The organism is Streptomyces sp. NRRL B-1140 (assembly GCF_001280065.1).
GTDB lineage: Bacteria > Actinomycetota > Actinomycetes > Streptomycetales > Streptomycetaceae > Streptomyces.
This window is the reverse complement of record NZ_LGEA01000116.1, coordinates 1-52,882: the sequence shown is the minus strand read 5'-3', so window position 1 is coordinate 52,882 and position 52,882 is coordinate 1. Positions and strand designations below refer to the sequence as shown.

The following is a 52,882-nucleotide window of genomic DNA, read 5'->3' as shown; positions in this document are numbered from 1 at the left end:
CAACGAGCGCACCCGCTTCACCTTCCCGCGCCAGCGCCGCGGCCGCCGCCTGTGCCTGGCCGACTTCTTCCGCCCCGAGGAGTCCGGCGAGACGGACGTGGTGGGCCTGCAGGTCGTCACCGTCGGCTCGCGCATCGGCGAGGAGACCGCCCGGCTCTTCGAGGCCAACGCCTACCGCGACTACCTCGAACTGCACGGGCTCTCCGTGCAGCTGGCCGAGGCGCTCGCCGAGTACTGGCACGCACGCGTGCGCTCCGAGCTCGGCTTCGCGGGCGAGGACCCGGACGAGATGCAGGGCATGTTCGAGCTGAAGTACCGGGGCGCCCGCTTCTCCCTCGGCTACGGCGCCTGCCCGAACCTGGAGGACCGGGCGAAGATCGCCGACCTGCTGGAGCCGGAGCGCATCGGCGTCCGGCTGTCCGAGGAGTTCCAGCTGCACCCCGAGCAGTCCACGGACGCCATCGTGATCCACCACCCGGAGGCGAAGTACTTCAACGCCCGTTGAGCCGTCCCACCGGGCACACGGGCCAAAAGAGGCGCTTCTCCAGCGCACGACGTAGACTGGTCGGTCCACCGCAGGCCGGTTCCCCTCGTGGGAGCCGGCCTGAACGTCCCTCAAGGAGGTACGTGGATGACCAGTACGGTCCCCGCGCTCGGAACACTTCCCCAAGCTCTCGGCTCCGCTCGAGCAGGGGATACCCCAACGGCCGAGGGCTCCGCCCTGCAAGCGGTGCTCCTCGACATGGACGGCACCCTGGTGGACACCGAGGGCTTCTGGTGGGACGTCGAGGTCGAGGTCTTCGCCTCCCTCGGCCACACGCTCGACGAGTCCTGGCGGCATGTCGTGGTCGGCGGTCCCATGACCCGCAGCGCGGGCTTCCTCATCGAGGCCACCGGCGCCGACATCCCCCTCGAGGAGCTCACCGTGCTCCTGAACAACGGATTCGAGGCCCGCATCGACCGCGCCCTGCCGCTCATGCCCGGCGCCGGCCGGCTGCTCGCCGAGCTGTACGAGTACGAGATCCCCACCGCCCTCGTCTCCGCCTCGCACCGGCGCATCATCGACCGGGTCCTCACCTCGCTCGGAGCCCACCACTTCAGCCTGACCGTGGCCGGTGACGAGGTGCCGCGCACCAAGCCCCACCCCGACCCGTACCTGGCCGCCGCCGCCGGACTCGGCGCGGACCCGGCCCGGTGCGCCGTCATCGAGGACACCGCGACGGGAGTCGCCGCCGCCGAAGCCGCGGGCTGTCAGGTCGTGGCCGTGCCCTCCGTGGCCCCCATCGCGCCCGCCCTGCGCCGCACGGTCGTCACCTCCCTCGAAGAGGTCGACCTGACATTTCTGCACGGCCTGATGACGGAAATGCGCTAGGCGTTCACCCAGCGTGCAGCGGCGTTAGAGCGGCAATTCCGAAGGTGAATTCGCAGCCCTCCGGACGATCGAATTCCCGTACCTTCGAACCCGTTTACGCGTGTGACGTTCCCCACGCATTCCGGGCTCGACAGCCGATTCGGCGTGTGCTGGGCACCCCCTCACGGGGGTGGTCGGCGTGCCCTTGTGTCCCGATTGATGGAACGCTGCACCAAAGCTTCCGCTGTCGGGTTTTCGGTCTGTCCGCGCCCGGTTCCACAGCGTGATGGGTGCTCAACTCCGGTGGTTGCGAACCCTCCTGCCGGCCCGGACTAACCTCGTCGCGAGAACATCGCCCCACCCCCGTGATCCGCTGCGCCACCCCTGCATGCCGGGTACACGGAGTCGACAGCTCTGGAGAAACTCGAGCATGAACCGCAAGACTTTGGTGCTGCCGGCCGTGATCGGCCTGCTCGCGCCGGTGCTCGCCGCCTGCGGAGGGTCCGACAGCGGGAGCAGCGACAGCGACGCGATCGTCGTCGGCACCACGGACCGGTTCACCGCCTCGAAGGACGCCCCGGCGCCCCTCGACCCGGCCTACGCCTACGACGTCGGCACCTGGAACATCCTGCGCCAGACCGTGCAGACCCTGATGATCCAGCCGCGCGGCGAGGGCGAGCCGGTACCGGAGGCCGCCGAGCGGTGCGGCTTCACCGACACCGGCAACGAGCGCTACGCCTGCACCCTGCGCGACGGCCTGAAGTTCTCCAACGGCAACGCTGTCACCGCGGCCGACGTGAAGTACTCCATCGACCGCGCCCGCTCCCTCAAGGCCGACAGCGGCGTGTTCGCGCTGCTGTCCACCATCGACACGATCGAGACCCAGGGCGACCGCGAGGTCATCTTCCACCTCAAGACGGCCGACGCGACCTTCCCCTACAAGCTGTCGACCCCGGTCGCCGGCATCGTCGACCCCGAGGACTACCCGAAGAACAAGCTGCGCGACGGCTTCGACCTGGAGGGCTCGGGCCCCTACACCCTCAAGGCCGACGTCGAGAACAACGAGCTGGTCAAGGCCGAGTTCACCAAGAACCCCGACTACAAGGGGACCCTCAAGGTGAACAACGACAAGGTCGACATGGTGTCCTTCAAGGACGCCGACGCCATGGGCGAGGCGCTGAACAAGGGCGACATCGACCTGATGACCCGCGCCATGTCGCCGGACCAGATCCGCAAGCTCTCGGGCGACGCGGACACCGACATCGACCTCGTCGAAATGCCCGGCCTGGAAATCCGCTACCTGGGCTTCAACACCGACGCCCCCACGGTGAAGTCCAAGGCCGTACGCCAGGCGATGGCCCAGGTCGTCAACCGCAGCGCCCTGGTCTCCAAGGTCTACGGCTCCCAGGCCGAGCCGCTGTACTCGCTGGTCCCGGCCAGCGTCACCGGCCACTCCAACTCGTTCTTCAACAAGTACGGCGAGCCGAACGTCACCAAGGCCCGTTCCCTGCTCAACCAGGCGAACATCACCACCCCGGTGAAGCTGACGCTGCACTACACCACCGACCACTACGGCCCGGCCACCAAGAAGGAGTTCGAGGTCCTGCGCGACCAGCTGAACTCCAGCGGCCTCTTCGACGTCGGCATCAAGGGCACTCCCTGGGACACCTTCCGCCCGGCCGAGAAGAAGGGCGACTACGACGTCTACGGCATGGGCTGGTTCCCTGACTTCCCGGACGCCGACAACTTCCTCGCGCCGTTCCTGGACGCCGACAACACCCTCGGCTCGCCGTACGCCAACCGCCAGATCCGCAACACCCTGATCCCGGAGTCCCGCCGCGAGGCGGACCGGCTGTCCGCCTCCAGCAGCCTGACGGACATTCAGGACATCGTCGCCGGCGACGTGCCGGTGCTGCCCCTGTGGCAGGGCAAGCAGTACGTCGCCGCCCGCGACGACGTCACGGGTACCGCGTACGCGCTCAACTCCGCCTCGACGCTCCAGCTGTGGGAGCTCGGGCGGGGCGTGAGCGGCTGACCGACCCGATGGATCCCCGGGGGCCGGTGACCGTGGCCCCCGGGGAACCGTGCCCCGGAGCCAGGGACGTGCTCCGGGAGTTCTCGAGAACCGACGACAAAGGCACACACGTGAACCTACGCAACCAGTGGCCGGTCCTGCCCATCGTGGCCGGGCTCGCCTCCGGACTGCTGACCGGCTGTGGCACGGAGAGCGGAGACTCCGCGGGGGACGGCTCCAACGTGGTGGTGGGGATGTCCGACGACGTCCTGGCCACGGACCCGGCCTCCGGCTACGACCCCGGCTCCTGGCTGTTGTTCAACAACGTCTTCCAGTCCCTGCTGAGCTTCCCCAAGGGCGCCACGGAACCCCAGCCGGAGGCCGCCGAGAGCTGCACCTTCACGGACACGCAGAGCTCGGTCTACCGGTGCACGCTGAAGGACGGCCTCAAGTTCAGCAACGGTGACAAGCTCACCTCCGAGGACGTGAAGTTCTCCTTCGACCGGATGCTGAAGATCAACGACCCCGACGGGCCCGCGATCATGTTCCCCACGCTCGACAAGGTCGAGACACCGGACGAGACGACGGTCGTCTTCCACCTCAACACGTCCGACGCCACCTTCCCCAGCAAGATCGCCTCCGGCGCCGGGTCCATCGTCGACCACGACGAGTACGACGCGGGCAAGCTGCGCAAGGACCACAAGGCCGTCGGCTCCGGCCCGTACAAGCTCGACTCGATCGACGACGACCAGGCGGTCTTCTCCGTCAACGAGAACTACAAGGGCACCGCCAAGGTGAAGAACACCGGCGTGACGCTGAAGTTCTTCGACGGCGACCAGACCGCCCTGAAGCAGGCCATCCAGAACGAGGAGGTCGACATCGCCTACCGCGGCCTCACCGCGGGCGACGTCGCCGACATGGAGAAGGCCGACGACGGCACCGGCACCGAGGTCGTCGAGGGCAGCAGCGCCGAGGTCCAGCACCTGGTGTTCAACATGGACGACCCGGTCGCCGGAAAGATCGGCGTCCGCAAGGCCATCGCCCACCTGCTCGACCGCGAAGCCCTCATCAAGGACGTCTACCAGGGCACCGCCACCCCGCTGTACTCGATCATCCCGGCCGGAATCGCGGGCCACAACACGGCCTTCTTCGACACCTACGGCGCCCGCCCCTCCAAGGCCAAGGCCCAGGCCGCGCTGCGCGAGGACGGCATCACCGGCAGGGTGAAGCTCACCCTCTGGTCGACCCCGTCCCGCTACGGCCCCGCCACCGACCAGGAGCTGGAGGCCATCGCCGGCCAGCTCAACACCAGCGGCCTGTTCGACGCGAGCGTCAAGTCCGTCCCCTTCGGCCAGTACGAGAAGGACATCGCCGCCGGCAAGTACGGCGTCTACGTCAAGGGCTGGGTGCCCGACTACCCGGACGCCGACAACTTCACAGCCCCCTTCTTCGGCGAGGGCAACGTGCTGAGCAACAACTACGACAACAGCACGATCACCGGCTCGCTCATCCCACGCACCGCCGCCCTGACCAACCGGGCTTCCACCGACAAGGAGTTCGGCGAACTGCAGGACATCGTCGCCGACGAACTCCCCGTCCTGCCGGTGTGGCAGGCCAAGCAGTACGCGGTCGTCCGCGACGGCGTCTACGGCCTCGAGTACTGCCTCGACGCCTCGACGGTCTTCCGCTTCTGGGAACTCAGCAAGGACGCCTGACGCACCCAAGCGAAAAAGGGCGCCTCCCGCTCTGCGGGAGGCGCCCTCTCGTGTACCGGATCGCGGACGCTACTGCGCGCCCGGACGCACCAGCCCGCTCTCGTACGCGTACACCGCCGCCTGCACCCGGTCACGCAGGCCCAGCTTCGTCAGCACATGCCCCACGTGCGTCTTGACGGTGGTCTCACTGACGAACAGATCGGCGGCGATCTCCGCGTTGGACAACCCGCGCGCCACCAGCTTCAGCACCTCGACCTCCCGGTCGGTGAGTGTGTGCAGCGTGTCCGGCACCGGCTCGTCCCCCGACGGCAGATGCGTGGCGTACTTGTCCAGCAGCCGGCGCGTGATGCTCGGCGCGAGCATCGCCTCGCCCCCGGCGACGACCCGGATGGCCTGCACCAGCTCGTTGGCGGGCGCGTCCTTGAGCAGGAACCCGCTGGCACCGGCGCGCAGCGCCTCCACCACGTACTCGTCGAGATCGAAGGTGGTCAGCACCAGCACCTTCGCCGGGCCGTCCCGCTCGGGCCCGGTGATCTGCCGGGTCGCCTCCACACCGTCCATCCGCGGCATGCGGATGTCCATCAGAACCACATCGGGCTGTAGCGCACGCACCTGGTCGAGTGCCTGCAGTCCGTCACCGGCCTCCCCGACGACCGCGATGTCCTGCTCGGCCTCCAGGATCATCCGGAAGCCGGTACGGAGCAGCGGCTGGTCGTCGACCAGTAGGACGCGGATGGCCACGTAAGTCTCCTTCGCTAGTCCGGCCCCATTCTGCCCTGCGCGGGCCCACCGGACTCAGGCACCCTCACCGGCGACGGGCTGCACGGGAAGTCCCCCCGCCCGCACCGGCAGCGGATACGGCGGGGGAGTGCCCCCGAACTCCGGGCAGTGCGCCTGGTGATCGCACCAGCCGCACAACTTCGTCGGGCGCGGCCGCCAGTCACCCGTCTCGGTGGCGAGCCGGATCGCCTCCCACAGCGCCAGCAGCTTGCGCTCCACCCGCTCCAGATCGGCGAGGACCGGGTCGTACGTCAGCACCTGGCCGCTGCCGAGGTAGACCAGCTGCAGCCGCCGGGGGACCACGTTCTTCAGCCGCCACACCACCAGGGCGTAGAACTTCATCTGGAACAGGGCGCCCTCGGAGTACTCCGGCCTGGGTGCCTTGCCCGTCTTGTAGTCGACGATGCGGACCTCGCCCGTGGGCGCCACGTCGACCCGGTCGATGATGCCGCGCAGCCGCAGCCCCGACTCCAGCTCGGCCTCGACGAACAGCTCCCGCTCGGCCGGCTCCAGACGGCTGGGATCCTCCAGGGTGAACCAGCGCTCGACCAGCTGCTCCGCCTCGCCCAGCCAGCGCGCCAGCCGCTCACCCTCGGGATCGTCGGCGAACAGCTCCACGACCTCCGGCCGCGTCTCGCGCAGCCGGTCCCACTGACCGGGGATCAGCGACTTCGCCCGCGGCGCCGTGCGCTCGGCCGCCGGGGCGTCGAAGAGCCGCTCCAGCACGGCGTGCACCAGGGTGCCCCGGGTCGCGGCCTCGCTCGGCTTCTCCGGCAGCCGGTCGATCACCCGGAAGCGGTACAGCAGCGGGCACTGCATGAAGTCACTGGCACGCGAGGGGGACAGCGAGGCCGGCGGTATGGCGGTGGACCCGGTCACGAGGGCGCTCACGGCGGCGGTCTCGGCCGCTGCCTCCGCCACCGGCCGGGCCTCGGCCTCCGTCCGTACCTCCGCCGCCGTCCCCACTGCCGCCTCGGCAGGCCCGGCCGGGCCCGGCGGATCCACCGCCGCGGCCGGACTGCTGTCGGGCTGCCCCGCGCCCTCGGTGCTCGTCTCCATGCCCCAGACCTTACGGCCCGCCACTGACAGTGACCCGGCCGCGTTCCGTGGGGGAAGCCGGGAGAGGAGGTCGACGTACGGGAAACACAGGGGTGCCGGGGCGAAACGCGCCACGACGGACGCATACCATCGACTCGAGACCCTCCCGTCCGGCAGGCGCGGGAGACGCTTCGATCGAGGGGACACCGGTGGACGAGAGCGGCGGGCGCGGGCGGCCGCGGTCCGGCAACGACGAGTCGGCCGAGCGCCACGCGGGGCGTCCGGACCGGGCCACCGACCCGATCCCCACCGACGAACACCCCCGGAACGCCCACCACCTGACTCCCGAGCAGCCCACCCCGGCACCGGAGCAGTCCACTGAGGCCCCGATGCCGGCCCCGGGCCCGGCGCCCCCCCCCGGGGGCCCCGAAGCCCCCCCACAACCCCCCACCCCCCCCGCCCGCCCCCCCAACCCCCCCCCCCCCCCCCCCGCGGCGCCGACCCCCCCCCGCCCGACGCCCCCCCCACCCCCCCCCCCGGCTACGCCCGCCGGTACCTCTCCGACAGACGCGCCGGCGACCCGGCCGACAGCGTCGGACGGCCCTGAGAGCGACCCGCAGGCGGAGGAAGCCCCCACCGTCGGCCCTGCACCGGACCCGCGGACCCCGCACACCACCGCCCCCGCCCCGGCGGAACCCGACGGCGACCGGCCGCACCAGGGCGACACCCACCCCGACCGCGCCTACGCGAGTGGTCCGCACTCGGCACCTTCCGCCGGCCGGCCCGAGCCGGATCGACCGGGCCAGGCCCCGGACGCGGGCGAACAGGACCGTCCGCAGCCCGCGGGCCCCACCCCCGCCCCCGGCCACTCGAGCCACCACGGCGACCGCCCCCTCGCGCACTCCGCAGACGGCAAGGGCCCCGCCCCCCAGCGGCCCGAGCCCCGGGGCGGGCTGCTCATGGGGCGGCCCTTCGGGGTGCCCGTGTACGTCGCGCCGAGCTGGTTCCTCGTCGCCGCGCTGATCACCTGGGTCTTCGGCGGCCAGCTGGAGCGCGTGCTGCCCGAGCTCGGCGCCGCCCGCTACCTCGTCTCCCTCTTCTTCGCGGTCGCCTTCTACGCATCCGTACTGGTCCACGAACTGGCCCACACGGTCGCCGCCCTCCGCTTCAAGCTCCCGGTCCGCCGCATCCGGCTCCAGTTCTTCGGCGGCGTCTCCGAGATCGAGAAGGAGGCCGAGACCCCCGGCCGCGAGTTCGTGCTCGCCTTCGTCGGGCCCCTGCTCTCCCTCGTCCTCGCCGGCGTCTTCTACGCCGCCCTGCTGGCCGTGGAACCCGGCACCGTCCCGGGCGTCCTGCTCGCCGGCCTGATGATCTCCAACCTCATCGTCGCCGCGTTCAACCTCCTGCCCGGCCTGCCCCTCGACGGCGGCCGCATGCTCCGGGCCGTGGTCTGGAAGATCACCGGCAAGCCGATGACCGGAACCATCGCCGCCGCCTGGGTCGGCCGCGCCCTCGCCGTCTCCGTCCTCATCGGACTACCACTGCTCACCCAGTCCGGCGCCCTCGGCACCGACGCCGTCGACAACGTCGGCATGGACACCGTCCTCGACGCCCTGCTCGCCGCCATCCTCGCCGCGATCATCTGGACCGGCGCCGGCAACAGCCTGCGCATGGCCCGCCTGCGCGAGCACCTCCCCGAACTGCGCGCCCGCGCCCTCACCCGCCGCGCGGTCCCCGTCGAGACCGACACCCCCCTCTCGGAGGCCCTGCGCCGCGCCAACGCCGCCGGCGCCCGCGCCCTGGTCGTCGTCGACGCCGACGGCAAGCCCCTCTCCCTCGTCCGCGAGGCCGCCATCGTCGGCGTACCCGAGCACCGCCGCCCCTGGGTCGCCGTCAGCGGCCTCGCCCAGGACCTCACCGACGGCATGCGCGTCTCCGCGGAACTGTCGGGCGAGGAACTCCTCGACGCGCTCCGAGAGACCCCCGCGACCGAGTACCTGGTCGTGGAGGAGACGGGCGAGATCTACGGCGTGCTGTCGGCGGCCGACGTGGAACGCGCCTTCGTGAAGGCGATGGCCAGGCCCAGCTGAGTGGTCGGAGCCCCCTCCCGGGACCGGTAGGCTGGTCACATGTCCGAACCGACCGGTGCCGCCCGCAGGCGCGGGCCCTTCAAGGTCGGGGACCAGGTTCAGCTGACCGACCCCAAGGGCCGCCACTACACGTTCACGCTCGAGGCCGGGAAGAACTTCCACACCCACAAGGGTTCCTTCCCGCACGACGAACTGATCGGCGCTCCCGAGGGCAGCGTTGTCCGCACCACGGGGAACGTCGCCTACCTCGCGCTGCGCCCCCTGCTCCCCGACTACGTCCTGTCCATGCCCCGCGGCGCCGCCGTGGTCTACCCCAAGGACGCGGGGCAGATCCTCGCCTTCGCCGACATCTTCCCCGGCGCGCGCGTCGTGGAGGCGGGCGTCGGCTCCGGCTCCCTCAGCAGCTTCCTGCTGCGGGCCATCGGCGACCAGGGCATGCTGCACAGCTACGAGCGCCGCGCCGACTTCGCCGAGATCGCCCAGGCGAACGTCGAGCGCTACTTCGGCGGCCCGCACCCCGCCTGGCAGCTCACCGTCGGCGACCTCCAGGACAACCTGTCCGACGCCGACGTCGACCGCGTCATCCTCGACATGCTCGCCCCCTGGGAGTGCCTGGAAGCCGTCTCCAAGGCACTCGTCCCCGGCGGCATCCTGTGCTGCTACGTGGCGACCACCACCCAGCTCGCCCGGACCGTGGAGTCCATCCGCGAGATCGGCTGCTTCAACGAGCCGACCTCCTGGGAGACGATGATCCGGAACTGGCACATCGAGGGCCTGGCCGTCCGCCCGGACCACCGGATGATCGGCCACACCGGCTTCCTGCTCACCGCCCGCCGCCTCGCCGACGGCGTCGAGCCGCCCATGCGCCGCCGCCGCCCCGCCAAGGGCGCCTACGGCGAGGACTACGCGGGGCCCAACGCCGACGGCGGCACCGCCCGCTGAAACGGCCCGTCACCGCGCCCAACGCATCGGCGCCGTGGCGGAGTTCCCGGATCCACACCGGAACTCCGCCACGGCGCCCTTTCGTTGCCGCCCCGGGTGAATGCTCCTGCGAGACCATTGACCTGCCGAAAGAGCCCTTACGGCCCTGGGCGCGCCACAGCGCGGGCGAAACTCCCGCGGTCCGCTGACACAACGGCAGGAACCGCAACCCTTCTGACTTCCCCGGCACAGGACACGCACACCCCGCCGTTCCCTCGGACTGTGACGTGTGGCACCATGCTGGCCACCCCACCGGCACAGCCCCAGGAGACCCTCCTAGTGCAGTCTTCCGCCGTCCCGGACCTCGCCCACACCCACACCCGCCCCATCCACTGGCTCGCCACCGCGACGGCCGTCGCCGGCGTCGTGGCCTTCTCCTCGATCCTGCAGCCCGGCGCGGCGACGGCGGCCCAGCCGACCGCCCCCGAGACCAAGAGCGCTCCGGCGCACCTGACTCCACCCGACCCGGCCACGGTCGCGTTCCCGATCGAGTGCGGCCCGGTGAAGGCCGTCGTGAAGAAACGGGCTTCCGGAGACCTCGACGGCGACGGCCGCCCCGAGACGGTGGCCGTGGTGCACTGCGACTCCCCGATGGGCACCCCGCCGGACGGCGTGTACGTCCTGACACGCGACGCCGACGGCGCCGAGCCGCGCGTCGTGGCCACCCTGCTCAACCCCAAGGACGGCACCACGGTCACCGACTTCGCCGTACGCGACGGAGCCGTCAGCGCCACGCTCCTCGGCTACTCGTCGGCCGACGTGCCGCGTTGCTGCCCCGACGTGAAGAGCGACGCGAAATGGCGTTGGCAGGACGGCTCGTTCGTCCGCTCCACGCCGGCCGGAGCGCGCAGCGTGTGAACCACGCGCGACGGAACGTGTGAGATATCAGACAGTAGTCACGGAAGGTAAAGAAGCGGTCACTCCGCGTCCGGACCGTACACCTCGGCCCTGTCCGAAACCCGGCGCACATGAATGCACTCGCCCGGACACTCCTTCGCGGAGTCGATCACGTCCGTGAGAAGCGGCAGCGGAACGGGCGTTGTCGCTCCCTTGTCCTGGAGCAACTCGTCGCCGGCGCTCTTGACATAGGCCAGACCATCGATGTCCAGCTCGAACACCTCCGGCGCGTACTGGGCGCAGATGCCGTCACCGGTACACAGATCCTGGTCGATCCAGACCTCCAGCTCCTCGCCTTCCGCCCCGGCCACCTGCTGCACGCTCATCTCTCCTGCCGTTTCTCCGCCGAGCCGGGCCGGGAATCCGGCCAGCTCCGGCGGGTGTTGAACAGCTCGACCCTACCTTCGCCTGGGTTCCAATCATGTTCGCTGGGTATTCCCCTGGCGTGAGGGAGAGCGCAAGGGTGAAGATCGGACACACCCCGACCGTCTTTGTGATCTAGGGGTTTCAATCGACACCCGCCCAGGTAGGGTCTGGAAGCGTCCAGCTCCCCTTGGAGGAGGTGAGGACCGTGGCAGCCCACGACGACGACATGAACCGCGGCATCCGCCCGGGACGCGGGTCCGACGACCCGGCCGGGCAGATCGCCTATCTCGAGCAGGAAATCGCCGTCCTGCGGCGCAAGCTCGCCGACTCTCCGCGACACACGAGGATTCTCGAAGAGCGGATCGTCGAGCTGCAGACCAACCTGGCCGGCGTGTCCGCGCAGAACGAACGACTCGCCAACACGCTCCGTGAGGCCCGCGACCAGATCGTGGCCCTCAAGGAGGAGGTCGACCGGCTCGCACAGCCACCGGCCGGCTTCGGGGTCTTCCTGACGGCGAACGAGGACGGCACCGCCGACATCTTCACCGGCGGCCGCAAGCTCAGGGTGAACGTCAGCCCCAGCGTCGAGCTCGACGAGCTCCGGCGCGGCCAGGAAGTAATGCTCAACGAAGCGCTCAACGTGGTCGAGGCCATGGAATTCGAGCGCGTCGGTGACATCGTCACCCTCAAGGAGATCCTCGAGGACGGCGAGCGAGCCCTCGTGCTCGGACACACCGACGAAGAGCGGGTGGTACGGCTCGCCGAGCCGCTGCTGGACGTGAACATCCGGCCCGGTGACGCCCTGCTCCTCGAACCCCGCTCGGGCTACGTCTACGAGATCGTCCCGAAGAGCGAGGTCGAGGAACTCGTCCTCGAAGAAGTCCCCGACATCGGATACGAGCAGATCGGCGGTCTCGGCGGCCAGATCGAGGCCATCCGCGACGCCGTCGAGCTGCCGTACCTCTACCCCGACCTGTTCAAGGAGCACGAGCTGCGGCCGCCGAAGGGCGTCCTGCTGTACGGGCCCCCCGGATGCGGCAAGACGCTCATCGCCAAGGCCGTGGCCAACTCGCTCGCCAAGAAGGTCGCCGAAGTGACCGGCCAGGCCGCCGGCAAGAGCTTCTTCCTCAACATCAAGGGCCCCGAGCTCCTGAACAAGTACGTCGGCGAGACGGAGCGGCAGATCCGCCTCGTCTTCCAGCGGGCCCGTGAGAAGGCCAGCGAGGGCACGCCCGTCATCGTCTTCTTCGACGAGATGGAATCCCTCTTCCGCACCCGCGGCTCCGGTGTCAGCTCGGACGTGGAGAACACCATCGTCCCGCAGCTGCTCGCCGAGATCGACGGCGTGGAGGGCCTGCAGAACGTGGTCGTGATCGGCGCCTCCAACCGTGAGGACATGATCGACCCCGCCATCCTGCGACCCGGCCGGCTCGACGTGAAGATCAAGATCGAGCGTCCGGACGCCGAAGCGGCCAAGGACATCTTCGGCAAGTACCTCACAGAGCGCCTCCCGCTGCACGGCGACGACCTCGGCGAGCACGCCGGCGACAAGGGCGCCACGGTCCAGAACATGATCCAGACGGCCGTGGAACACATGTACGCGGAATCCGAGGAGAACCGCTTCCTGGAGGTCACCTACGCCAACGGTGACAAGGAAGTCCTCTACTTCAAGGACTTCAACTCCGGCGCCATGATCGAGAACATCGTCGGCCGCGCCAAGAAGATGGCGATCAAGGACTTCCTCGAGAAGAACCAGAAGGGCCTCCGCGTCTCCCACCTCCTCCAGGCCTGCGTGGACGAGTTCAAGGAGAACGAGGACCTGCCGAACACCACCAACCCGGACGACTGGGCCCGCATCTCCGGAAAGAAGGGCGAACGGATCGTGTACATCCGTACGCTCATCACCGGAAAGCAGGGCGCGGACACCGGACGCTCCATCGACACGGTGGCGAATACCGGTCAGTACCTGTAAAAGACAGGGCGGCTGCGGGTGCCCTCGGCGGGTACCCGCAGCCGACTGTTTTTCGGGCCACGGCTGGAGCAACGCAATGACGCAAATGATCTCCCCACCAGCGCAAAGGCGTTCTAGGCTCTTGCGTACCGCCGAGTCGCGCAGTGCGGGGACGGGCACCGCACACGCAACCGAGCGCCAGCGGTATCTGAGCGGCGCCCACGACCGAGGGTGCCGCCGGGCAAGGAGGGCCGCATGACCGTACGGCGAGTAATGGGCATCGAGACGGAGTACGGGATCTCCGTCCCCGGCCACCCCAACGCCAATGCCATGCTCACCTCGTCCCAGATCGTGAACGCCTACGCGGCTGCGATGCACCGGGCCCGCCGGGCTCGCTGGGACTTCGAGGAGGAGAACCCGCTGCGGGACGCGCGAGGCTTCGACCTCGCCCGCGAGGCCGCCGACTCCAGCCAGCTCACCGACGAGGACATCGGCCTGGCCAACGTGATCCTCACCAACGGTGCACGGCTCTACGTCGACCACGCACACCCCGAGTACAGCTCCCCCGAGGTGACCAACCCCCGGGACGCCGTCCTCTGGGACAAGGCCGGCGAGCGGATCATGGCCGAGGCCGCCGAACGGGCCGCGCAGCTGCCCGGTGCCCAGCCGATCCACCTGTACAAGAACAACACCGACAACAAGGGCGCCTCCTACGGCACACACGAGAACTACCTGATGAAGCGGGAGACCCCCTTCTCGGACATCGTGCGCCACCTGACGCCCTTCTTCGTCTCCCGCCAGGTCTTCGCCGGAGCAGGCCGCGTCGGCATCGGCCAGGACGGGCACGAGCACGGCTTCCAGCTCAGCCAGCGAGCCGACTACTTCGAGGTCGAGGTCGGCCTCGAGACGACGCTCAAGCGCCCGATCATCAACACCCGCGACGAGCCGCACGCGGACGCCGAGAAGTACCGGCGCCTGCACGTGATCATCGGCGACGCGAACCTCTCGGAGATCTCGACCTACCTCAAGCTGGGCACGACCTCGCTGGTTTTGTCGATGATCGAGGACGGTTTCATCGCCGTCGACCTGGCCGTCGACCAGCCCGTCCGCACCCTCCACCAGGTCTCGCACGACCCGTCGCTCAAGCGCCTGGTCACGCTCCGCAGCGGCCGCACGCTCACCGCGGTCCAGCTGCAGATGGAGTACTACGAGCTGGCGCGCAAGTACGTCGAGGAGCGGTTCGGGGCCGACGCCGACGACCAGACCAAGGACGTCCTCTCGCGCTGGGAGGACACCCTCACCCGTCTGGAGCACGACCCGATGAGTCTGGCCGGAGAGCTCGACTGGGTCGCCAAGCGGGAGCTGATGGAGGGCTACCGGCGCCGGGACAGCCTCGACTGGGACGCGGCCCGGCTGCACCTGGTCGACCTCCAGTACGCCGACGTACGACCCGAGAAGGGCCTGTACAACCGTCTGGTGGCCCGCGGGCGCATGAAGCGGCTGCTGACCGACGCGGACGTGGAGCGGGCCCGCACGGTGCCGCCGGAGGACACCCGGGCCTACTTCCGCGGCCGCTGCCTGGAGCAGTACGCGGACGACGTCGCGGCGGCCTCCTGGGACTCGGTGATCTTCGATCTGCCGGGCCGGGACTCGCTGCAGCGGGTCCCAACCCTGGAACCGCTTCGCGGAACGCGTAATCACGTCAAGGAGCTCCTGGACCGCTGCCGCACCGCGGAAGACCTGGTCAGAGTTCTGTCGGGCGGGTGACCCCGATGAACGGGTACTCGTCCGTAACCGGCCGGACAGGGTGGAAAGTCCCTGGTCCGGGAATCATCGAGGTGGTCCCCGTACGTTGGAGCAACTGCGGGGCCATTGTCAGACCCGGCGAGTAGGGTCTGATCTTGACCGAGCAACTGTGTCGGGCGAACCGAGCGGGGTGAGGGATATGGCGACCAAGGACACCGGCGGCGGACAGCAGAAGGCCACGAAGTCCACCGAGGAGGTCGAGGAGCAGGCGCAGGACGCGCAGGCCTCCGAGGACCTCAAGGAGCGTCAGGAGAAGCTGAGCGACGACGTGGACTCCGTCCTCGACGAAATCGATGATGTGCTCGAAGAGAATGCCGAGGACTTCGTGCGCTCCTTCGTTCAAAAGGGTGGAGAGTGATTTCACCTTCGATTCGAAGGCTGGCGGGGGAGTTGGGGTGTTCGACAGTGAAAGCGTGAAGCGCTGCTCGCGGTGCAAGCAGGACAAGCCGCGAGCAGCCTTCGCGAGCAACAAGGCTGTGATGGACGGTCTCCAGGCGTACTGCCGCGAGTGCTCCGCGGCGTACTACCGGCAGCGCCAGGATGCCCGAGGCAGGAAGCCACGCCCGAGAGTGGCCGCGCCCGATGGGCACAAGTACTGCCAACGCTGCCGGGAGATCAAGCCGCACGCCGAGTGGGATCGCAATAGAACAGCTTCCGATGGCCTATCGACGGCCTGCAAGGCATGCCGAGCAGCCGAGGGACGTGCGCGTCATCTGAAGCGCAACTACGGCCTCACCGAAGCCGAGCGGGACGAGATGGTCGCCTCCCAGATGGGGCTCTGCATCATCTGCCTAAAGGCCCCGGCTGCCCATGTGGATCACTGCCACAAGACGGGTAGGGTCCGTGGCGTACTGTGCTTCAACTGCAATTCGGCCATCGGCAAGTTGGGAGACGATCCCGACGCCGTCCGCCGGGCCGCCGCTTACTTGGAAGGAATCGCGTGGAAGCCAACACTCGTAGCACCGGGCGTCTACCAGCTGCCTTCCTGACGCCAGGGTCTTCCTCCTTCATGGACTTCCTGTCGGAACACCAGCCGGAGATCCTGCCGGGCAACCGGCAACTGCCCCCCACCCAGGGCGTGATCGAGGCTCCGCACGGCACGACGATCGTCGCCGTGACGTTCCCCGGCGGTGTGGTCCTCGCCGGCGACCGGCGGGCCACCATGGGCAACGTCATCGCGCAGCGGGACATCGAGAAGGTCTTCCCGGCCGACGAGTACTCGGCGGTGGGCATCGCCGGCACGGCGGGCCTGGCCGTGGAGATGGTGAAGCTGTTCCAGCTGGAGCTGGAGCACTTCGAGAAGGTCGAGGGTGCGCAGCTGTCCCTGGAGGGCAAGGCGAACCGGCTGTCGACGATGATCCGTTCCAACCTCGGCATGGCCATGCAGGGCCTGGCCGTGGTGCCCCTGTTCGCGGGGTACGACGTGGACCGCGACAGGGGCCGCATCTTCTCCTACGACGTCACCGGTGGCCGCTCCGAGGAGCACAACTACGCTGCCACCGGTTCCGGGTCGATCTTCGCGCGCGGTGCGATGAAGAAGCTCTTCCGGGACGACCTCAGCGAGGCCGAGGCCACGACGCTCGTGGTGCAGGCGCTCTACGACGCGGCAGACGACGACTCGGCGACCGGTGGTCCCGATGTCGCCCGCCGGATCTATCCCATCGTCACCGTGATCACCGACGACGGCTTCCGCCGGCTGACCGAGGGCGAGGCGTCCGAGATCGCTCGCTCGGTCCTGGAGCGGCGGCTGGAGCAGCCCGACGGGCCGCGGGCCGCGCTGCTGTAGCGGCGATCGTCTTCGTGAGGGTGGTCCAGTGAACCGACGGAATCTTCCAGAGAGGGACGGATAACCGGTGTCGACGCCGTTCTATGTCTCACCCCAGCAGGCCATGGCCGACCGGGCGGAGTACGCCCGCAAGGGCATCGCCCGTGGTCGCAGCCTGGTCGTGCTGCAGTTCGCCGACGGCATCGTGTTCGTCGGCGAGAACCCGTCCCGTGCGCTGCACAAGTTCAGCGAGATCTACGACCGGATCGGCTTCGCGGCCGCCGGCAAGTACAACGAGTACGAGAACCTGCGGATCGGCGGCGTGCGCTATGCCGACCTCCGGGGTTACACCTACGACCGGGACGACGTGACGGCCCGGGGTCTGGCGAACGTGTACGCGCAGACGCTGGGCACGATCTTCTCCAGCGCCGCGGAGAAGCCTTATGAGGTGGAGCTGGTCGTCGCCGAGGTCGGGGAGACCCCCGAGGGTGACCAGATCTACCGGCTGCCGCACGACGGTTCCATCGTGGATGAGCACGGCTCGGTCGCGGTGGGTGGCAACGCCGAGCAGATCAGCAGCTATCTGGACCAGCGTCACCGGGAGGGCATGACCCTCGCGGAAGCGCTGAAGCTGGCGGTCCAGGCGCTGTCGCGCGACACCAACGGCAGTGAGCGGGAGATCCCCGCGGAGCGGCTGGAAGTGGCCGTGCTGGACCGTACGCGCCCGCAGAAGCGCAAGTTCAAGCGGATCAGTGGGCGGCAGTTGTCGCGGCTGCTGGGTGCGGACGCGGACGCCGCGCAGGAGGCGGCGTCGGAGGACGAGGCCGAGTAGTTCTGACGTGGTGTGTCGCGCCCCGGCCGATGTGATCGTGGCCGGGGCGCGTCGTCGTACACGGCTGCGGGTCCGCTGGGCCTGCGGGCAGTCGTGCCGCTGGGGCGGCACGGGTGGGCGCAGGCAGCACCGCGTTCCGCCGGGTTGTGGTCCCACCCGGCCCCCGCGACAACCCCGTCACGGCTAGCGAGGCGGTGCCGTAGAGCCCCGTACGACCAGCTGGACGGGGATGTCCCCGCTCTCGGGTTCGTGGCCCTCCAGCACGGCCAGGAGGGCCCGCATGCCCCGCTCTCCGAACAGCTCCGCGTCCAGGCGGACCGTTGTCAGCTCCGGGTCGATGGCTGTGGCCAGGGCCAGGTCGTCCAAGCCCGTGACCGACAGGTCGTCGGGGATGCGCAGCCCCAGGCGGCGGGCGGCCTTGTAGGCCCCGGCGGCGAGTTTGTCGTCGTCGCAGATGACGGCGGTGGGGCGGATGCCGGGCTCCGAGAGGGCGGCCTGGGTGGCGGCCTGGGCGCCCTCGATGGAGATGGGTGCCCGGGTCGTGCGCATCGCCGTGCCCGGTACCGCCGACAGGCGGGCCGTCAGCTCTCGGGCGCGTACCTCGAAGGTCCAGGAGGGGACGTCCGCCGCCAGGTGGAGGAAGTGGCGGTGGCCCAGGGACAGCAGGTGCTCCGCGGCCTGGCGGACGCCGTCGGCGATGTCCAGGTTCACCGTCGCCGCCCCGAGACTGCCGTGCGGGTCGCTGTCCAGCATCACCAGCGGCAGTGCCTCGCCGCGGATCGCGGTCAGGGCGTCCGCGGCCATGGAGGAGGCGATCACGCCGTCCAGCGCGGTCTGCGCGGAGGCGAAGGGGTCGCGGGCGGGGCCGATGCCTTCGGGGGAGGGGTAGAGGACCACGCCGAAGCCGTGCTGGGCGGCGACACGGGCGGCGCCCGTGTAGACGCCGGCGAAGAATTCCGTGGTGAGGGCGGGGACGACCAGGAGGACCGTGCGGGTGTGGCCCAGGCGCAGGTTGCGGGCGGCGAGGTTCGGGCGGTAGCCCAGGTCGCGGGCGGCCTCCCGGACGCGCTGGGCCGTGGTCTCGGAGACCCGGCCGCGCCATTTGTCGCCGAGGACCAGGGAGACGGCGGCCTGGGAGACGCCGGCGGCCTGGGCGACGTCCCGGCTCGTGGGGCGTGTGCTGCCTCGTACCACCGTCGGCCTGCTCCTTCGTCTGGACCCGTGAACAGCGGCCATGGTACGTATGGACGCGGACGTTATACGTAAAACCTAGGGGCGGGACATGGCCACGGGATACCTGGAAATCCTTCGGGCGCGACATGCCGCCCGGCTGCTCGTCGGCACGCTGGTGGGCAGGCTGCCCAACGCCACGGCCGCCATCGCGATCCTGCTGTTCGTCCGGGCGGAGGGCGGTACGTACAGCCTGGCGGGGGCGCTGGCGGCCGTGTACGGCGTCGCCAACGCCGTGGGGCAGCCCGTGCTGGGCCGGATCGTGGACCTGCGGGGGCAGCCGCGTGTGCAGTTGCCGGCCGCTGTCCTGTCCGGGCTGTCGATGGCCCTGTTCGCCTTCGCCGGTATCGGGTCGCTGCCGCTCGCGTACGCCGCCGTGGCCGGTGCCGGGCTCTTCACGCCGCCCCTGGAGGGCGGGCTGCGGGCGTTGTGGTCCTCCGTGCTGCGCAGGGAGGATCAGGTGCACACGGCGTACGCCATGGACGCCGTGGCCCAGGAGGTGATGTTCACCGTCGGGCCGCTGCTCGTGACGCTGTGCGTGTCCTTGTGGTCCACCCAGGCCGCGTTGCTCGTGATCAACGCCGTCGGCGTGCTCGGGGCGCTGTCCGTGGTGGTCTCGGAGCCCTCGCGCACCTGGCGGTCGGCGCCGCGTGAGGCGCACTGGCTGGGCGCGCTGCGCTCGCCCGGGCTGCTCGCGCTGCTGGCGGCCTTCCTGTTCATCGGGATGGCCCTCGGTTCCATCACGGTCGCCTCCGTGCCCTACGCGGACGAGCACGGCGGGGACGCCGTCTACGGCTGGCTGATGGCGGCCCTGGGTTTCGGCGCGTTGGTCGGCGGCACCGTGTACGGCGCCCGGCAGTGGGCCGGTGAGCCCGCGCGGCGACTGCGGGTGCTGGTGGCCCTTCTGGTGGTGTGTTATCTGCCGCTGATGCTGATGCCGGACGCGGTTCCCATGGTGGCGCTGACCGCGCTCGCCGGGGTCTTCCTCGCGCCCGCCATCGCCTGTGCGTTCGTCCTCGTCGACCGGCACGCCCCGCGCGGCACGGTCACCGAGGCGTTTTCCTGGCTGGTGACGACGTTCACCGTGGGCCACTCGGCCGGAACGGGCGTCGCGGGGCCTGTCGTCGAGGCGGGCGGGGCCTTGTGGGGCTTCGCCGTGCCGGCCGTCGCGGGTGGTGTGTCCCTGCTGGTTTTGACCGCCACAGGACGGGTAGTCGCAGCTCCCGGCCGGGGAGCGGTTGTTGCGACCGGTTCGGAAAATGATCCGAACCGTGCCGTCGAACCCCGTTTCAGTTCAGGGGATCGGGCGTAATGTTCCCTCATGGACCGCCGCATTTTCGGGCTGGAGAACGAGTACGGCGTCACGTGCACGTTCAGGGGACAGCGCCGCCTGTCTCCTGACGAGGTGGCGCGGTACCTCTTCCGCCGTGTCGTGTCATGGGGCCGAAGCAGCAACGTCTTTCTGCGAAACGGCGCCCGCCTCTATCTCGACGTGGGATCGCATCCGGAATACGCGACACCGGAATGCGACAACGTGACCGAACTGGTCACCCACGACAAAGCGGGCGAGCGCATTCTCGAAGGACTCCTGGTGGACGCCGAACGACGCCTGCACGAGGAGGGAATCGCGGGCGACGTCTACCTCTTCAAGAACAACACCGACTCGGCGGGCAACTCCTACGGCTGCCACGAGAACTATCTGGTGGCGCGGCACGGGGAGTTCTCCCGGCTCGCGGACATTCTCATTCCGTTCCTGGTCACCCGCCAGCTGCTGTGCGGTGCGGGCAAGGTGCTGCAGACACCGCGCGGCGCCGTGTACTGCGTCAGCCAGCGCGCCGAGCACATCTGGGAGGGCGTCTCCTCGGCGACGACCCGTTCCCGGCCCATCATCAACACGCGTGACGAGCCGCACGCGGACGCCGAGCGCTACCGTCGCCTGCACGTCATCGTGGGTGACTCCAACATGTCCGAGACGACCATGCTGCTCAAGGTCGGTGCCACCGACCTGGTGCTGCGCATGATCGAGGCGGGCACGGTGATGCGGGACCTCACCCTGGAGAACCCGATCCGGGCGATCCGCGAGGTCAGCCACGACATCACCGGCCGCCGCAAGGTGCGTCTGGCCAGCGGACGCGAGGCCTCCGCCCTGGAGGTGCAGCGCGAGTACTACGAGAAGGCCCTGGACTTCTGCGAGCGCCGGGGCATCCGCACCGGCACCGTCGAGCAGGTCCTGGAGCTGTGGGGCCGCACGCTGGACGCGATCGAGGCCGAGGACCTCGACCGCATCGGCACCGAGATCGACTGGGTCATGAAGTACAAGCTCATCGAGCGGTACCGTGCCAAGCACAACATGACCATGTCGCATCCGAGGGTCGCGCAGATAGACCTCGCCTACCACGACATCCATCGCCGTCGTGGCTTGTACTACCTGCTCGAGAAGAAGGGCCAGGCGGCGCGTATCTGCAACGACCTGAAGATCTTCGAGGGCAAGTCCGTCCCGCCGCAGACCACGCGCGCCCGGCTGCGCGGGGACTTCATCCGGCGGGCCCAGGAACAGCGCCGGGACTTCACGGTCGACTGGGTCCACCTGAAGCTCAACGACCAGGCTCAGCGGACCGTGCTGTGCAAGGACCCGTTCCGTTCCGTGGACGACCGGGTGGAAAAGCTGATCGCCGGAATGTGAGCCGGATCCGGCTCGTCCGGGAAGCCGGTGCCCGAAGGTTTTCGTACCTTCGGGCACCGGTGTTTTTCCGCCGTTTCCGCCCGTGCGGGAGCGGCCCTGGCGGCGTCGTGTCGCGCGGTGTGGGGAGTGTGGAGCGGCTACGCCGTAGAGTGGCGGGGATTGCCCCCACCTCCGATCCCAGTTGGACTGATGAACTACAACACGAAACGACTCGTGGCCGCGCTGCTGGCCGTTCCCGCCCTGTTGTTCACCGCCGCGTGCGGATCGGACGACGGGAACAACGGCGATGCGGCGGGAGGCGTCGCCGAGGTCAAGGGGAAGGTCGGGGCGAAGCCCGAGATCTCCGTCCCCAAGGACGGCAAGCCGTCCGACGAGACCGTGGTCAAGACGCTCTCGGCGGGCACCGGAACGCCGATCAAGGGCTCGGACTTCGTCCGTCTGGACTGGACCGTCGAGAAGTGGGGCGGTGACCAGGAGCTCGGCGGCACCTGGGCCGCGGGGGCGACGGGTGACAAGGCGCCGCGGCGGCAGTCCATCGAGCAGATCGGCAAGCCGAGCCAGCAGCTTCCCGAGAAGGTCCTCGACGCGGTGAAGGGCAAGAAGCCCGGCAGCCGTGTTCTGGTGCAGGGCACCGCGGGAGATTTGATCGGCCAGAGCCTGAACACGTCCTCCGGGATCTCCGCGAAGGACGTGCTGATCTGGGTGGTCGACCCGGTCGGCGCCGCGAGCGTCGACGCCAAGGCGGAGGCCAAGGGCGAGCAGGCGCCTTCCGAGCCGGGCATGCCCGAGGTGAAGTCGCCGTCGCAGAAGGCCGCGGTCATCACCGTTCCCAAGGGTGAGAAGGCTCCCAAGGACCTCAAGGAACAGGTGCTGATCAAGGGCGACGGCAAGAAGGTCGAGGCCGGCCAGGGGCTCATCGCCCAGTACACGGGGGTCAAGTGGGAGGACGGCAAGAAGTTCGACTCCTCCTGGGACCACGGCGGCGCCACCGCCTTCCAGATCGGCAACGGCTCCGTGGTGGCAGGCTGGGACAAGGGCCTCGTCGGCAAGCACGTGGGTGACCGGGTGCTGCTGGTGATCCCGCCCTCGCTGGGCTACGGCGCGAGCCCGCAGAGTGAGCTGGCCAAGAACACACTGGTCTTCACGGTGGACATCCTCGGCACGGTCTGACCCGGCCGGTCTGTGAGACTGTCCCCGACGCAGGTCACGTAACAAGGAGAATTGAAGTGAGCATCGACAAGCCCGAGATCGACTTCCCGGGCGGCGAGCCCCCGGCGGACCTCGAGATCAAGGACATCTGGGAGGGTGACGGCCCGGTCGCGCAGGCCGGCCAGACCGTCACCGTGCACTACGTGGGTGTCTCCTTCAGCACCGGCGAGGAGTTCGACGCCAGCTGGAACCGCGGCACCCCGTTCCGCTTCCCGCTGGGCGGCGGCCGGGTCATCAAGGGCTGGGACCAGGGCGTGCAGGGCATGAAGGTCGGCGGCCGCCGCCAGCTGACCATCCCCGCGCACCTCGCCTACGGCAACCAGAGCCCGTCTCCTCTGATCAAGCCCGGTGAGACGCTGATCTTCGTGGTCGACCTGCTCGGAGTCTGAGCAGGCTTCGGACAGACTCGATCATGTGGGGCCCATGCCTGCTCGGGCATGGGCCCTCGGCTTTTGCCGTGCCACCGTGTGGCGGTACGGTCATCGCTCGTAAGCACCATAGGGAGGCGAAGCGCGTCGATGGCCATTGCCAAGGCAGAGCGGCTGATGAATCTGGCGCTGTGTCTGCTCGGGACGCGGCGCCCGCTCAGCAAGCGTGAGCTGCGCGACTCCATCGAGGCCTACGTAGAGGCCTTCGGGCCGGGCAGCGGCACGACCGGCTCCGATGATTCCTTCAACCGCATGTTCGAGCGCGACAAGGACGACCTGCGCGAACTGGGGCTGGTCATCGAGACCGTCGAGGGCCTCGACGGCGAGATCGGCTACATGGCCCGCCGTGACAGCAACCGCCTCCCGCCCATCACCCTGGACGCCGAGGAGGCCGCCGCCCTCGGGCTGGCCGCCAAGGTGTGGCAGCAGGCCCGGCTCGCCGGAGCGGCCAGCGGGGCCCTGCAGAAGCTGCGTGCGGCCGGGCTTCCCGAGGACGTCGACCCCTACGGGTCGCACGGCGCGCTGGAGCCGCGCATCCCGGTGCACGAGGCCGCGTTCGAGCCGCTGATGCTGGCCTGCAGGGACCGCAGGCCCGTCGTCTTCGACTACCGCAAGGCCACCGCCGCCCACCCCGAGCAGCGGCACGTGGAGCCGTGGGCGCTGGAGTGCTGGCGGGGCCACTGGTACCTGGCGGGCTGGGACCGCGACCGGGGTGCCGAGCGGGTCTTCCGGCTGTCGCGGATCACGGGCAAGGTCCGCTCGCGCGGCGGTCGTTACACCGCCGAGGTGCCGGACGTCGTGACCGTCCGGGAGACCGTAGCGAGCTGGGCGGGGGAGGTCGCCGACCGTTCGGCGCGGATCCGGCTGCGTGCCGGGGCGGGGTACCCCCTTCGGGCGAAGGCCACCTCCGTCCGGGAACTCGGCGACGGCTGGGACGAGTTGGAGATTCCGTACGGCCACGGGCTGGACGCCTGGCTGGTGGAGTTCGGGCCGGACGTGGTCGTCCTGGAGCCCGCCGAGCTGCGGGCCGACGTGGTGGACCGGCTGCGGGCCGTGGCCAAGGGCTGAGGGGGAGCGGAAAGACAGTGGCAGGCAAACCGGTCAGGCCCGTGAACGCCATCGACCAGACCCGGCGGATGCTCTCGCTGGTGACGTATCTGAAGGAGCGTCCCGGAGCCCGGGTCGAGGACGTCGCGCGTGCCTTCGGCATCAGCGAGGACGAGCTGGTCTCCGACCTGGATGTGCTGCCCATGTGCGGCACCAGTTTCCGTGGCGGCGACCTGCTCGACATCGACACCGACGGCGAGCGCATCTGGTGGCACAACCCGGCGGCGCTCGCGGCGGAGGCCGCCGAGCCTCTGAGGCTCGCCGCCGACGAGGCCACCGCCCTGCTCGTCGCCGCCCGGGCGGTGTCCACGCTGCCCGGACTGCGCGAGAGCGACCGGCAGGCACTGCTGCGGGCGACGGCCAAGGTGGAGACCGCGGCCGGCGAGGCGGCGGGTGCCAGCTCGCGCCTGTCGGTGACCTTCGAGTCCGAGGGCGGCGTCTTCGCGGACGTCGACCGGGCGATCGCCGAGCGCCGCCGGCTGTGGATCCGCTACTACTCGCCCGCGCGTGACGAGGTCACCGAGCGGGAGATCGATCCCATCCGCCTGGTCAGCGTCGGGCACACGTATGTCGAGGCCTGGTGCCGCCGCTCCGAGGCGCGCCGCACCTTCCGGCTCGACCGGGTCGCCGAGATCAAGATCCTCGACGAGCCGTCGGCGCCGCCCGAGATCGAACTGCGTGACCTCTCGGAGGCGCTGGTGCAGCCGGCGGCCGAGGACCCGGAGGTCGTGATCGAGGTCGGGCCCGGCGGCCGGTGGGTCGCGGAGTACTACCCGCACGACAGTGCGGATGAGCTCCCGGACGGTGGGCTGCGTATCACTCTGCGGACCCCCGACCCGGCGTCGCTGCGGCGCCTGGCACTGCGACTCGGGCGGGACGGCCGGATCGTCTCGCCGCCGGAGCTCGCCGGAAGCGCCCGGCGGGCGGCCAGGGAGGCGCTGGCGGCGTACGACGGGATCGAGGCGGCGGGGACGGCCGGCGCCCCGGGGGACCTGCGCGGACGGCACGCGGTGGGGGCGGTTCCGGAGGGGCCGGGCGACGGGCCGGAGTGAGTCGGGGACGCCCTCCGGGGTCACCGGCCGGACCGCGACACCGGTCGTGCACCGCGCAGGCGTACGACCCGAGGAAGAGGAGCGAGGGCTTGAGCGAGTCGGTGACGTCCGGTGGTGCCGGGGGCATGACGGTGGAGTCCGCGTTCGCGGGGATGAGAAGCGTGACCCCGGTCGTCTTCCGGGCGGGCTGCCCCGACTGCCGGGAGCACTGCGAGCTCGCCGCGGGCGCGCTGCGCCTGGCCATCGGCGCCACGAGCCGCACCACCTTCTACTCCTTCACCTGCCCGGAGTGCGGCGCGTCCGTCCGCAAGCCCGCGGGGGAGCGGATCGTGGAGCTGCTCACCGGCGGCGGAGTGCGGACCCTGCGGCTGCACTCCACCGTCTAGCGGGCCGGGGGCCGCGGCCGTCCGGGAAGGTCTAGGCTCGGCGTCATGTTCTGGCCGATGTTCGCGGTTGCGGTGGGTTTTGCTGGTCTTGTGGTGCTCGGGGTGCTCGCCGTGCGGGTTTTCGTGGAGGCGGAGCGCCTGGGCAGGCAGGTCACGGACTCGGCGCGCCGTATCAACCGCGCCGCCGAGGACTTGGAGCGGTCGGCGCAGAGCGCGGCCCGTTCCGTCGACGCTCTGTGAGGTGTCCGGCGGGCGGCCGTGAGTTGCGTTTCGGGACACTTCGCCCTGTCACGTCGGCGGTTCGTACAGGTACGCTGCTGGTCGCGGCCCGGTTAACGAGGCACTGGTCGCGGACGGGAGTGCGCGCAAGGGATGCAGAGGGATTGCCTCACGTTTACCCCCGAGCGTTACGATCGCTGCCAGCACGACCGTTCGGACACATGTCCGACCGGTCGCACAGCACCCCCACCACAGCCGCCTCGGTGAGAAGGTAAAGACTTATGTTCGGAAGGCTCGGAGCCCCCGAGATCATTCTCATCCTCGTCGTCATCATCCTGCTGTTCGGCGCGAAGAAGCTTCCGGACATGGCTCGGTCGCTCGGCAAGTCGGCCCGCATCCTCAAGAGCGAGGCCAAGGCGATGAAGGACGAGAACAAGTCGTCCACGACCCCGGCCGGCCCGCCCAACAACGACGAGCCCTCGCAGCGCACCATCCAGGCAGCGCCCGGTGATGTGACCAGCTCGCGCCCGGTCAACGAGCCCACGGACACGACCAAGCGCTGACGCAGGGCCGGTGACCTCCGGCCCGCCGCACGAGATGGGAACGTGGGTTGCTGAAGTCTGCCCGCAAGCAGGAGAGGGATCCCGAGGGGCGCATGCCCCTCGCGGAGCACCTTCGCGAGCTCCGCAACCGGCTCGCCAAGGCGATGCTGGCGATCGTCCTCGTCACGGTCGTCGCCGCCTTCTTCTACAACGACATCATCGACTTGATCACCAAGCCGATCCTCGACTCGGTCGGCTGTGACAAGACCTTCGCGGAACTGGCCAGGTCGCAGCCCGGCGCGAAGCCCTGTGCGCAGATCACCATCAACGGCCTGCTCACCCCCTTCACGCTCGCGCTGAAGGTGTCCCTGATGGCCGGCGTCGTCTTCGCCTCGCCGATCTGGCTCTACCAGCTGTGGGCCTTCGTCGCGCCGGGCCTGCACCGGCACGAGAAGAAGTACGCCTACGCCTTCGTCGGCACCGGTGCCCCGCTGTTCGTCGTCGGCGCCTACTTCGCGTACACGGTCCTGCCCACCACGGCGAAGGTGCTCCTGGAGTTCACCCCGGGCGGTACCTCGAACCTCCTGCCGCTGGACGACCTGCTCGACCTGGTCATGCGGATGGTGCTGGTCTTCGGCCTCTCCTTCGAGCTGCCCCTGCTGCTGGTCATGCTCAACCTCACCGGGGTGCTCACCGGCAAGCGCATGCTCGGCTGGTGGCGCGGCATGATCATGGGCATCACGGTCTTCGCGGCCGTCGCCACGCCCAGCACCGACCCGCTGACCATGCTGGCGCTCGCGGCGCCCATCTGGATCCTTTATTTCGCGGCCGTCGCCTTCTCCCTGGTCAACGACCGTCGCAAGGCCCGTCGCGAGGCCCTCGGCCCCGCCGACGACGAGGCCTCCGAGCTGGATCTCACGCCCGAGGACATCGGCGAGATCGAGCCCGTGACGAGCGGCCGCGCGGCGCTGCCCGAGCAGGCGAGTTCGGAGCGCACGGACCGGATCAACGGTTATGACGACGTGACCTGAAGATCGGCGGGCACCTCGTAGGGTCGGTGCCGTGACCAGCGAGATCACCCTCTTCGTCAACCCCACCGCGGGCCGCGGCCGGGGCGCCCGCGCGGCGCAGCCGGCCGCTTCCGCGTTGCGGGCGGCCGGCTTCTCGGTCCGGACCGTCCTCGGGGAGGACGCCGCGGACGCCCTCGTCCGCGCGCGTACGGCCGTCGAGTCCGGCACGGGCGCGTTGATCGCCGTCGGCGGCGACGGCATGGCCGGGCTCGCGCTCCGGGCGCTCGCGGGCACCCGCACGCCGTTCGGTCTGGTCGCGGTCGGCACCGGCAACGACTTCGCCCGAGCCCTCGGCCTGCCCGTCCGGGAGCCCGCCGCCGCGGGCCGGATGATCGCCGACGCCCTCAAATGCGGCCGGATCCGCGACATCGACGTCGGGCAGGCCGGCGACCGCTGGTTCGGCACGGTTCTCGCCGCCGGCTTCGACTCCCGCGTCAACGACCGCGGCAACCGCATGCGATGGCCCACCGGCCGTCTGAAGTACGACCTGGCGATGATCGCCGAACTCGCCGAATTCCGGCCCGTGCCGTACCGGATCCGGCTCGACGACGGCGAGGTCCGTGAGGTCGAGGCGACCCTGGTGGCCGTCGGCAACGGCTCCTCGTACGGCGGCGGCATGCGGATCTGCCCCGGTGCCGACCTGACCGACGGGCTGTTCGACGTGACGGTGGTCGGCGACTGCAGCCGCAGGACGCTGCTGCGGGTGTTCCCGCGGGTCTACCGGGGGACGCACGTCGAGCATCCGAAGGTGACCGTGGTGCGGGCGGCGCGGGTCGAGATCGCCGCCGAGCACGTCACCGGCTACGCCGACGGGGAGCCGCTCGGCCCGCTGCCGCTGAGCGCGCGCTGCGTGCGCGGGGGCGTGCGGGTCGTCGGCCCCTGAGCTGCGCGGATCCGATGTTTCACAGCACCGGATCCGGATAATGATCGTCCTGTTGTCAGTATGGCCCGGTACGCTCGAAGGCACGATGACAGAGGACCTCTCCCCGGCCGAGCGGTACGCGGCAGCCCGCAAGCGCGCTGCCGAGCAGGCCACCGCGCTCGCCTCCTTCCGCGAGATGTACGACTTCGGCCTCGACCCCTTCCAGATCGAGTCCTGCCAGGCGCTCGAGGCGGGCAAGGGTGTGCTCGTCGCCGCGCCCACCGGCTCCGGCAAGACGATCGTCGGCGAGTTCGCCGTCCACCTCGCCCTCCAGCAGGGCAAGAAGTGCTTCTACACGACACCCATCAAGGCCCTGTCGAACCAGAAGTACGCCGACCTGTGCCGCCGCTACGGCACGGACAAGGTGGGCCTGCTCACCGGCGACAACAGCGTCAACTCCGAAGCGCCGGTGGTGGTGATGACCACCGAGGTGCTGAGGAACATGCTGTACGCCGGCTCCCGCACCCTCCTCGGCCTCGGCTACGTGGTGATGGACGAGGTGCACTACCTCTCCGACCGGTTCCGCGGGGCCGTATGGGAGGAAGTGATCATTCACCTCCCCGAGTCGGTCACGCTGGTCTCGCTCTCGGCGACCGTGTCCAACGCCGAGGAGTTCGGCGACTGGCTGGACACGGTCCGCGGGGACACCGAGGTGATCGTCTCCGAGCACCGGCCCGTCCCGCTGTTCCAGCACGTGCTGGCCGGGCGGCGGATGTACGACCTGTTCGAGGAGGGCGAGGGCCACCGGAAGGCCGTCAACCCCGACCTCACGCGCATGGCGCGCATGGAGGCGAGCCGGCCGTCGTACCAGGACCGCCGGCGTGGGCGTGCCATGCGCGAGGCCGACCGGGAGCGTGAGCGCCGCCAGCGGTCCCGGATCTGGACGCCGAGCCGGCCCGAGGTCATCGAGCGGCTCGACGCCGAGGGGCTGTTGCCCGCCATCACCTTCATCTTCAGCCGCGCCGCCTGCGAGGCCGCCGTCCAGCAGTGCCTGTACGCGGGGCTCAGGCTCAACGACGACGAGGCCCGCGAGCGGGTGCGCTCCCTGGTCGAGGAGCGCACGGCGTCCATCCCGACGGAGGACCTGCACGTCCTCGGTTACTACGAGTGGCTGGAGGGCCTGGAGCGTGGCATCGCGGCCCACCACGCGGGCATGCTGCCGACCTTCAAGGAGGTCGTCGAGGAACTCTTCGTACGCGGCCTGGTCAAGGCCGTGTTCGCGACCGAGACCCTCGCCCTCGGCATCAACATGCCCGCCCGCTCGGTGGTGCTGGAGAAGCTCGTCAAGTGGAACGGCGAGCAGCACGCGGACATCACCGCGGGCGAGTTCACCCAGCTGACGGGCCGTGCCGGGCGGCGCGGCATCGACGTCGAGGGCCACGCCGTGGTGCTCTGGCAGCGCGGCATGAGCCCTGAGCACCTGGCGGGCCTGGCCGGCACGCGCACCTATCCGCTGCGCTCCAGCTTCAAGCCGTCGTACAACATGGCGGTCAACCTGGTCGAGCAGTTCGGGCGGCACCGCTCGCGCGAGCTGCTGGAGACGTCGTTCGCGCAGTTCCAGGCGGACAAGTCGGTGGTCGGCATCTCCCGGCAGGTGCAGCGCAACGAGGAGGGTCTGGAGGGCTACAAGGCCTCCATGACCTGCCACCTCGGCGACTTCGAGGAGTACGCGCGGCTGCGCCGCGAACTGAAGGACCGGGAGAACGAGATCGCCCGGCAGGGCGTGGCGCAGCGGCGTGCGGAGGCCGCCGTCGCGCTGGAGAAGCTGAAGCCCGGTGACGTCATCCACGTCCCCACCGGCAAGTACGCGGGTCTGGCGCTGGTGCTGGACCCGGGCCTGCCGGCGGGCCGTTCGAACGGTCACCGCGGCTTCGACCACCACGACGGGCCGCGTCCGCTGGTGCTGACCGCCGAGCGGCAGGTGAAGCGGCTGGCGTCGATGGACTTCCCGGTGCCGGTGGAACCGCTGGAGCGGATGCGCATCCCGAAGTCCTTCAACCCCCGCTCCCCGCAGTCCCGTCGGGACCTCGCCTCGGCGCTGCGCACCAAGGCCGGGCACATCCCGGCAGAGCGGCACCGCAAGCGGCGCTCCCAGGCGGCCGACGACCGTGAGATCTCCCGGCTGCGGACCGCGCTGCGCGCGCACCCCTGCCACGGCTGCAACGACCGTGAGGACCACGCCCGGTGGGCCGAGCGCTACCACCGGCTGCTGCGCGACACCTCGCAGCTGGAGCGCCGGATCGAGGGCCGCACGAACACGATCGCCCGGACGTTCGACCGCATCGTGGCGCTGCTGACCGAGCTGGACTATCTGCGCGCCGACGAGGTCACCGAGCACGGCAAGCGGCTCGCGCGGCTGTACGGCGAGCTGGACCTGCTCGCCAGCGAATGTCTGCGCGAGGGTGTCTGGGAGGGCCTGGGCCCCGCCGAACTGGCGGCGTGCGTCTCGGCGTTGGTGTTCGAGTCCCGGGTCGCGGACGACGCGATGGCGCCGAAGGTGCCGTCGGGCAAGGCCAAGGCCGCGCTGGGCGAGATGGTGCGGATCTGGGGGCGGCTCGACGCGCTGGAGGAGGAGTTCCGGATCACCCAGACCGAGGGGGTCGGGCAGCGCGAGCCCGATCTCGGCTTCGCCTGGGCCGCGTACGAGTGGGCTTCCGGGAAGGGGCTCGACGAGGTGCTGCGCGAGGCGGAGATGCCGGCGGGGGACTTCGTGCGGTGGTGCAAGCAGGTCATCGACGTGCTGGGGCAGATCGCGGCGGCCGCTCCGCAGGGTTCCACTGTGGTGAAGAACGCCCGTAAGGCCGTTGATCTGCTGCTGCGGGGGGTTGTCGCCTACTCGTCGGTGGGGTGAGCCCCGCCCCCTTGGGGACGTTGTTTCCGAGAGTCCCTCACCCGTAACGGTGGGGGACTTTCGTACGCCCGTACGCCGTCACGTACCGCATTCGAACGGTGTCGCAGTGTGTAAACGGGTGAGCGTACTATCCCTTCGCGTCCGGTTTCCGGCAGTTGCTGAATATGACACAGCGATGATCCGGTCGGACTAAGCTCGCCCGCAGCGCACCGGCTTGAGATGAATTCGTGCGCTTGTTCCCCGATGTGTGGAAGATCCCGACAGCTTCATGACATACCCCCCGGCAAGTCCCCCCGAACCTCAGTCGACCCCTGTCAGAAGGCCCACATGGTGAGTGTTCAGTCCCCGCCCGGTCGCCGTGAACTCCCCTACGCGCGCGTGCTGTTGCTCCCGGCCATAGTCATGGCCGCGGCAACCGGAGCCGCCGTCGCGCTGGTGACGGAGCCGGCCCGGGGCGCCGTCGGCTGGTGCGGCGGCATCGCCACCGCGCTGGTGCTCGCCACGGCGGCCGAGGCGGTGCGCCGCGGCCGCGCGCTGCGCGACCAGCGTGCCGAGCACGCCCGGCACAGCGCGCATCTGGAACAGCGGATCGCCGCCCACGAGAACGAGATGGTCCGCTTCTCGAGGGAGATCATCCCGGCCGCCCTCGACCTGCTGCGGACCGGAGCATCCCCCAGGGAGGTGATCCGCAAGCTCGGTCTCGCCAACCCGGAGTTCCGTGACCTCCCCGCCCCGCAGACGGAAACCCTGCTGAGGGTGCTCAAGATCGTCGACTACGAAGTGACGATGCGCGACGCCGCCGCGCGTTCCTTCGTCAGCGTCGCCCGCCGCGTCCAGGCGATCATCCATCAGCAGGCCGAGGAACTCAGGGAGATGGAGGAGGACCACGGCCGCAACCCCGAGGTCTTCGACGACCTCCTGCGCATCGACCACGGCAACGCCCTGATCGGCCGCCTGGCCGACTCCGTCTCCGTCCTCGGCGGCGGTCGCCCCGGACGGCAGTGGCCCGCTCCGGTGTCCCTGTACAGCACCCTGCGCGGCGCCATGTCCCGCATCCTCGAGTACCGGCGCATCCAGCTCTCCTCCATCGCCAAGGTCAGCGTCAAGGGCATCTACGTCGAGCCGGTCATCCACGCCGCCGCCGAACTCCTCGACAACGCCACGCGCTACTCGCCGCCGCAGACCAAGGTGCACGTCACCGCCACCGAGGTGCAGACCGGCGTCTGCATCGAGATCGAGGACGGCGGTGTCAACCTCAACGAGGAGGCGCGCGCCCGGATCGAGGGCATGCTGGAGGCCGCCAAGGCGGGCGTCGACCTCCAGGACATCGGCGAACACCCGCGCCTCGGCCTGGCCGTCGTGGGCCGCCTGTGCACGGCGTACAACATGCAGGTCTCGCTGCGCGCCTCCGCGTACGGCGGCGTCCGCGCCATCCTCATCGTGCCGAGCGAGATGATCACCCACGAGCCCGGTGTCGGACTCGCCCACGGCATCGGCGCCACCGGCATCCCCATGACGGTCGGCATCCCCGAGGGCCCCAAGCGCGCGCCCAAGAGGCGACGCCCCACCAGCCCGAAGATCCCGGCCACGGTCTCCCTGGAGGACGACGACGTTCCCGAGGTCACCGAGTGGACCACGAACGGCCTGCCGCAGCGCCGCAGCAAGGTGAAGATGCCGCTCGCCGAGCGCCTCGCCCAGCAGGCCGCCAACGAGAAGGCCGACCGGGAAGCGGCCGAGCGGGGCGAGTACAACCCCTGGGCCACACCGGAACCCGAGCCGAAGTCATGGCACGACATGTCGTCCCCGGACGCCCCCGGCAAGGGCCTGGAGGCCTTCTGGGAGGGACTCAAGCAGGGCATCGAGCCCGGCACCCACCCGACCGACTTCATCCGGAACCCGCACAAGTACCTGCACCTGATCAACGACCCGGCCCCCACCGAGGCCGATGACGAGGGGGATCTCAAGTGATCCAGCAGCGAGGCAACTTCGACTGGATGCTCAAGCAGCTCGCCGACGGCGTACCGGGCATCGAGATGATCGTGGTGCTCTCGGCCGACGGTCTGCGCATCGCCCGCTACGGCGGCGAGCCGGACGCGGCCGACCGGGTCGCCGCCGCCTGCGCGGGCCTGCAGTCCCTCGCGGGCAGCATCTGCCAGGAACTCACCGTGGGCGACGGCGAGATGAAGCTCGTGATGATCGAGATCGACCAGGGCTACTTCTACCTGATGGGCGCGGGCGCCAACGCCTTCCTCGCGGTGCTGTCCGACGTGCGGTGCGAACCCGGCCGGATGAGCGCCATGATGCGCGACCTGGTCGTCCGGATCGGCGGCCACCTCACCAGCCCGCCCCGGCGGAACGGGCAGATCGTATGACGCCTCCGCAACGCCAGAGGCGCGAGCTCGTCCCGGAGGCGCCCACGCCGCAGGAGGGCGAGGACAAACCCGGGAATCCGGAGCGGATGTACGTGGTGGCCGGTCCGGACGGCGAACGGGCCGAACTCGACCTGGTGACCTTGATCGTGGCGCGTGCAACGGACCCGCCGCCCTCCGCCTCTCCCGAGCAGGCGGCGCTGCTCCGGCTCTGCGCCGCCCCCCTTTCCGTGGCCGAACTGTCGGCCTACCTCCACCTGCCGTTCAGCGCGATGGGCGTGCTGCTCACCGAGTTGCTGACGGCGGACCTGGTGCAGGCGCGCGCCCCGATCGTCCGCAAGGCGCGCTCCGACCGTTCCCTCCTCGAAGCGGTGATGAATGGACTTCAACGGCTCTGACACCATCCCCGGCCCCCGGGCCGAGGACCAGCTGCCCCACACGGCGCAGGCCGCGGCCAAGATCGTGATCGTGGGCGGATTCGGCGTCGGCAAGACGACCATGGTCGGCTCGGTCAGCGAGATCACACCGCTGACCACCGAGGAGACCATGACGCAGGCCGGCATCGGTGTCGACGACAACTTCGGCTCCGCCTCCAAGACGGCCACCACCGTGGCCATGGATTTCGGCCGGATCAGCATCACCGAACAACTGGTGCTGTACCTCTTCGGCACGCCCGGCCAGCAGCGCTTCTGGTTCCTCTGGAACGGCCTGTTCGAGGGCGCGCTCGGCGCGGTGGTGCTGGTCGACACCCGGCGGCTGGAGGTCAGCTTCGACGTCATGGGACGCCTGGAGGAGCGCGGCGTGCCGTTCGTGGTCGCCGTCAACTCCTTCCCCGACGCCCCCCGTTACGCCATCGAGGAGCTGCGCACCGCCCTCGACCTCACGCCGGACATCCCGATCATGGAGTGCGACGCGCGGCGCCGGGCCTCCAGCCGCGACGTGCTGATGACCCTCATGCGCTTCCTGCACTCGCTCGCCATGACGGGCTCGCGCGTCTGACCCGTGCCATCCACCCCCACACCCCCCAGACACCTGACGCAACCTCAGTCTCGGAGCGATCACTGTGACGCCTGAATCCCACGCCCCGGCCAGTACGGACCTCCCGCCCGGCCCGCCTCCCGGCTGCCCCGCGCACGGCCTCGGGCCCGGGGGACTGCACCGGCTGCACGAGGCGGAGGACCTGGGAGCGCTGTACGAGCAACTGCGGGACCAGCACGGTCCCGTGGCGCCCGTACTGCTCCACGACGACGTGCCGATGTGGATCGTCCTCGGTCACGCGGAGAACCTGCACATGGTGCGCTCGCCCTCGCAGTTCTGCCGGGACAGCCGTACCTGGACCCCGCTCAGGGAGGGCCTGGTCAAGCCCGACCACCCGCTGATGCCGCACATCGCCTGGCAGCCCATCGCCTCGCACGCCGAGGGCGACGAGCACAAGCGGTTGCGCGGCGCGGTCATGGGCGCCATCTCCACCATCGACTTCCGCAGCCTGCGCCGCTACATCAACCGCAGCACGCAGACGATCGTCAACCGGTTCTGCGAGGCGGGCGAGGCGGACCTCGTCGGCCAGTTCACCGAGCACCTGCCGATGGCGGTGATGTGCGAGATCCTCGGCATGCCCGAGGAGTACAGCGACCGGCTCGTCGAGGCCGCCCGCGACGCCCTCAAGGGCACCGGCACCTCCCTCGCCAGCCACTCCTACGTCATGGACGCCCTGAGCCGGCTCACCGCCACCCGCCGCGCCCAGCCGGAGGAGGACCTCGCCAGCTACCTGATCACGCACCCGGCCCGGCTGAGCGACGACGAGGTCAGGGAACACCTGCGCCTGGTGCTCTTCGCCGCCTACGAGGCCACCACCAACCTGCTGTCCAACGTGCTGCTGACGGTGCTGATCGACCCACGCTTCCGGGCCCAGCTCAACGGGGGCCAGATGACGGTGCCGGAGGCGGTGGAGCAGTCCCTGTGGAACGAGCCGCCCTTCAGCACGGTCTTCGCCTACTTCGCCAAGCAGGAGACCGAGCTGGGCGGGCAGCGCATCCGCCGGGGCGACGGGCTGCTCTTCGCGCCGCTGCCGGCCAACGTCGACCCGCGGGTGCGGCCGGACCTGAAGGCCAGCATGCAGGGCAACCGTTCCCACCTCGCCTTCGGCGGCGGCCCGCACGAGTGCCCGGGGCAGGACATCGGCCGCTCCATCGCCGACGTGGGCGTCGACGCGCTGCTGATGCGGCTGCCGGACGTGGAACTCGACTGCGATCAGGAGGAGCTGCGCTGGACGGCGTCCATCGCCTCCCGGCACCTGGTGGAGCTGCCGGTGCAGTTCGCGCCCAGGCCGCCGCAGGACGTGCAGGAGGTGCCGAACCACAAGCCGGTCGCCGCCCAGCGCTCGGACTGGCAGATCGGCAGCGCGCAGCCCCCGGCCGCCGCTCCGGCCGTGGCGCAGTCGCCGCCGGTCGCCGCGCAGCCGCAGCCCGCCCGGGTGCAGCCCCAGCCTCAGCCTCAGCCGGTGCCGCCGCAGCCGGCCGTCGCGGAGGCACCCCGTCGCCGGGGCGTGTGGCAGCGGTTCCTGAGCTGGTGGCGCGGCTACTGACCGTCTGACGGGTCGTCGTACGTCCCGGCGGCCCACCGGTCGTACGAGGCCCAGGCCGCGAGGGTGCGGCCGCTGCGGAACCGGTGCTCCTCGCCCGTGACCGGGTCGGTGAACTCCAGTGAGCGTGCCAGCAGTTGCAGCGGCCGGCGGAAATCACCGGCCGGTACGGGGGCGGTCACCTGCGGGTAGAGAGGGTCACCGAGGATCGGTACCCCCAGTGCGGTCATGTGGACGCGCAGCTGGTGCGTCTGCCCGGTGGCGGGGGCGAGCCGGTACCGGGCGAGCCCACCGGATCCGTCCTCCTCGCCAGGCCGGTCGCGGTGCTCGACGAGCTCGACGCGGCTCACGGCGTTGGGCTCGCCGGGGACCTCCCGGGCGGTGAGCACTCCGCGATCCTTCACGATCCGGCTGCGAACCGTCCGGGGCAGGGTGAGGCCGGCGGCGAAGGGGGCGACGGCCTCGTACTCCTTGCGGACCCGGCGGTCGCGGAACAGCGTCTGGTAGGCGCCGCGCTCCTCGGGGCGCACCGTGAAGAGCACGAGTCCCGCGGTGAGCCGGTCGAGCCGGTGCGCGGCGCTGAGCGTCGGAACGTCCAGCTCGCGGCGGAGCCGGGCCAGCGCCGTCTCGGCGACGTGGCCGCCGCGCGGGGTGGTGGCGAGGAAGTGGGGCTTGTCGACGACGACGATGTGCTCGTCCCGGTGCACGACCTCCAGCGGGAAGGGCACCGGTACCTCGTCGGGCAGGTCCCGGTGGAACCACACGAACTTCCCGGGCTCGAAGGGGGCGTCCGCCGCGACGGGCCGTCCGTCCGCCCCGACGATTTGGCCCGCGTCGAACATGCCCTCGACGACTCCGGCGCCCGCCCCGGAGAGCCGCTCCACCAGGTGTTCGCGCACCGTCCCCCAGGCGCCGGTGGCGGGCAGCCGCACCCGCACCGGGTCCACGCCCCGGCGCTGCGGCAGGGGAGAGGGCGGGATGCGGGTCTTGCGTCTCATCGCGGCCCAGCGTACGAGGCCGGTGCGGCGGAGCGGAAAACCACTGGGACCGCCCGACGAGTACTTGCCAGGATGCGGGTATGCCGTTTCTCGTCAGCCCTGTTCTGAGCGCCGGGGCCCTCGCGGGCCGCCCCCAGCCCACTCTCCGCGCCGACGGCGGACTCGTCCTGCGCCCGTGGCGGGAGGGGGACGCGCCCGCGGTGTACGAGGTCTTCCAGGACCCGGTGATGCACCAGTGGCACGCCCGGTCCGCCGACTCCGTCGCGGAGGTCGGTGACTGGATCCGCGCGTGGCGCCAGGCGTGGGAGGGCGAGCGGGAGGCGCACTGGGCCGTGGCCGACGCGGAGTCCGGCGCGCTGGTGGGCCGGGTGGCGCTGCGTGAGCTCCGGCTCGACGACGGGACGGCGGAGGTGGCGTACTGGACCGTGCCCGCGGCCCGGGGCCGGGGCGTGGCAGCCCGTGCCACGACCGCGCTCACCCGCTGGGCCCTCGACGAGACCGGCTTCCACCGCCTGGAGCTCCTGCACGCGGTGCGCAACGAGGCGTCCTGCCGCGTCGCCGCCAGGACCGGCTTCGGCCTGGAGGGCACCAAGCGCAGTGCGGTCATGCAGCCGGACGGATGGCACGACATGCATCTGCACGCCCGGGTGCGGGGGGACTGAGGCGGCGGCCCGCGCCCTCGGCCGCCGGCCGCTCGTCCGGCCTCAGGCCGCCGACACGCTCTCCTGCTCCGCCTCGATCCGGGCGTTCCACTCGCGCTTCGACGCCTGCCAGCCGTCCTCGTTGTGGCCGCGGCGCCAGTAGCCGGAGATCGACAGGGCCTCGCGCGGGATGTGGCGCTCGACGCGGAGGAGATGGCGCAGCTGCTTGACGAAGTGGGCCTCGCCGTGGACGAAGGCGTGCACACGGCCCTCGGGGAACTCCAGGTTCCGCACGGCCTCGACCAGCGCCTCGCCGAGGGGCCGGGCCCCGCGGTGCAGCCAGACGACCTCCACGTCCGCGTCGATCTTCAGCTCCTCCTCGGGACCGGAGATCTCCACGAAGGCGTAGGCCCGGGCGCCGCGCGGCAGCGCCTCCAGGGCGCGGGCGATCGCGGGCAGCGCGCTCTCGTCCCCCGCGAGCAGGTGCCAGTCGGCACCGGGGTCGGGCGCGTACGCCCCACCGGGTCCCATGAAGCGCACGGTCTCACCCGGCCGGACCCGCACGGCCCACGGGCCGGCGAGGCCCTCGTCACCGTGGATGACGAAGTCCAGCGTCAGTTCGCGGTGCTCGGCGTCCCACTGACGGACCGTGTAGGTCCGGGTCACCGGCCACTGTTCGCGCGGCAGCTCGGCACGCACGCGATCCAGGTCGAAAGGCTCGGGATAGGTGACGCCCACCGGCGGGAACAGCAGCTTCACGTAGTGGTCGGTGCACGTGCCGGCCGCGAAGTCGGCGAGGCCCTCACCGCCGAGCACCACGCGCTGCATGTGCGGGGTCAGCCGCTCGGTGCGGACGACCTGCGCGGAGTGGACCCTGCGCGGCTGGCGTCCCGGTCGCTCTGCCATGAGGACCTCCCAGTCTCACATAGTTAGGGTTACCTAAGTTAGCACCTTGTTCTCACTTCACACCTCTCGTGCGGCAAGGTCCCGGCGTTCCCTTACGAACTCTTGAGGAAAGATCAGCCCGCGAGCGTCGTCAGCAGGCGCTCCAGGGAGCCGCCCAGTCCCCAGCGGGCCGCCAGCGCCTCCAGGGCCGCCGGGTCGCGAGGGGTGCGCGGCAGGGCCGTGGGGACGTCCGGCAGGGGTACGTCGTCCGCGACCCGGACCACCTTCGGAGCGACCGCCAGGTACGGTCGCGCCTCGTCGAGCCGCCTGCGCTGCGTCGGCGTCAGCTTCGCCCCCCGGTCCTCGATCGCCGCCATGATCCCGGCCAGGTCCCCGAACTGGGCCAGCAGCTTGGCGGCCGTCTTCTCTCCGATGCCCGGCACGCCCGGCAGGCCGTCGCTCGGGTCGCCGCGCAGCAGGGCCAGATCCGCGTACCCGCTGCCGTCGACCCCATACTTCTCACGCAGCACCGCCTCATCGGTGTGCTGCAGTGTGCCCACGCCCTTCAGCGGGTACAGCACGCGCACCCCGCGTGCGTCGTCCACCAGCTGGTACAGGTCGCGGTCGCCCGTCACGATGTCCACCGGCCCCTTCGCCCGGGCGGTGAACGTGCCGATCACGTCGTCCGCCTCGTACCCGGCGACGCCCACGCGCGCGATGCCCACCGCGTCCAGCACCGCCTCGATCACCGGCACCTGCGGCGACAGCGTGTCGGGTACCTCCTCCTCGTCCGGGCCGACCGCGTGCTCCTCGGCGACGCGGTGGGCCTTGTAGGACGGGATCAGCTCCACCCGCCACTGCGGCCGCCAGTCGGCGTCCATGCACGCCACGAGGAGGTCCGGCCGGTGGTCCTTGACCAGGCGGTCGATGAAGTCGAGCAGTCCGCGCACGGCGTTCACCGGCGTTCCGTCCGGGGCCCGGACCGAGTCCGGAACGCCGAAGTAGGCGCGGAAGTACAGGGAGGCAGTGTCGAGGAGCATCAGTCGTCCGGTCACGCCACGCATCATGCCGTACGCCATGGCGACCCGATCCGCACCGGCTCCGACGAGAACTGAGGCCGCGGCCGACTGGCTCGGGCAGCGCCCGGACATGGTGCGGAGGATGACTCCGCAGTAGGGTTCCGGGGTGGGACGCGCGACACGCCGCGTCCCACCCCGGCCCCGATCACACGAGCGGGATCCGGACAACCACAGAGCGCTACGCCACCCCCTGAACTCCCTCCCTCCGCCTGTTCCCCCAGCGGGCGGGCCGCATGCCCCGTCCCCTTCGGCGGCGGATCGCCTGGCGCGAAGTGTGAGGTGTCGAGGTGTCCCGTATGACAGCGATGTGACGGCCGCCTGAAACGGTTTGCCGAACATGCGTAGGGTGCAGACAACTCAACAGAAGCAGTGCGCGGGGACACCGCCGCACGGGGAGCGGATCGACGGGCGAAGGAGGGAGCCGGAGCGATGGGCGACCACAAAGAGCAACCCCTTCGGGTGGGCGCGGCCGTGCGCAGGCGGCGCCGTGCCCTCGAGCTCACCCTCGCCGTCGTGTCCGCCCGCAGCGGCCTGTCGGTCCCGTTCCTGAGCCAGATCGAGAACGACCGGGCGCGGCCCAGCACCAGCTCCCTGGAGAAGGTCGCCGACGCCCTGCGCACCACGGCCGTGGAGCTCCTCGCCGCAGCCGACCCCGCGTGCAGCGTGGACGTCGTCCGCGCCGACGGCCTCGAGCCGCAGCCTCTGCCCCGGGCCCGCTCCCTGGTCCGCGGCCACCACCAGATGCACGCCTCCGAGTTCACCGGCGACCATGACGCCGGCCGTGAATTCCAGTACCGCAACGACCAGTTGATGTACGTCGCCGACGGCGCGGTGGAGATCGAGGCGGAGGGCCGCGCCTACCGCCTGGGCCGTGGCGACACGCTGTACCTGACCGGTGGGGTCCGGCATCGCTGGCGGGCGGCGGAATCGGACACCCGCGTGATCGTCGTCGCCGTGGCGGAGCACATCGAGGCGGTCCGGGCCCGGCCACGCCGGTGAGGGTCGTCTCGCTGGTCCCCTCGCTGACCGAGGCCGTGGCCCGCTCCGCGCCCGGCACCCTGGCCGGTGCCACCGACTGGTGCACACACCCCCCGGACCTGGACGTCGTACGCGTCGGCGGCACCAAGAATCCGAAGACCGACCGGATCCGCTCCCTCGCGCCCGATCTGGTGATCGCCAACGAGGAGGAGAACCGCGCACCCGACCTGGCGGCTCTGCGTGCGGCGGGCATCGGGGTCCTGGTGACGGAGATCCGCGACGTGCCGCAGGCCTTCCGGGAGCTGGCCCGGGTGCTGGAGGCCTGCCGGGTGGCGTCCCGTCCGCGCTGGCTGGACGAGGCGGAGGAGACCTGGGCGGCCCTGCCGGAGCCCGCGACACGGCTGACGGCCGTGGTACCGGTCTGGCGCCGTCCGTGGATGGTCCTCGGCCGGGACACCTTCGCGGGAGACGTCCTCGCCCGTCTCGGCGTGGACCACGTGCACGCGACGCACCCCGACCGCTACCCGCGCGTCCCGCTGGAGGAACTCCGCGCCGCGGCACCCGACGTGGTGGTGCTACCGGACGAGCCGTACCGTTTCACCGCCGGCGACGGCCCCGAGGCCTTCCCCGGTCTGCCCTGCGCGCTCGTCAGCGGACGGCACCTGACGTGGTACGGACCGTCACTGGCCGAGGCGCCACGGGTACTGGAGCGGGCGCTGCGAGCAGCTCGCCCCTGAGCAGCCCGCGCACGGTGCCCGCGACGGCCGTGCCCCACGCCGCGACCAGCACCGCGTACAGCAGCACCGCCGGGCCCGCGTAGGCCACGAGCCCGGTGTGCCGGCCCAGCGCCTCGGCGCCCGTGACACAGGTCCCGACCGGGAAGGTGAACGACCACCAGGTCATCGAGAACCGCATCCCGTGCCGCCGGGCGCGCAGCACATGGACGGCGGCCAGGCAGGCCCACAGCAGGGCGAACCCCATCACCGGCACGCCGTAGAGCACGGCGAGGACCCCGAATCCCTCGCTGTACGGCGCCGGGACGACGCCGGGCGCGATGTCCGCGAAGGCGCCGACGGCGGTGGTGGACTGCCCGAGCGGGCCGAGCACCAGGAACAGCGTCGGGGTGAGGGCGAGGGGCAGCGGCCCGCCGGTGAGCGTCCGGGCGAAGACCAGCGGCAGCATGACCAGGGTCGCGAGCAGACTGAGCCCGAACAGCGCGAAGCAGACGAGCAGCAGCGTCTCGCGGGCCTGACCGGGCGGCAGATGCGGCACCAGCTGCGGCCCGACGGCGGCCGACACCATGGGCGCGACGAGCGGCAGCAGCCAGACCGGCGTGGCCTGTCCCGGCTCGACCCGGTGGCGTACGGCCATCAGATACGGCACGGCGACGGCCGCTGCGAGGCCGGTCAGCGTGCCCGCGGTGAACAGCACCGCGTCGAGCGTCACGGCCGCCCGCAGGCCGATCCAGTCGCGGCCGACGGTGAGGGCGCCGCCGCCCACCGCCAGCAGGGCCATGGCGAGGCAGCCGTAGAAGGGCGCCGTCGCCGGGTCGAGGAGGTGGGCGCGGGCCTGGTCCCGGTGCCGGGTCCAGTGCACGGCCCGCGCGCCGAGCAGGGTCACGAGCAGCGCGAGCGAGAGCGCCCAGACGGCCGCGAGCATGCCGCGCAGCCCTGTGACGTGCGGTGCCAGGGCGGCCCCCGCGCCGGCGACGACGGCGGTGCCCATCACCGTGGCGTACCAGTTGGGTCCGAGATGACGGACGGAGAGCGGGTACACGAGGGGCTGGGCTGCGGTGACCATGACCCCACGATGGTTCCGGGCCGAGCGCACCACCAGGGACCATGCCTCTATGGCGACATAAGCTGGGTTTATGAGCAACGCGGATGAGCAGTCCGGGCCGGGGGCCGGCGGGTCCCTGGCGCACCGGGTGCCGGATCTGGGCGCCCTGGAGCTGCTGCTGGCGGTGGCGCGGCTCGGCAGTCTCGGCGGGGCGGCGCGGGAGCTCGGCATCACGCAGCCCGCGGCCAGCAGCCGCATCCGGTCGATGGAGCGGCAGCTCGGTGTGGCGCTGGTCGACCGCTCACCCCGCGGGTCCCGGCTCACGGACGCCGGTGCGCTGGTGACGGACTGGGCGCGGCGGATCGTGGAGGCGGCGGAGGCGTTCGACGTGGGGGCGCAGGCGCTGCGCGTGCGCCGCGACTCCCGGCTGCGGGTGGCCGCGAGCATGACGATCGCGGAGTACCTGCTGCCCGGCTGGCTGCTCGCGCTGCGCGCGCAGCGGCCCGACACGGCGGTGTCGCTGCACGCGGGGAACTCGACGGTGGTGGCGGAGCGTCTGCTGTCGGACGAGGCGGATCTGGGGTTCGTGGAGGGACTGTCGGTGCCGGCCGGACTCGACTCCGCGGTGATAGCCCATGACCGGCTGATCGTGGTGACCGCGCCGGGGCACGCGTGGGCCCGGCGACGGAGGGCGCTGGCCGCGGCGGAGCTGGCGTCGACGCCGTTGATCCTCCGAGAGAAGGGCTCGGGGACTCGGCAGGTGCTGGACGCGGCGCTGGGCGGGCTGGCCCGGCCGCTGATCGAGCTGTCGTCCACGACGGCGGTCAAGGCGGCGGCGGTGAGTGGTGCGGGCCCGGCGGTGCTGAGCGAACTGGCGGTGGGGGAGGAGCTCGCGATGCGGCGGCTGGTGCCGGTGCCGGTGGAGGGGGTCGCCCTGACGCGGGACCTGAGGGCGGTATGGCCGACAGGGCATCGCCCCACCGGTCCGGCGCGGGACCTGCTGTCGCTGACGCGGGGATAGTTCCCTCGCCCCCGCCGCCCCTACCCGTCCCATCTCCAGGGGCGCTGCCCCCTGGCTGGATGGTGCCTCGGCGGTCCGGAAGCGCCGGACGGGCTGGGTTTGTCGAGCCCGGCTTCTCGGCTGACCGAATCGGGTGGTGGGTGGGCAAAGGCCGGGGGTCCAGGGGGCGGAGCCCCCTGGAGTTCAGCCTCCTGTTGCCGCCTTCACCAACGCCCCCATCACCCGGACGTCCTCCCCCATCTCCGGATGCCACTGCACCCCCAGCACCCACTCGGCCGACGGCAGTTCGACCGCCTCCACCGTGCCGTCCGCCGCGTACGCCGACGGGACGAGGCCCTCACCCAGCCGGTCCACGGCCTGATGGTGGTAGGTAGGCACGAAGGTCTCCTCCGGCACCACACCGGCGTACAGACTGCCCGGCACCGGCTTCACCGCGTGCCCGCCGAAGACGCCCACGACCTCCGCGTGCCCCTCGATGTGCTGCAGCAGCGTCCCGCCGAGCGCCACGTTCAGCAGCTGCATGCCCCGGCAGATCCCCAGCAGCGGTAGCCCCGCCGCCAGCGCGGCCTCGATCAGTGCCAGCTCCCATGCGTCCCGCTCGGGGGCCGGCGGGCCCGTCCGCGGCTCGCGCTCGGCCCCGTACCGCACCGGCTCCACATCCGGACCGCCCGCGATGACCAGCCCGTCCAGCCGGGCCACGGCAGCCGCGGCGTGCCGCGGGTCGTCCGGCGGCAGCATCGCGGCCAGGCCGCCCGCCCGCTGCACCAGCCGGGGGTAGCCGACCGGCAGCAGCGCGGCCTCCAGCTCCCACACGCCCCAGCGCGCACCGGACTCCAGGTAGGTGCTGACACCGATCAACGGCCTGGTCACGACTACTCCCTCACGCTTTCGGACGACTCAGTCCCTTGCCAACTCTGCCTCGGCGGCCGCCAGCGCCGCGAACTCCTCCTCCGGCGCCTTCGCCACCAGGTGCTTGCGGCTGTACAGGCCGAAGTAGGCGACGGCCACGGCGTACACCAGCAGGGCGATCAGCGCCGCCGTCACGTCCACCAGGAACGTCGCCACCAGCGCGGCGCACGCCAGCACCAGGGCGACCGACGACGTCAGCACGCCGCCCGGCGTGCGATAGGGCCGCTCCAGCTCCGGCTCCCTGCGCCGCAGCACGATGTGCGACAGGGACATCAGCGCGTAGGAGATGGTCGCCCCGAAGACGGCGATGTTCAGCATCCGCGCGCCGTTGCCGGAGACCGCCGCCAGCAGGAAGCCGATCGTGCCGGGCACCAGCAGGCCGAGGTAGGGCGCCTTGCGGCGGCTGGTGAGCGACAGGAACCGGGGCAGGTAGCCCGCGCGGGACAGGGCGAACAGCTGGCGCGAGCCCGCGTAGATCAGGGAGAAGAACGACGCGACCAGACCGGCGAGGCCCGCGTAGTTCACGATCCGGCTCAGGGTCGTCGCCTCGCCCTTCGGCTGGAGCGCCTCGACCAGCGGGTTGCCCGCCTCCTGGACCGCGGCGGAACCGCGCGCCCCGGCCGCCGCGAAGAACGTGACCACCGCCAGCACCACCAGGATGCCCATCGACCAGCGGATCGCCTTCGGCAGCGTCCGCGCCGGGTCCTTGGTCTCCTCGGCGGCCAGCGGCACGCCCTCGACACCGAGGAAGAACCACATGCCGAAGGGGAACGCCGCCCAGATGCCGAGCAGGCCGAACGGCAGCCAGGAGCTCGACCCCGCGGCGGAGGTGTCGACCGGGATGTCGTCCAGCGACGCGAAGGAGAAGCCGGGCAGCGCCGCCAGCGCGAACACGATCAGGGCCACCACGGCGATCCCGGTGACGACGAAGCTGAAGCGCAGCGCCTCACCGACCCCCCACAGATGGATGCCGAGGAAGATCACGAAGCAGACCAGGTACACCGGCCAGCCGGATTCCAGACCGAACAGCCCCAGCGACTCGACGTAGTCGCCGATGAAGATGACGATGGCGGCGGGCGCGAGGACGTACTCGATCAGGATCGCCGTGCCGGTCAGGAAGCCGCCCCAGGGGCCGAGCGCCCGCCGGGCGAAGCCGTAGCCGCCGCCCGCCGTGGGCAGGATCGACGACAGCTCGGCGAGGGCGAAGACCATGCACGCGTACATCGCGCCCATGAGCACCATGGCGATCGCCAGGCCCCCGAAGCCGCCCTCGGCCAGGCCGAAGTTCCAGCCCGAGTAGTCGCCGGAGACGACGTAGGCGACGCCGAGGCCGGTCAGCAGCACCCAGCCGGCGCTGCCGCGGCGCAGTGCTCTGCGCTCCAGATAGTCGTCGCCCTCCGGGGCGGCGGGTGTGACGGTGGGTTCCTGGGACATGGGCTAACTCCCGACAGGGCGGCGGCGGTCACGGGATCGAGCGGGCTCCGACTCAATGGAATGGAGCCATACCTTTGCGGGCCGACCGGGGGATGGCAATACCCGTGCGTTAATCGCCCGTAAATCCTCACCGGGCGACGACACCCCGCCCGGCTCAGCCGAGGAAGCCCCGCAGCAGCGCCGCCGTGCCCCCGCAGTGCTCGCGCATGATCTCCCGCGCCTGGTCGGCCTCGCCCTCGATCACCGCCTCCACCAGGGCGGTGTGCTGCCGCTGGGAGTGCTCCAGGTTGCGCACCAGCAGCGGGATGCAGTCGAGCAGGTCGTTGACCGTCGCGCGGACGGCCGCGTACTGGGCGGTGAGCGTCGGGGAGCCGGACAGCTCGGCGAGCGTGAGGTGCAGCAGCGTGTCCAGGCGGCGGTACTCGGCGAGCGGCGCGTCGTGCGTGCGCGCCAGGGCCTCGCGCAGCCGGTCCGCCTGCTTCTCGTCCAGCCCGTGCGCCGCGCACAGCCCCGCCGCGCCGACCTCCAGCACCTCCCGGAACCGCAGCACGTCCTCGATGTCGACCTCGGCGACCCGGCGCCGCAGCTCGTCCTCGCCGACGGCGTCGGTGCGCGGCAGCACGAACGTCCCGCCGTACCGGCCGCGCCGCGACTCGACCAGGCCCTGGTCCTGGAGCACCTTCAGCACCTCGCGCAGCGTCACCCGGCTGATCCCCAGCCGCTCCGCCAGCTCCCGCTCGGCCGGCAGCCGCTCGCCCCCCGGCACCAGACCCAGCCGCACGACCTGCAGGATCTGCTCCAGCGCCTCCTCGAAGCCGTTGCCCGCGCGCACCGGCCGCAGCACCGGTGTCAGCCCGTCGCGCTCCACCTCGCCGCCCCCAGCTTCCTCCGGCATGTGGCCGTACCCCCTTCCCAAGCAATGGTTCTCGGCAATACCTTATGGCTCCCGGCGGATCCAAGGCAGCGGATCCGCGGAGCCTAGGAGGCCTTCCCGTGGCAGACCGCACACCCCCGCTGAGCGTCGAGGAGCTCCACACCCTCGTCGCCGGCGGTGAGATCGACACTGTCGTCCTGGCCTTCCCCGACATGCAAGGGCGACTCCAGGGCAAGCGGTTCGCCGCACGCTTCTTCCTCGACGAGGTCCTCCGGCACGGCACCGAGGGCTGCAACTACCTGCTCGCCGTCGACACCGAGATGAACACCGTCGACGGCTACGCGATGTCCTCCTGGGACCGCGGCTACGGCGACTTCGCCATGCACCCGGACCTGACCACCCTGCGCCGCGTCCCCTGGAACGAGGGCACGGCCATGCTCCACGCCGACCTCGCCTGGAACGACGGCTCCCCGGTCGTCGCGGCCCCCCGCCAGATCCTGCGCCGCCAGCTGGAGCGCCTCGCCGAACTCGGCTACACCGCCCAGGTCGGCACCGAGCTGGAGTTCATCGTCTTCAAGGACACCTACGAACAGGCCTGGGACGCCGGCTACAAGGGCCTGACCCCGGCCAACCAGTACAACATCGACTACTCCGTCCTCGGCACCGGCCGCATCGAGCCGCTGCTGCGCCGCATCCGCAACGAGATGGCCGGCGCCGGCCTCACCGTCGAATCCGCCAAGGGCGAGTGCAACCCCGGCCAGCACGAGATCGCCTTCCGCTACGACGAGGCCCTCGTCACCTGCGACCAGCACTCCGTCTACAAGACCGGCGCCAAGGAGATCGCCGCCCAGGAGGGCATGTCGATCACCTTCATGGCCAAGTACAACGAGCGCGAGGGCAACTCCTGCCACATCCACCTCTCGCTCGCCGACGCGGACGGCAACAACGCCATGGCCGGCGACCTCGAAGGCGGCATGTCCGAGGTCATGCGGCACTTCCTCGCCGGACAGCTCGCCGCCCTGCGCGACTTCTCCCTCCTCTACGCCCCCAACATCAACTCCTACAAGCGCTTCCAGCCCGGCTCCTTCGCCCCGACCGCGGTCGCCTGGGGCCAGGACAACCGCACCTGCGCGCTGCGCGTGGTCGGCCACGGCCGCTCCCTGCGCTTCGAGAACCGCCTGCCCGGCGGCGACGTCAACCCCTACCTCGCCGTCGCCGGACTGGTCGCGGCCGGACTGCACGGCATCGAACAGAAACTGGAACTCCCCGAACCCTGCCCCGGCAACGCCTACGCCGCCGACCTGGACCACGTCCCCACCACCCTGCGCGAGGCCGCCGAGCTCTGGGAGAACAGCCCCATCGCCCGGGCCGCCTTCGGCGACGAGGTCGTCGCGCACTACCGCAACATGGCGCGCGTCGAACTGGACGCGTACGACGCCGCGGTGACCGACTGGGAGCTGCGCCGCTCCTTCGAACGCATGTGAGGTCCTTCGTGTCTTCCGAGCACCTTCTGGAAGTACTGAACCCCGCGACCGAGGAGGTCGTCGCCGCCGTCGCAGGGGCGAGCCCGGCCGACGTCGACGCGGCCGTCACCCACGCCGCCAGGGCACAGCGGATCTGGGCCGCCCTGCCCCCCGCGGACCGGGCCCGGCTGCTGCGCCGCTTCGCGGCCACCGTCGACGAACACCTCGACGAGCTGGCCCGCCTGGAGGTCCGCGAGGCAGGCCACCTCATCGGCAACGCCCGCTGGGAGGCCGGAAACGTCCGCGACCTGCTGGACTACGCGGCCGGGGGAGTGGAACGGCTCACCGGCCGGCAGATCCCGGTCCCCGGCGGCCTGAACGTCACGATCCTCGAACCGCTCGGCGTCGTCGGCGTGATCGCGCCCTGGAACTTCCCCATGCCGATCGCCGCCTGGGGCACCGCACCCGCCCTCGCGGCCGGCAACGCCGTCATCCTCAAGCCCGCCGAGACCACCCCGCTCACCGCGCTGCGCCTGGCCGAACTCGCCCTGGAGGCCGGGCTTCCCGAGCACCTCTTCCAGGTCCTGCCCGGACGCGGCGACATCACCGGCGACGCCCTGGTCCGGCACCCCGGAGTCGCCAAGATCGTCTTCACCGGCTCCACCCGGACCGGGACGCGCGTCGCGGCCCTCGGCGCCGAGCAGGTCAAGCCCGTCACCCTCGAACTCGGCGGCAAGAGCCCCAACATCGTCTTCGCCGACGCCGACCTCAAGACCGCCGTCGACCCCTTCTCCTTCCTCGACAACTCCGGCCAGGACTGCTGCGCCCGCACCCGCATCCTGGTCCAGGAGTCCGTCTACGACGAGGTCCGCGAGCATCTCGCCGAGGCACTGTCCGCCGTGGTGGTGGGCGACCCGGCCGACGAGAAGACCCAGATGGGCCCGCTGATCTCCCGGCAGCAGCTCGACCGGGTCCGCGGCTTCGTGCCCGACGACGCCCCGGCCCTGCGCGGCAGCGCACCCGAGGGCCCCGGCTTCTGGTTCCCGCCGACCGTCCTCACCGGCGAGAGCCCCGACTCGGCCGCGGCCTGCGAGGAGATCTTCGGCCCCGTCGCCGTGCTCCTGCCCTTCACGGACGAGCAGGACGCGATCCGCCTCGCCAACGGCACCCCCTACGGCCTCTCCGGCTCCATCTGGACCCGCGACGTCGGCCGTGCTCTCCGCGTCTCCCAGGCCGTCCGCGCCGGCAACCTGTCCGTCAACTCCCATGCCAGCGTCCGCTACTGGACACCGTTCGGCGGCTACAAGCAGTCCGGTGTCGGGCGCGAGCTCGGCCCCGACGCCCTGACCGCCTTCACCGAAACCAAGAACGTCTTCATCAGCACGGAGGGCCCCGCACAGTGACTGCCCAGGACAACATCTGCCGCCGCCTGGTCGGCCGTACCGCCGTCGTCACCGGTGCCGGCAGCGGCATCGGCCTCGCCGCCGCCCGCCGTCTCGCCTCCGAGGGCGCCCACGTCGTCTGCGGCGACGTCGACGACGCCCGCGGCAAGGCCGCCGCCGAGGAGGTCGGCGGTACCTTCGTGAAGGTCGACGTGACCGACCCCGAGCAGGTCGAGGCTCTCTTCAGGACCGCCTACGACACCTACGGCAGCGTCGACATCGCCTTCAACAACGCCGGCATCTCCCCGCCCGACGACGACTCCATCCTGGAGACCGGCCTGGAGGCCTGGAAGCGCGTCCAGGAGGTCAACCTCACCTCCGTCTACCTGTGCTGCAAGGCCGCCATCCCCTACATGCGGCGCCAGGGCCGGGGCTCGATCATCAACACGGCGTCCTTCGTCGCCAGGATGGGCGCGGCGACCTCCCAGATCTCCTACACGGCCTCCAAGGGCGGCGTCCTCGCCATGTCCCGCGAGCTGGGCGTGCAGTTCGCCCGCGAGGGCATCCGCGTGAACGCCCTCTGCCCGGGACCGGTCAACACCCCGCTCCTGCAGGAACTGTTCGCCAAGGACCCCGAGCGCGCCGCACGCCGCCTGGTGCACATCCCGCTGGGCCGGTTCGCCGAGGCCGAGGAGATCGCCGCCGCCGTCGCCTTCCTCGCCAGCGACGACTCCTCCTTCGTGAACGCCACCGACTTCCTGGTCGACGGCGGGATCGCGGGGGCCTACGTCACACCCCTGTAAGCGCCTGTCCAGGGGTCCGCGTCGCGCCCCGCCGGTGCCGTCGCCCTCGGGGAGGCGACGGCACCGGCGGCGTGGGCAGCAGTGCCGGCCCGGCAGCCTGACCCCTACAGGAACGTGTGGCCCTCGCCGCGATAGGTCGGCACCGTCGCGGTCACCGCGTCGCCCTCGACGAGGTGCAGCCGGTCGAACCGCTCGCACAGCTCACCGGCCTTCGCATGCCGGAACCACACCTTGTCACCGATCAGCAGATCGTCGGCGGGCGAGCCGAGCAGCGGCGTCTGCACCTCACCGGCGCCCTCCTGCGGGTCGTAGCGCAGCCCCTCGGGCAGATACGGCACCGGCGACCGGTCGGCACCGGCCGCGCCCGAGGCGGGATACCCACCGCCCAGGACCGTCACGACTCCCACGCCCGGCCGCCTCACGACGGGCTGGGCGAAGAGGGCCGACGGACGGCCGCTGAACGACGTGTAGTTGTCGAACAGGCGCGGCACGTACAGGCCCGACCCCGCGGCGATCTCGGTCACCGCCTCCTCGGCCGCGGTGTGCTGCACCGAGCCGGTACCCCCGCCGTTGACGAACTCCAGCCCCGGCACGACGGCCCGCACCGCACGCACCACCTCCGCACGCCGCTCGGCCAGTTCACGCTTGGCGGCGGCCTGCATCAGGCGGATCGCACGCGACCGCAGCGGACGTCCGGCCAGCGAGTCCCCGACCCCGGCGACATGCCCCTCGTAGGCCATGATCCCCACGACCTCGAAGCCGGGCCGCCGGGCCGCCGCCCGCGCCATCTCGGCCACTTCGGCGGGGGAGTGCAGCGGCGAACGCCGGGCCCCGACCCGCACCCGCCCGCCGAGCAGCTTGAGCGAGGTGTCCAACTCCAGGCACACCCGCACCACTTCACGCCCGCCACCCCGGGAGGCGTCGATCAGATCCAGCTGGGCGACGTCGTCGACCATCACGGTCACGGCGGCGGCGAGCTTGGGATCACCGGCCAGTTCGGCGTACCCGGCCCGGTCGGCGGACGGGTAGGCGAGCAGCACGTCGTCGAACCCCGAGCGGGCCAGCCACAACGACTCGGCCAGGGTGAACGACATGATCCCCGCGAAGCCGTCGCGGGCCAGGACGCGCTCCAGCAGCGCCCGGCAGCGCACGGACTTGCTGGCCACCCGGACGGGCTTGCCCCCGGCGCGGCACACCAGGTCGGCGGCGTTGGCGTCGAAGGCTTCGAGGTCCACGATCGCGAGAGGAGCGTCGAGATGGGCGGTGGCCCGGTCGTAACGGGCCCGGTCGGAGGCGCGCGCAGTCATGAGCGCAGCCTGCCAGACCCGATTACCGCAGGGTAGGGGGACGTTCCGGGCAGATGCCCCGCCATCGCGGACTGGTTCCCGTTCGCACAGGAACTAGCCGTAGAGTGACGCGCACGTACGGCGGATGACGCCGGCCGGGAATCCGCGCCGGGATGACGCTCCCTCCGTACGGGTAGGTGTGCCCGGGACAACTGTGTGCCGGGCTCGGGCAGGACGACACCGGCCCGCGCAGGACGAGCGGCCCGGGCATGCGGAAACGGGGGGAGCATGAGCACGGAAGCGCAACGCGCCGCTTTCCCCCCGCGCCCCACCACCCCACCCCGTCCGTCACACCCTCCGGTCGCGCCCGAGGGCTCGACGAGGGACTCGCTGAAGGAACCGCTCAAGGATTCGCCGGGGGGCGAGCGGAAGGCCCCGGGCCCGTCCTCCGACCCCGCCACCGGACCGGAAGCCGGGACCGCGGCGGAACCGTCCGACGGCGGCCACCCGCGCTTCCCGGGCCTCGGTGCCCCGGCCTCCGGCGCCACCGCATCCCAGCGCACCGGGTCCACTGCGCTGCCTCCGCCCCGCGCCTCCTCGCGCTTCCCGGACAAGCCGCCCAGCGTCGGCCGCGAGACACGCACCGAATCCGGAGCACCTCGGCCCCCGTCCCGGCCGCGTCACCTCCCCGCGCCGGAACCCTCCGGCCGGGCAGCGACGTCGGGTAGCCCGGACGGCACCTCGTCGCAGTCCTCCGGCCGGCCCTTCCGCCTCTCCGAACCCGGCCGTCCGGACGTTGCGGCCGGGGCGCCCCCGGAGACGGCCGCACGGCCGTTCCGGCTGCCCCCGCCCCGGCGTCCCGGCGACCACGCGTCCGAGACGACCGCGCGCCTGCGCCCCGTCCCCGCGGACCCGGCACCGGACGAGCCCGCCGCACCCTCCGGCCGCCCTGCCGCGCAGAGGCCGACGACGGACCGCCCTCCATCCGCGCGCCCCCCCCCCCCGCCGCACTCCGGCCACCAGCCGCAGGCGCCGGCCGGTACCGGCACCGGTGCCACCGCGGGGCGGGACGTGCGCGTGCCCCCGGCGCCCACCCGACGGCCCGCCCCCGCCGT

General features: G+C 71.1%; 48 protein-coding genes and 1 pseudogene. 37 read left to right on the top strand and 12 right to left on the bottom strand.

The window, feature by feature from the left end; translation table 11 throughout:
• The 4 genes from ADK65_RS28665 to ADK65_RS28650 all read left to right on the top strand — a co-directional run.
• The coding region (locus ADK65_RS28665; RefSeq protein ID WP_324614314.1) for a vitamin B12 dependent-methionine synthase activation domain-containing protein at positions 1-505 on the top strand (505 nt) is incomplete at its 5' end.
• A 126-nt stretch (positions 506-631) separates the two neighbouring features.
• The gene (locus ADK65_RS28660; protein WP_053673886.1) at positions 632-1,372 is read left to right on the top strand and encodes an HAD family hydrolase; all 741 of its coding nucleotides are present in this window, start codon (positions 632-634) and stop codon (positions 1,370-1,372) included.
• Positions 1,373-1,781: 409 nt separating this feature from the next.
• Positions 1,782-3,386 carry an ABC transporter substrate-binding protein gene (locus ADK65_RS28655; protein ID WP_053673885.1) on the top strand — a complete coding sequence of 535 codons (1,605 nt, stop codon included), beginning with the start codon at positions 1,782-1,784 and terminating at the stop codon, positions 3,384-3,386.
• 110 nt (positions 3,387-3,496) lie between these two features.
• A complete protein-coding gene (locus tag ADK65_RS28650; protein ID WP_053673890.1) occupies positions 3,497-5,080 on the top strand; it encodes an ABC transporter substrate-binding protein in 1,584 nt (527 codons plus the stop codon).
• Between the two features lie 69 nt (positions 5,081-5,149).
• Here the strand turns inward: ADK65_RS28650 and ADK65_RS28645 are convergent, their stop codons facing one another.
• Both ADK65_RS28645 and ADK65_RS28640 read right to left on the bottom strand, forming a co-directional pair.
• Positions 5,150-5,821: a response regulator gene (locus ADK65_RS28645; protein WP_053673884.1), complete on the bottom strand. Its 672-nt coding sequence runs from the start codon at positions 5,819-5,821 to the stop codon at positions 5,150-5,152.
• A 14-nt stretch (positions 5,822-5,835) separates the two neighbouring features.
• Positions 5,836-6,919: pseudogene (locus ADK65_RS28640) on the bottom strand (RecB family exonuclease).
• Between the two features lie 188 nt (positions 6,920-7,107).
• On the opposite strand from ADK65_RS28640, the gene ADK65_RS37485 reads away from it, so the two are divergent.
• The 3 genes from ADK65_RS37485 (at position 7,108) to ADK65_RS28625 (ending at position 10,827) form a co-directional block, all read left to right on the top strand.
• Complete coding sequence (locus tag ADK65_RS37485) at positions 7,108-8,988, top strand: site-2 protease family protein (RefSeq protein ID WP_078956189.1); 1,881 nt, start codon at positions 7,108-7,110, stop codon at positions 8,986-8,988.
• A gap of 39 nt (positions 8,989-9,027) precedes the next feature.
• The gene (locus tag ADK65_RS28630) at positions 9,028-9,930 is read left to right on the top strand and encodes a tRNA (adenine-N1)-methyltransferase (protein WP_031141913.1); all 903 of its coding nucleotides are present in this window, start codon (positions 9,028-9,030) and stop codon (positions 9,928-9,930) included.
• A gap of 318 nt (positions 9,931-10,248) precedes the next feature.
• On the top strand, positions 10,249-10,827 hold the full coding sequence (locus tag ADK65_RS28625; RefSeq protein WP_053673881.1) for a hypothetical protein: 579 nt from the start codon (positions 10,249-10,251) through the stop codon (positions 10,825-10,827).
• 59 nt (positions 10,828-10,886) lie between these two features.
• Here ADK65_RS28625 and ADK65_RS28620 read toward each other — a convergent pair whose 3' ends face one another.
• Positions 10,887-11,192 (bottom strand): ferredoxin, encoded by a 306-nt coding sequence (locus tag ADK65_RS28620; protein WP_053673880.1) that lies wholly within the window; start codon positions 11,190-11,192, stop codon positions 10,887-10,889.
• 245 nt (positions 11,193-11,437) lie between these two features.
• Here ADK65_RS28620 and arc point away from each other — a divergent pair, with 245 nt between their 5' ends.
• The 6 genes from arc (at position 11,438) to prcA (ending at position 17,586) form a co-directional block, all read left to right on the top strand.
• Positions 11,438-13,204: a proteasome ATPase gene (arc, locus tag ADK65_RS28615; RefSeq protein ID WP_053673879.1), complete on the top strand. Its 1,767-nt coding sequence runs from the start codon at positions 11,438-11,440 to the stop codon at positions 13,202-13,204.
• Positions 13,205-13,438: 234 nt separating this feature from the next.
• Positions 13,439-14,950, top strand: a complete 1,512-nt coding sequence (gene dop, locus ADK65_RS28610; RefSeq protein WP_342449673.1) for a depupylase/deamidase Dop — start codon at positions 13,439-13,441, stop codon at positions 14,948-14,950.
• A gap of 178 nt (positions 14,951-15,128) precedes the next feature.
• The gene (locus ADK65_RS28605) at positions 15,129-15,347 is read left to right on the top strand and encodes a ubiquitin-like protein Pup (RefSeq protein WP_053673878.1); all 219 of its coding nucleotides are present in this window, start codon (positions 15,129-15,131) and stop codon (positions 15,345-15,347) included.
• Positions 15,348-15,384: 37 nt separating this feature from the next.
• A complete protein-coding gene (locus tag ADK65_RS37475; protein ID WP_234352983.1) occupies positions 15,385-15,978 on the top strand; it encodes an endonuclease VII domain-containing protein in 594 nt (197 codons plus the stop codon).
• Entirely contained in the window at positions 15,930-16,775 is an 846-nt protein-coding gene (prcB, locus tag ADK65_RS28600) for a proteasome subunit beta (RefSeq protein WP_053673877.1), read from the top strand. The genes ADK65_RS37475 and prcB overlap by 49 nt, the downstream gene beginning before the upstream one ends.
• Before the next feature lie 67 nt (positions 16,776-16,842).
• Positions 16,843-17,586, top strand: coding sequence for a proteasome subunit alpha (gene prcA / locus ADK65_RS28595; RefSeq protein ID WP_053673876.1), 744 nt, complete (start codon positions 16,843-16,845; stop codon positions 17,584-17,586).
• Positions 17,587-17,769: 183 nt separating this feature from the next.
• Here prcA and ADK65_RS28590 read toward each other — a convergent pair whose 3' ends face one another.
• Entirely contained in the window at positions 17,770-18,780 is a 1,011-nt protein-coding gene (locus tag ADK65_RS28590) for a LacI family DNA-binding transcriptional regulator (RefSeq protein ID WP_053673875.1), read from the bottom strand.
• A gap of 88 nt (positions 18,781-18,868) precedes the next feature.
• Here ADK65_RS28590 and ADK65_RS28585 point away from each other — a divergent pair, with 88 nt between their 5' ends.
• From ADK65_RS28585 to ADK65_RS28505, 17 genes are all read left to right on the top strand, one after another.
• Positions 18,869-20,128, top strand: coding sequence for an MFS transporter (locus tag ADK65_RS28585; protein WP_053673874.1), 1,260 nt, complete (start codon positions 18,869-18,871; stop codon positions 20,126-20,128).
• A gap of 9 nt (positions 20,129-20,137) precedes the next feature.
• The gene (pafA, locus tag ADK65_RS28580) at positions 20,138-21,499 is read left to right on the top strand and encodes a Pup--protein ligase (RefSeq protein WP_031106199.1); all 1,362 of its coding nucleotides are present in this window, start codon (positions 20,138-20,140) and stop codon (positions 21,497-21,499) included.
• Positions 21,500-21,688: 189 nt separating this feature from the next.
• A complete protein-coding gene (locus tag ADK65_RS28575) occupies positions 21,689-22,669 on the top strand; it encodes an FKBP-type peptidyl-prolyl cis-trans isomerase (protein ID WP_078956186.1) in 981 nt (326 codons plus the stop codon).
• 56 nt (positions 22,670-22,725) lie between these two features.
• Positions 22,726-23,097 (top strand): FKBP-type peptidyl-prolyl cis-trans isomerase, encoded by a 372-nt coding sequence (locus ADK65_RS28570; RefSeq protein WP_010045336.1) that lies wholly within the window; start codon positions 22,726-22,728, stop codon positions 23,095-23,097.
• A gap of 129 nt (positions 23,098-23,226) precedes the next feature.
• Complete coding sequence (locus ADK65_RS28565) at positions 23,227-24,204, top strand: helix-turn-helix transcriptional regulator (protein ID WP_053673873.1); 978 nt, start codon at positions 23,227-23,229, stop codon at positions 24,202-24,204.
• Between the two features lie 17 nt (positions 24,205-24,221).
• Complete coding sequence (locus ADK65_RS28560) at positions 24,222-25,295, top strand: helix-turn-helix transcriptional regulator (RefSeq protein ID WP_078956185.1); 1,074 nt, start codon at positions 24,222-24,224, stop codon at positions 25,293-25,295.
• 89 nt (positions 25,296-25,384) lie between these two features.
• The gene (locus tag ADK65_RS28555) at positions 25,385-25,681 is read left to right on the top strand and encodes a hypothetical protein (protein WP_199825721.1); all 297 of its coding nucleotides are present in this window, start codon (positions 25,385-25,387) and stop codon (positions 25,679-25,681) included.
• A 45-nt stretch (positions 25,682-25,726) separates the two neighbouring features.
• Positions 25,727-25,921 carry a hypothetical protein gene (locus tag ADK65_RS28550; protein ID WP_053673871.1) on the top strand — a complete coding sequence of 65 codons (195 nt, stop codon included), beginning with the start codon at positions 25,727-25,729 and terminating at the stop codon, positions 25,919-25,921.
• Between the two features lie 260 nt (positions 25,922-26,181).
• Positions 26,182-26,463, top strand: coding sequence for a Sec-independent protein translocase subunit TatA (gene tatA / locus ADK65_RS28545; protein ID WP_033311911.1), 282 nt, complete (start codon positions 26,182-26,184; stop codon positions 26,461-26,463).
• Between the two features lie 47 nt (positions 26,464-26,510).
• A complete protein-coding gene (tatC, locus tag ADK65_RS28540; RefSeq protein ID WP_078956184.1) occupies positions 26,511-27,473 on the top strand; it encodes a twin-arginine translocase subunit TatC in 963 nt (320 codons plus the stop codon).
• A 31-nt stretch (positions 27,474-27,504) separates the two neighbouring features.
• Positions 27,505-28,395, top strand: coding sequence for a diacylglycerol kinase (locus ADK65_RS28535; RefSeq protein ID WP_053673869.1), 891 nt, complete (start codon positions 27,505-27,507; stop codon positions 28,393-28,395).
• Positions 28,396-28,435: 40 nt separating this feature from the next.
• Positions 28,436-31,285, top strand: a complete 2,850-nt coding sequence (locus ADK65_RS28530) for a DEAD/DEAH box helicase (protein ID WP_078956183.1) — start codon at positions 28,436-28,438, stop codon at positions 31,283-31,285.
• A gap of 327 nt (positions 31,286-31,612) precedes the next feature.
• On the top strand, positions 31,613-33,253 hold the full coding sequence (locus tag ADK65_RS28525) for a sensor histidine kinase (protein WP_078956182.1): 1,641 nt from the start codon (positions 31,613-31,615) through the stop codon (positions 33,251-33,253).
• Complete coding sequence (locus ADK65_RS28520; RefSeq protein ID WP_053673866.1) at positions 33,250-33,657, top strand: roadblock/LC7 domain-containing protein; 408 nt, start codon at positions 33,250-33,252, stop codon at positions 33,655-33,657. Before ADK65_RS28525 ends, ADK65_RS28520 begins: the two co-directional genes overlap by 4 nt.
• Entirely contained in the window at positions 33,654-34,052 is a 399-nt protein-coding gene (locus ADK65_RS28515; protein ID WP_053673865.1) for a DUF742 domain-containing protein, read from the top strand. The genes ADK65_RS28520 and ADK65_RS28515 overlap by 4 nt, the downstream gene beginning before the upstream one ends.
• Entirely contained in the window at positions 34,033-34,653 is a 621-nt protein-coding gene (locus ADK65_RS28510; protein WP_053673864.1) for a GTP-binding protein, read from the top strand. Before ADK65_RS28515 ends, ADK65_RS28510 begins: the two co-directional genes overlap by 20 nt.
• A gap of 64 nt (positions 34,654-34,717) precedes the next feature.
• Positions 34,718-36,238, top strand: a complete 1,521-nt coding sequence (locus tag ADK65_RS28505; RefSeq protein ID WP_053673863.1) for a cytochrome P450 — start codon at positions 34,718-34,720, stop codon at positions 36,236-36,238.
• Here the strand turns inward: ADK65_RS28505 and ADK65_RS28500 are convergent.
• On the bottom strand, positions 36,232-37,233 hold the full coding sequence (locus ADK65_RS28500; RefSeq protein ID WP_053673862.1) for an RluA family pseudouridine synthase: 1,002 nt from the start codon (positions 37,231-37,233) through the stop codon (positions 36,232-36,234). The genes ADK65_RS28505 and ADK65_RS28500 overlap by 7 nt on opposite strands.
• 80 nt (positions 37,234-37,313) lie before the next feature.
• Between ADK65_RS28500 and ADK65_RS28495 the strand changes: the two genes are divergently transcribed.
• Positions 37,314-37,895 carry a GNAT family N-acetyltransferase gene (locus tag ADK65_RS28495; protein ID WP_053673861.1) on the top strand — a complete coding sequence of 194 codons (582 nt, stop codon included), beginning with the start codon at positions 37,314-37,316 and terminating at the stop codon, positions 37,893-37,895.
• Positions 37,896-37,937: 42 nt separating this feature from the next.
• On the opposite strand, the gene ADK65_RS28490 is transcribed toward ADK65_RS28495, so the two are convergent.
• Both ADK65_RS28490 and ADK65_RS28485 read right to left on the bottom strand, forming a co-directional pair.
• Positions 37,938-38,780, bottom strand: a complete 843-nt coding sequence (locus ADK65_RS28490; RefSeq protein ID WP_053673860.1) for a siderophore-interacting protein — start codon at positions 38,778-38,780, stop codon at positions 37,938-37,940.
• Positions 38,781-38,893: 113 nt separating this feature from the next.
• Positions 38,894-39,838 carry a 5'-3' exonuclease gene (locus ADK65_RS28485; RefSeq protein WP_053673859.1) on the bottom strand — a complete coding sequence of 315 codons (945 nt, stop codon included), beginning with the start codon at positions 39,836-39,838 and terminating at the stop codon, positions 38,894-38,896.
• Positions 39,839-40,267: 429 nt separating this feature from the next.
• Here ADK65_RS28485 and ADK65_RS28480 point away from each other — a divergent pair, with 429 nt between their 5' ends.
• Complete coding sequence (locus tag ADK65_RS28480) at positions 40,268-40,837, top strand: helix-turn-helix domain-containing protein (RefSeq protein WP_053673858.1); 570 nt, start codon at positions 40,268-40,270, stop codon at positions 40,835-40,837.
• Positions 40,834-41,553 carry a helical backbone metal receptor gene (locus tag ADK65_RS28475; RefSeq protein WP_053673857.1) on the top strand — a complete coding sequence of 240 codons (720 nt, stop codon included), beginning with the start codon at positions 40,834-40,836 and terminating at the stop codon, positions 41,551-41,553. Before ADK65_RS28480 ends, ADK65_RS28475 begins: the two co-directional genes overlap by 4 nt.
• On the opposite strand, the gene ADK65_RS28470 is transcribed toward ADK65_RS28475, so the two are convergent.
• Positions 41,465-42,616 carry a TDT family transporter gene (locus ADK65_RS28470; protein ID WP_053673856.1) on the bottom strand — a complete coding sequence of 384 codons (1,152 nt, stop codon included), beginning with the start codon at positions 42,614-42,616 and terminating at the stop codon, positions 41,465-41,467. The two genes, ADK65_RS28475 and ADK65_RS28470, sit on opposite strands and share 89 nt — an antisense overlap.
• Before the next feature lie 70 nt (positions 42,617-42,686).
• Between ADK65_RS28470 and ADK65_RS28465 the strand changes: the two genes are divergently transcribed.
• Positions 42,687-43,616 carry a LysR family transcriptional regulator gene (locus ADK65_RS28465; protein ID WP_053673855.1) on the top strand — a complete coding sequence of 310 codons (930 nt, stop codon included), beginning with the start codon at positions 42,687-42,689 and terminating at the stop codon, positions 43,614-43,616.
• Between the two features lie 183 nt (positions 43,617-43,799).
• Here the strand turns inward: ADK65_RS28465 and ADK65_RS28460 are convergent, their stop codons facing one another.
• From ADK65_RS28460 to ADK65_RS28450, 3 genes are all read right to left on the bottom strand, one after another.
• Entirely contained in the window at positions 43,800-44,474 is a 675-nt protein-coding gene (locus ADK65_RS28460) for a gamma-glutamyl-gamma-aminobutyrate hydrolase family protein (protein WP_199825722.1), read from the bottom strand.
• Positions 44,475-44,513: 39 nt separating this feature from the next.
• Entirely contained in the window at positions 44,514-45,959 is a 1,446-nt protein-coding gene (gene eat, locus ADK65_RS28455) for an ethanolamine permease (RefSeq protein ID WP_053673853.1), read from the bottom strand.
• Between the two features lie 154 nt (positions 45,960-46,113).
• Positions 46,114-46,854: a FadR/GntR family transcriptional regulator gene (locus ADK65_RS28450; RefSeq protein WP_053673852.1), complete on the bottom strand. Its 741-nt coding sequence runs from the start codon at positions 46,852-46,854 to the stop codon at positions 46,114-46,116.
• A 98-nt stretch (positions 46,855-46,952) separates the two neighbouring features.
• Between ADK65_RS28450 and ADK65_RS28445 the strand changes: the two genes are divergently transcribed.
• Genes ADK65_RS28445 through ADK65_RS28435 form a run of 3 tightly spaced genes read left to right on the top strand, consistent with a single transcriptional unit; the run spans position 46,953 to position 50,481 of the window.
• On the top strand, positions 46,953-48,317 hold the full coding sequence (locus ADK65_RS28445) for a glutamine synthetase family protein (protein WP_053673851.1): 1,365 nt from the start codon (positions 46,953-46,955) through the stop codon (positions 48,315-48,317).
• An 8-nt stretch (positions 48,318-48,325) separates the two neighbouring features.
• Positions 48,326-49,699: an aldehyde dehydrogenase family protein gene (locus ADK65_RS28440; protein WP_053673887.1), complete on the top strand. Its 1,374-nt coding sequence runs from the start codon at positions 48,326-48,328 to the stop codon at positions 49,697-49,699.
• A complete protein-coding gene (locus ADK65_RS28435) occupies positions 49,696-50,481 on the top strand; it encodes a 3-oxoacyl-ACP reductase (RefSeq protein ID WP_053673850.1) in 786 nt (261 codons plus the stop codon). The genes ADK65_RS28440 and ADK65_RS28435 overlap by 4 nt, the downstream gene beginning before the upstream one ends.
• 104 nt (positions 50,482-50,585) lie before the next feature.
• On the opposite strand, the gene ADK65_RS28430 is transcribed toward ADK65_RS28435, so the two are convergent.
• Positions 50,586-51,788 carry an amino acid deaminase/aldolase gene (locus ADK65_RS28430; protein ID WP_053673849.1) on the bottom strand — a complete coding sequence of 401 codons (1,203 nt, stop codon included), beginning with the start codon at positions 51,786-51,788 and terminating at the stop codon, positions 50,586-50,588.
• Positions 51,789-52,882: the final 1,094 nt, after the last annotated feature.

What these genes read in the sequence shown, in the direction of transcription:
- ADK65_RS28630 (WP_031141913.1), top strand. Translation starts at nt 9,028, where the DNA reads ATGTCCGAACCGACCGGTGCCGCCCGCAGGCGCGGGCCCTTCAAGGTC.
- ADK65_RS28530 (WP_078956183.1), top strand. Translation starts at nt 28,436, where the DNA reads ATGATCGTCCTGTTGTCAGTATGGCCCGGTACGCTCGAAGGCACGATG.
- dop (WP_342449673.1), top strand. Translation starts at nt 13,439, where the DNA reads ATGACCGTACGGCGAGTAATGGGCATCGAGACGGAGTACGGGATCTCC.
- ADK65_RS28490 (WP_053673860.1), bottom strand. Translation starts at nt 38,780, where the DNA reads ATGGCAGAGCGACCGGGACGCCAGCCGCGCAGGGTCCACTCCGCGCAG.
- ADK65_RS28430 (WP_053673849.1), bottom strand. Translation starts at nt 51,788, where the DNA reads ATGACTGCGCGCGCCTCCGACCGGGCCCGTTACGACCGGGCCACCGCC.
- ADK65_RS28655 (WP_053673885.1), top strand. Translation starts at nt 1,782, where the DNA reads ATGAACCGCAAGACTTTGGTGCTGCCGGCCGTGATCGGCCTGCTCGCG.
- ADK65_RS28450 (WP_053673852.1), bottom strand. Translation starts at nt 46,854, where the DNA reads ATGCCGGAGGAAGCTGGGGGCGGCGAGGTGGAGCGCGACGGGCTGACA.
- ADK65_RS28470 (WP_053673856.1), bottom strand. Translation starts at nt 42,616, where the DNA reads ATGGTCACCGCAGCCCAGCCCCTCGTGTACCCGCTCTCCGTCCGTCAT.
- ADK65_RS28585 (WP_053673874.1), top strand. Translation starts at nt 18,869, where the DNA reads ATGGCCACGGGATACCTGGAAATCCTTCGGGCGCGACATGCCGCCCGG.
- ADK65_RS28525 (WP_078956182.1), top strand. Translation starts at nt 31,613, where the DNA reads ATGGTGAGTGTTCAGTCCCCGCCCGGTCGCCGTGAACTCCCCTACGCG.
- ADK65_RS28575 (WP_078956186.1), top strand. Translation starts at nt 21,689, where the DNA reads ATGAACTACAACACGAAACGACTCGTGGCCGCGCTGCTGGCCGTTCCC.
- ADK65_RS28605 (WP_053673878.1), top strand. Translation starts at nt 15,129, where the DNA reads ATGGCGACCAAGGACACCGGCGGCGGACAGCAGAAGGCCACGAAGTCC.
- ADK65_RS28485 (WP_053673859.1), bottom strand. Translation starts at nt 39,838, where the DNA reads ATGGCGTACGGCATGATGCGTGGCGTGACCGGACGACTGATGCTCCTC.
- ADK65_RS28660 (WP_053673886.1), top strand. Translation starts at nt 632, where the DNA reads ATGACCAGTACGGTCCCCGCGCTCGGAACACTTCCCCAAGCTCTCGGC.
- ADK65_RS28495 (WP_053673861.1), top strand. Translation starts at nt 37,314, where the DNA reads ATGCCGTTTCTCGTCAGCCCTGTTCTGAGCGCCGGGGCCCTCGCGGGC.
- ADK65_RS28510 (WP_053673864.1), top strand. Translation starts at nt 34,033, where the DNA reads ATGGACTTCAACGGCTCTGACACCATCCCCGGCCCCCGGGCCGAGGAC.
- pafA (WP_031106199.1), top strand. Translation starts at nt 20,138, where the DNA reads ATGGACCGCCGCATTTTCGGGCTGGAGAACGAGTACGGCGTCACGTGC.
- ADK65_RS28565 (WP_053673873.1), top strand. Translation starts at nt 23,227, where the DNA reads ATGGCCATTGCCAAGGCAGAGCGGCTGATGAATCTGGCGCTGTGTCTG.
- ADK65_RS28550 (WP_053673871.1), top strand. Translation starts at nt 25,727, where the DNA reads ATGTTCTGGCCGATGTTCGCGGTTGCGGTGGGTTTTGCTGGTCTTGTG.
- tatA (WP_033311911.1), top strand. Translation starts at nt 26,182, where the DNA reads ATGTTCGGAAGGCTCGGAGCCCCCGAGATCATTCTCATCCTCGTCGTC.
- ADK65_RS28500 (WP_053673862.1), bottom strand. Translation starts at nt 37,233, where the DNA reads ATGAGACGCAAGACCCGCATCCCGCCCTCTCCCCTGCCGCAGCGCCGG.
- ADK65_RS28515 (WP_053673865.1), top strand. Translation starts at nt 33,654, where the DNA reads ATGACGCCTCCGCAACGCCAGAGGCGCGAGCTCGTCCCGGAGGCGCCC.
- ADK65_RS28465 (WP_053673855.1), top strand. Translation starts at nt 42,687, where the DNA reads ATGAGCAACGCGGATGAGCAGTCCGGGCCGGGGGCCGGCGGGTCCCTG.
- ADK65_RS28480 (WP_053673858.1), top strand. Translation starts at nt 40,268, where the DNA reads ATGGGCGACCACAAAGAGCAACCCCTTCGGGTGGGCGCGGCCGTGCGC.
- ADK65_RS28620 (WP_053673880.1), bottom strand. Translation starts at nt 11,192, where the DNA reads ATGAGCGTGCAGCAGGTGGCCGGGGCGGAAGGCGAGGAGCTGGAGGTC.
- eat (WP_053673853.1), bottom strand. Translation starts at nt 45,959, where the DNA reads ATGTCCCAGGAACCCACCGTCACACCCGCCGCCCCGGAGGGCGACGAC.